Source organism: Pseudoxanthomonas gei, assembly GCF_010119615.1.
Taxonomy (GTDB): Bacteria; Pseudomonadota; Gammaproteobacteria; order Xanthomonadales; family Xanthomonadaceae; genus Pseudoxanthomonas_A; species Pseudoxanthomonas_A gei.
Genome location: NZ_QOVG01000005.1, coordinates 56,791 through 114,461 on the forward strand (window position 1 = coordinate 56,791; position 57,671 = coordinate 114,461).

The 57,671-nt window shown below is 67.2% G+C and carries 47 protein-coding genes and 1 pseudogene (2 of these 48 only partly in view); 35 read left to right on the plus strand and 13 right to left on the minus strand.

The genetic code is table 11. The annotated features are described in order from the left end of the window. The 3 genes from gltB to DT603_RS08595 form a co-directional block, all read right to left on the minus strand. A protein-coding gene (gene gltB, locus DT603_RS08585; RefSeq protein ID WP_162349470.1) for a glutamate synthase large subunit crosses the window boundary here: on the minus strand, positions 1–611 show its 5' end (the start). 3,844 nt of this gene lie to the left of the window's left edge; only the first 611 of its 4,455 coding nucleotides appear in the window; its start codon is at positions 609–611; the stop codon falls past the left edge of the window. A 198-nt stretch (positions 612–809) separates the two neighbouring features. Continuing rightward, the gene (locus DT603_RS08590; RefSeq protein ID WP_162349471.1) at positions 810–1,124 is read right to left on the minus strand and encodes an I78 family peptidase inhibitor; all 315 of its coding nucleotides are present in this window, start codon (positions 1,122–1,124) and stop codon (positions 810–812) included. Between the two features lie 64 nt (positions 1,125–1,188). Beyond that, a complete protein-coding gene (locus DT603_RS08595; RefSeq protein ID WP_162349472.1) occupies positions 1,189–1,548 on the minus strand; it encodes an I78 family peptidase inhibitor in 360 nt (119 codons plus the stop codon). 89 nt (positions 1,549–1,637) lie between these two features. On the opposite strand from DT603_RS08595, the gene DT603_RS08600 reads away from it, so the two are divergent. From DT603_RS08600 to DT603_RS08610, 3 genes are all read left to right on the plus strand, one after another. Then, complete coding sequence (locus tag DT603_RS08600; protein WP_162349473.1) at positions 1,638–2,774, plus strand: DNA topoisomerase IB; 1,137 nt, start codon at positions 1,638–1,640, stop codon at positions 2,772–2,774. Between the two features lie 109 nt (positions 2,775–2,883). Continuing rightward, positions 2,884–3,117 carry a hypothetical protein gene (locus DT603_RS08605; protein ID WP_162349474.1) on the plus strand — a complete coding sequence of 78 codons (234 nt, stop codon included), beginning with the start codon at positions 2,884–2,886 and terminating at the stop codon, positions 3,115–3,117. Then, positions 3,032–4,138, plus strand: a complete 1,107-nt coding sequence (locus tag DT603_RS08610) for an SDR family oxidoreductase (RefSeq protein WP_162349475.1) — start codon at positions 3,032–3,034, stop codon at positions 4,136–4,138. Before DT603_RS08605 ends, DT603_RS08610 begins: the two co-directional genes overlap by 86 nt. 217 nt (positions 4,139–4,355) lie before the next feature. Here the strand turns inward: DT603_RS08610 and DT603_RS08615 are convergent. The 4 genes and pseudogenes from DT603_RS08615 to DT603_RS08630 all read right to left on the minus strand — a co-directional run. After that, positions 4,356–5,243: pseudogene (locus tag DT603_RS08615) on the minus strand (ribonuclease H-like domain-containing protein); the annotation flags it as partial. Between the two features lie 340 nt (positions 5,244–5,583). Next, the gene (locus DT603_RS08620) at positions 5,584–8,040 is read right to left on the minus strand and encodes a DEAD/DEAH box helicase (RefSeq protein WP_162349476.1); all 2,457 of its coding nucleotides are present in this window, start codon (positions 8,038–8,040) and stop codon (positions 5,584–5,586) included. 113 nt (positions 8,041–8,153) lie between these two features. Beyond that, on the minus strand, positions 8,154–8,717 hold the full coding sequence (locus tag DT603_RS08625) for a hypothetical protein (protein ID WP_162349477.1): 564 nt from the start codon (positions 8,715–8,717) through the stop codon (positions 8,154–8,156). Positions 8,718–8,770: 53 nt separating this feature from the next. Then, entirely contained in the window at positions 8,771–9,844 is a 1,074-nt protein-coding gene (locus DT603_RS08630; protein ID WP_162349478.1) for an NAD(P)-dependent alcohol dehydrogenase, read from the minus strand. Positions 9,845–10,004: 160 nt separating this feature from the next. Here DT603_RS08630 and scpC point away from each other — a divergent pair, with 160 nt between their 5' ends. From scpC to DT603_RS08665, 7 genes are all read left to right on the plus strand, one after another. Continuing rightward, positions 10,005–11,522 (plus strand): succinyl-CoA:acetate CoA-transferase ScpC, encoded by a 1,518-nt coding sequence (scpC, locus tag DT603_RS08635; protein ID WP_162349479.1) that lies wholly within the window; start codon positions 10,005–10,007, stop codon positions 11,520–11,522. Positions 11,523–12,313: 791 nt separating this feature from the next. Continuing rightward, entirely contained in the window at positions 12,314–13,966 is a 1,653-nt protein-coding gene (locus DT603_RS08640) for an NAD(P)/FAD-dependent oxidoreductase (protein WP_162349480.1), read from the plus strand. A 267-nt stretch (positions 13,967–14,233) separates the two neighbouring features. Next, positions 14,234–15,097: an NYN domain-containing protein gene (locus DT603_RS08645; RefSeq protein ID WP_162349481.1), complete on the plus strand. Its 864-nt coding sequence runs from the start codon at positions 14,234–14,236 to the stop codon at positions 15,095–15,097. Positions 15,098–15,208: 111 nt separating this feature from the next. Continuing rightward, positions 15,209–17,020: a sensor histidine kinase gene (locus DT603_RS08650; RefSeq protein WP_162349482.1), complete on the plus strand. Its 1,812-nt coding sequence runs from the start codon at positions 15,209–15,211 to the stop codon at positions 17,018–17,020. After that, entirely contained in the window at positions 17,021–17,461 is a 441-nt protein-coding gene (locus tag DT603_RS08655; protein WP_162349483.1) for a response regulator, read from the plus strand. It begins immediately after the preceding gene. A 4-nt stretch (positions 17,462–17,465) separates the two neighbouring features. Next, a complete protein-coding gene (locus tag DT603_RS08660) occupies positions 17,466–18,974 on the plus strand; it encodes a response regulator (RefSeq protein ID WP_162349484.1) in 1,509 nt (502 codons plus the stop codon). Positions 18,975–19,077: 103 nt separating this feature from the next. After that, positions 19,078–19,671: a DUF938 domain-containing protein gene (locus DT603_RS08665; protein WP_162349485.1), complete on the plus strand. Its 594-nt coding sequence runs from the start codon at positions 19,078–19,080 to the stop codon at positions 19,669–19,671. Between the two features lie 9 nt (positions 19,672–19,680). On the opposite strand, the gene DT603_RS08670 is transcribed toward DT603_RS08665, so the two are convergent. Beyond that, positions 19,681–20,865 (minus strand): hypothetical protein, encoded by a 1,185-nt coding sequence (locus DT603_RS08670; RefSeq protein ID WP_162349486.1) that lies wholly within the window; start codon positions 20,863–20,865, stop codon positions 19,681–19,683. Beyond that, entirely contained in the window at positions 20,840–22,255 is a 1,416-nt protein-coding gene (locus tag DT603_RS08675) for an MBOAT family O-acyltransferase (RefSeq protein WP_162349487.1), read from the minus strand. The genes DT603_RS08670 and DT603_RS08675 overlap by 26 nt, the downstream gene beginning before the upstream one ends. 407 nt (positions 22,256–22,662) lie before the next feature. On the opposite strand from DT603_RS08675, the gene DT603_RS08680 reads away from it, so the two are divergent. From DT603_RS08680 to DT603_RS08690, 3 genes are all read left to right on the plus strand, one after another. Beyond that, positions 22,663–23,427: a hypothetical protein gene (locus DT603_RS08680; RefSeq protein WP_162349488.1), complete on the plus strand. Its 765-nt coding sequence runs from the start codon at positions 22,663–22,665 to the stop codon at positions 23,425–23,427. A 477-nt stretch (positions 23,428–23,904) separates the two neighbouring features. After that, on the plus strand, positions 23,905–25,152 hold the full coding sequence (locus DT603_RS08685) for a lytic murein transglycosylase (RefSeq protein ID WP_246191719.1): 1,248 nt from the start codon (positions 23,905–23,907) through the stop codon (positions 25,150–25,152). Positions 25,153–25,249: 97 nt separating this feature from the next. Further along, entirely contained in the window at positions 25,250–26,929 is a 1,680-nt protein-coding gene (locus tag DT603_RS08690) for a serine hydrolase (RefSeq protein WP_162349490.1), read from the plus strand. Between the two features lie 129 nt (positions 26,930–27,058). Here DT603_RS08690 and DT603_RS08695 read toward each other — a convergent pair whose 3' ends face one another. Next, the gene (locus tag DT603_RS08695; RefSeq protein WP_162349491.1) at positions 27,059–30,766 is read right to left on the minus strand and encodes an indolepyruvate ferredoxin oxidoreductase family protein; all 3,708 of its coding nucleotides are present in this window, start codon (positions 30,764–30,766) and stop codon (positions 27,059–27,061) included. A gap of 163 nt (positions 30,767–30,929) precedes the next feature. On the opposite strand from DT603_RS08695, the gene DT603_RS08700 reads away from it, so the two are divergent. From DT603_RS08700 to DT603_RS08720, 5 genes are all read left to right on the plus strand, one after another. Beyond that, complete coding sequence (locus tag DT603_RS08700; protein WP_162349492.1) at positions 30,930–31,559, plus strand: tetratricopeptide repeat protein; 630 nt, start codon at positions 30,930–30,932, stop codon at positions 31,557–31,559. A gap of 75 nt (positions 31,560–31,634) precedes the next feature. Further along, positions 31,635–32,336 carry a 2OG-Fe(II) oxygenase gene (locus DT603_RS08705; RefSeq protein ID WP_162349493.1) on the plus strand — a complete coding sequence of 234 codons (702 nt, stop codon included), beginning with the start codon at positions 31,635–31,637 and terminating at the stop codon, positions 32,334–32,336. A 71-nt stretch (positions 32,337–32,407) separates the two neighbouring features. After that, a complete protein-coding gene (gene ggt / locus DT603_RS08710; protein ID WP_162349679.1) occupies positions 32,408–34,114 on the plus strand; it encodes a gamma-glutamyltransferase in 1,707 nt (568 codons plus the stop codon). A gap of 27 nt (positions 34,115–34,141) precedes the next feature. After that, positions 34,142–35,059, plus strand: coding sequence for an AEC family transporter (locus tag DT603_RS08715; protein ID WP_162349494.1), 918 nt, complete (start codon positions 34,142–34,144; stop codon positions 35,057–35,059). Between the two features lie 197 nt (positions 35,060–35,256). Further along, complete coding sequence (locus DT603_RS08720) at positions 35,257–36,456, plus strand: hypothetical protein (protein WP_162349495.1); 1,200 nt, start codon at positions 35,257–35,259, stop codon at positions 36,454–36,456. Positions 36,457–36,544: 88 nt separating this feature from the next. On the opposite strand, the gene DT603_RS08725 is transcribed toward DT603_RS08720, so the two are convergent. Next, positions 36,545–38,032 (minus strand): AAA family ATPase, encoded by a 1,488-nt coding sequence (locus tag DT603_RS08725; protein WP_162349496.1) that lies wholly within the window; start codon positions 38,030–38,032, stop codon positions 36,545–36,547. Between the two features lie 284 nt (positions 38,033–38,316). On the opposite strand from DT603_RS08725, the gene DT603_RS08730 reads away from it, so the two are divergent. From DT603_RS08730 to DT603_RS08770, 9 genes are all read left to right on the plus strand, one after another. Beyond that, positions 38,317–38,949: a ParA family protein gene (locus DT603_RS08730; RefSeq protein WP_162349497.1), complete on the plus strand. Its 633-nt coding sequence runs from the start codon at positions 38,317–38,319 to the stop codon at positions 38,947–38,949. 34 nt (positions 38,950–38,983) lie between these two features. Beyond that, positions 38,984–39,460: a SixA phosphatase family protein gene (locus DT603_RS08735; RefSeq protein WP_162349498.1), complete on the plus strand. Its 477-nt coding sequence runs from the start codon at positions 38,984–38,986 to the stop codon at positions 39,458–39,460. Continuing rightward, positions 39,457–40,041 (plus strand): YceI family protein, encoded by a 585-nt coding sequence (locus DT603_RS08740; RefSeq protein ID WP_343037740.1) that lies wholly within the window; start codon positions 39,457–39,459, stop codon positions 40,039–40,041. Before DT603_RS08735 ends, DT603_RS08740 begins: the two co-directional genes overlap by 4 nt. Then, positions 40,038–41,969, plus strand: a complete 1,932-nt coding sequence (locus tag DT603_RS08745) for a phospholipase D family protein (protein ID WP_162349499.1) — start codon at positions 40,038–40,040, stop codon at positions 41,967–41,969. Before DT603_RS08740 ends, DT603_RS08745 begins: the two co-directional genes overlap by 4 nt. 11 nt (positions 41,970–41,980) lie before the next feature. Next, positions 41,981–42,403: a hotdog fold thioesterase gene (locus tag DT603_RS08750; RefSeq protein WP_162349500.1), complete on the plus strand. Its 423-nt coding sequence runs from the start codon at positions 41,981–41,983 to the stop codon at positions 42,401–42,403. A 115-nt stretch (positions 42,404–42,518) separates the two neighbouring features. Further along, positions 42,519–43,319 (plus strand): lysophospholipid acyltransferase family protein, encoded by an 801-nt coding sequence (locus tag DT603_RS08755; RefSeq protein WP_162349501.1) that lies wholly within the window; start codon positions 42,519–42,521, stop codon positions 43,317–43,319. Positions 43,320–43,367: 48 nt separating this feature from the next. After that, entirely contained in the window at positions 43,368–44,378 is a 1,011-nt protein-coding gene (locus DT603_RS08760) for a YheT family hydrolase (protein ID WP_211368374.1), read from the plus strand. A 45-nt stretch (positions 44,379–44,423) separates the two neighbouring features. Then, on the plus strand, positions 44,424–46,490 hold the full coding sequence (locus DT603_RS08765; protein ID WP_162349503.1) for a tetratricopeptide repeat protein: 2,067 nt from the start codon (positions 44,424–44,426) through the stop codon (positions 46,488–46,490). A gap of 17 nt (positions 46,491–46,507) precedes the next feature. Continuing rightward, complete coding sequence (locus DT603_RS08770) at positions 46,508–47,116, plus strand: YbhB/YbcL family Raf kinase inhibitor-like protein (protein ID WP_162349504.1); 609 nt, start codon at positions 46,508–46,510, stop codon at positions 47,114–47,116. A gap of 29 nt (positions 47,117–47,145) precedes the next feature. On the opposite strand, the gene DT603_RS08775 is transcribed toward DT603_RS08770, so the two are convergent. Continuing rightward, entirely contained in the window at positions 47,146–47,952 is an 807-nt protein-coding gene (locus tag DT603_RS08775; protein WP_162349505.1) for an undecaprenyl-diphosphate phosphatase, read from the minus strand. A 363-nt stretch (positions 47,953–48,315) separates the two neighbouring features. On the opposite strand from DT603_RS08775, the gene glnA reads away from it, so the two are divergent. From glnA to DT603_RS08805, 6 genes are all read left to right on the plus strand, one after another. Then, positions 48,316–49,725, plus strand: a complete 1,410-nt coding sequence (glnA, locus tag DT603_RS08780) for a type I glutamate--ammonia ligase (RefSeq protein WP_162349506.1) — start codon at positions 48,316–48,318, stop codon at positions 49,723–49,725. A 258-nt stretch (positions 49,726–49,983) separates the two neighbouring features. Next, positions 49,984–50,322 carry a P-II family nitrogen regulator gene (locus DT603_RS08785; protein WP_162349507.1) on the plus strand — a complete coding sequence of 113 codons (339 nt, stop codon included), beginning with the start codon at positions 49,984–49,986 and terminating at the stop codon, positions 50,320–50,322. 19 nt (positions 50,323–50,341) lie between these two features. Then, positions 50,342–51,889 carry an ammonium transporter gene (locus DT603_RS08790; protein WP_162349508.1) on the plus strand — a complete coding sequence of 516 codons (1,548 nt, stop codon included), beginning with the start codon at positions 50,342–50,344 and terminating at the stop codon, positions 51,887–51,889. 35 nt (positions 51,890–51,924) lie between these two features. Further along, positions 51,925–53,037 carry a two-component system sensor histidine kinase NtrB gene (locus DT603_RS08795; RefSeq protein WP_162349509.1) on the plus strand — a complete coding sequence of 371 codons (1,113 nt, stop codon included), beginning with the start codon at positions 51,925–51,927 and terminating at the stop codon, positions 53,035–53,037. After that, on the plus strand, positions 53,027–54,478 hold the full coding sequence (gene ntrC, locus DT603_RS08800; RefSeq protein WP_162349510.1) for a nitrogen regulation protein NR(I): 1,452 nt from the start codon (positions 53,027–53,029) through the stop codon (positions 54,476–54,478). Before DT603_RS08795 ends, ntrC begins: the two co-directional genes overlap by 11 nt. A gap of 122 nt (positions 54,479–54,600) precedes the next feature. Then, positions 54,601–55,161, plus strand: coding sequence for a superoxide dismutase family protein (locus DT603_RS08805; RefSeq protein ID WP_162349511.1), 561 nt, complete (start codon positions 54,601–54,603; stop codon positions 55,159–55,161). Between the two features lie 76 nt (positions 55,162–55,237). Here the strand turns inward: DT603_RS08805 and DT603_RS08810 are convergent, their stop codons facing one another. Continuing rightward, positions 55,238–56,125: a hypothetical protein gene (locus tag DT603_RS08810; RefSeq protein ID WP_162349512.1), complete on the minus strand. Its 888-nt coding sequence runs from the start codon at positions 56,123–56,125 to the stop codon at positions 55,238–55,240. A gap of 112 nt (positions 56,126–56,237) precedes the next feature. On the opposite strand from DT603_RS08810, the gene DT603_RS08815 reads away from it, so the two are divergent. Continuing rightward, positions 56,238–57,518 carry an acetyl-CoA C-acetyltransferase gene (locus tag DT603_RS08815; RefSeq protein WP_162349513.1) on the plus strand — a complete coding sequence of 427 codons (1,281 nt, stop codon included), beginning with the start codon at positions 56,238–56,240 and terminating at the stop codon, positions 57,516–57,518. A gap of 135 nt (positions 57,519–57,653) precedes the next feature. Then, positions 57,654–57,671, plus strand: the beginning of a protein-coding gene (locus tag DT603_RS08820) for a hypothetical protein (RefSeq protein ID WP_162349514.1). Its footprint extends 339 nt past the window's final position; 18 of the gene's 357 nt are visible here — the first part of the coding sequence; it begins with the start codon at positions 57,654–57,656; the stop codon falls past the right edge of the window.

Sequence of the window (57,671 nt, forward strand, 5' to 3'; positions counted from 1 at the left end):
GTGGACAGCTTGTCCGGCAGGACCATGCCCTTGTAGCCGATCGCATGCGGGGTCAGGGTGACCACGTAGAAGTCAGCGACTTCGCGCAGGCGCTGCTCGGCGCGGCGGCGGGCCAGGAACAGCGACAGGCCGAAAGCGTCATCGTTCTGGCCTTCGCCCGCGTCGACGAACACCTGCTCGATGTGCGGCAGCGTGTCCTTCGCCAGCTGCCCACAGACCGAATCGTCAGTGGGCAGCACGCGCCAGCCGCGCAGGATCGCGCCGGCACGCTGCAATTCCTCGGCCACGGTGCTGCGGCACAGCGCCGCCTGTTCGCTGTCGTGCGGCAGGAACACCAGGCCGGCGGCATAGCGCTCGCCGGTGGCAATGCCGGCTTCCCTGGCCAGCGCGCGCAAAAACACGTCGGGTTTGCGGATCAGCAGGCCGCAGCCATCGCCGGTCAGCCCGTCGGCCGCCACGCCGCCGCGATGGGTCATGCGCGACAGTGCGGAAATGGCGGTATCCACCAGCGAACGCGAGGGTTGGTCGTCCAGTTGCGCGACCATGCCGAAACCACAGGCATCGCGTTCGTCGTTGGGATCGTAAAGTCCCGGGCGGGTGCTGGGGTCCATCTTTGTTTCAACCGGATTGGGCCGGCCGGCTCACGCCGGTCAGCAAAGTGACGGCGACAACGCACCGCTTGCAAAGCGGCGCTACTGGATGTCTCCGCAGTCCTCGACTAGAACATAGATGGTGCGGTGCCGCAACACGCAGATACGCTGCATTTGATAGTTACAGCAGCAACTGTTTACGCGCCGATGAGTGCGCGCTCAGCTGCAGTTGGCGCTGGCGATCCGTCCGCTTGCATCCAGCGCCAGGTTCAGCCGGCCTACCCTGAATTCCATGGTGACCACCTGGTCGTGCCTGAGGACGCGCACGACCCGGGCGCCGGCGGCAGTGCGTGCCCGCTCCTGCAGTTCCGGCGTCGGCAGTTGGCCGATCACCTCGAGCACCTTGCTGGCATCGCATTGCGCGGCAACGGCCGGATCTTCGGCCGATACGGGAGGCGCGGCGACCGGCCCCGGGCTTTGTGCACAGGCGACGAGCGCCACGCCCAAGGTGCAGCCGAACAGAAACTTTTGCATGGTGGGCTTCCCAGAAAAAAGAGTGGTAGAAGAACCGGCTACAGGTGTCGAGGGCTGGCAGCGATCATCCGCAGCGGATCGACGTCACCAGTCCCGTCTCGTCCAGGTCCAGGTTCAGCCGATTGGCATTGAACTCCATTGTCACCGCCTGGTCGGGCTTGAGCGTGCGCGCTATTTCGGCGCCGCTGTCCTTGCGTGCCTGCTCCACGTCGGCCGCGCTGACTTTCTTGCCGATGGCCCACTGCGCCTGCGAGTCATCGCAAGCCGCCGCTGCCGCAGGCAGGGTGGACTGGGCTGGCTGGGCCGCTTCCTGCGCGCGTTCCGCGGACTGGGCAACGGCCTGTTCCTGTTCGTCCTGGTCGGGCGTACAGGCGGCGAGGCCCAGGGTCAACAACGCAACGGCGGGCAGCAGGAATCGGGTCATGCGGAGCTCCAGTGGAAAGCAGGTTCTGATTCAAGCATCCCGCATGCCGCATTCGCAAGGCGTTAACCATTGCCCGCCAGAATCCGCCGATGCCGACATCCAGCCCGTCCTCAAGCACTGCTTCCACTCGGGAAGTCCCCAATCCCGCGGCCTCGCATGCGGCCGAAGCCGGGCTGGTCTACGTCAGCGATGCCGAACCCGGCATCAGCCGCCGGCGTGCCGGCAAGGGCTTCGCCTACCGCCAGCCAAGTGGCGAAGTGGTGCGCGATGCGGCCACCCTGCAACGCATCCGCGCGCTGGCGGTGCCGCCGGCCTACACCGAGGTGTGGATCTGCCGCAGCGTGCGCGGGCATATCCAGGCCACCGGTCGTGATGCGCGCAAACGCAAGCAGTACCGTTACCACGAACAATGGAGCGCGATCCGCGGCGACGGCAAGTTCGACCGCATCGTCGCCTTCGGCAAGGCCTTGCCGAAACTGCGCCGCGTCATGCGCCGCGACCTCGCCCTGCCGGGCTGGCCGCGCGAGAAAGTGCTGGCACTGGTGGTATCGGTCATGGCCGATACCCTGGTGCGGGTCGGCAATGAAGGCTATGCGCGGGAGAACAGGTCCTTCGGCCTGACCACGCTGCGCAACCGCCATGCCGAGTTCGTGGGCGGCGGGCGCGCACGCCTGCGCTTCCGCGGCAAGGGCGGGCTGGAACACGACATCACCCTGGACGACCGGCGCCTGGCCAAGCTGGTGCGGGGCGTGCAGCAGCTTCCCGGCCAGGCATTGTTCCAGTACCGCGATGACGATGGCAGCGTGCAGCCGGTCGATTCGGGCGAGGTCAACGACTACCTGCGTGCGGCGATGGGCGAGAGCTTCACGGCCAAGGATTTCCGCACCTGGGGCGGAACGTTGGCGGCCTTCCAGCGGCTGGCGGCGACCGAGCTGCCGCCAGAGCCCAGCGAGCGCGCCTTGAAGCTGCTGCAGAACGAAGTGATCAAGTCGGTGGCCGATGCACTGGGCAACACCCCGGCAGTCTGTCGCAAGGCCTATATCGACCCGACCACGTTTTCAGGCTGGCGCGACGGCAGCCTGCAGCGCATCGCCAACGGTGCGCGCGGCGAACGCCAGTGGGAACAGGCGACCCTGAAATTCCTGGGCCAGTCGCATCGCGTGTTACGCAAGGTGACTGCGAAGAATGGCAAGGCCATGAAGAACGCGAAGACTGCCAGCAAATAGTCGGTGACGGAGGATTGTTGGGCGTTTCCGTCAAACCCTTCACCACGTTTTCACCGCTGCTGAAGCGTTGCCGCAACAGACTCGGTCCTCCCCACGCAGGAGATCGACCATGGCTGTCTGTGATGTCTGTGGCAACGACTACGACAAGGCCTTCACCCTGACCCAGGGCGACCGCAAGGGCACGTTCGACTCGTTCGAATGCGCCATCCATGCCTTCGCGCCGAAATGCACGCACTGTGGATGCACGATCATCGGCCATGGCGTCGAAAGCCAAGGCAAATTCTATTGCTGCGCGCACTGCGCCAAGAAGGCAGGCGTGCGCGGCGTGGACGATCGCGCCTGAGCGCAGGGAGAACAATATGGCTACTCGCAAGACCGTCCAGACCAAAGCCGCCGGCCGCTCGGCAGTCGCTAACAAGCAGCAGGCCATCCAGCGCGAGGTCGACGCCAGGGATGCGCGCAAGCCGAAAGCCGCATCGGAGAGCCAGCAAAAAGCGGTGCAGGCCGGTACGCGAACGCAACCGCGCAAGATGCCCGCCCAGCACCTGCGCAAGCCCGGCAACGAACATGAGCTGCGACTGCAGCCGCGTTTCCTGGCGCCCGACTACCGGGGTAGCGGCAAACTGGAAGGCATGGCGGCGATCGTCACCGGTGGCGATTCGGGCATAGGGCGCTCTGTCGCCGTGCTGTTCGCACGCGAAGGCGCGGACGTCGCCGTCCTGTACCTGGACGAGGACCAGGACGCGCGCGAAACCAGGAAGCACGTGCAGGCCGAAGGCAGGCGCTGCATCACGATCGCGGGCGACGTGAAGGATCCCGGCTTCTGCGAGTCCGCGGTGAAGAAAGTGGTCAAGGCGTTCGGACGCCTCGACGTGCTGGTCAACAATGCCGCCTTCCAGTTGCATACGGAAAAACTCGAGGACCTCAGTGACGAACACCTGCAACAGACCCTGCAGACCAATATCGGCGGCTATTTCCACATGGCGCGCGCCGCGTTGCCGCACATGAAGGCCGGTGGCAGCATCATCAATTCCGGCTCGGAAACTGGGTTGTTCGGCAGCAAGCACCTGCTTGACTACTCGGCCACCAAGGGCGCGATCCATGCCTTCACGATGTCACTGGCCAGCAACCTGCTGGAGCGCGGCATCCGGGTGAACTGCGTGGCGCCGGGCCCGGTCTGGACTCCGCTCAATCCAGCCGACAAGCCTGCCGACAAGGTGGCGGAATTCGGACAGGACAGTGACATGGGCCGACCGGCGCAACCGGAAGAGATTTCACCGGCGTATGTGTTCCTGGCTTCGCCGGTGACCGCGTCTTACATCAGCGGGGTGGTATTGCCGGTGATGGGTGGTCCGCGAGGATAAAGCCCCTCTCACGATATTGAGTGCCTCTCCTGCGGCCCGCAGGGTGTCCATGGGTGAAAGGGGTGGGGGTGTGGGTACGGCGGAAATGTGCCTAACGGCAGCACGCGGACAGAATTGAGTCCTCGTGGATACATAACTTCGCCGTATCCTCATCCGTCGCTTCGCGCCACCCCGAAGCAAGTACGGGGCAGGCTCTTATCCCGAAGGAGAAGGGAACCTACGGCGCCTCCGCAAACGCAACCACTTCCTCTCCCGCTGCCTCCACCTCCACCAGCCGCACCATCAGCAACGCCAGCGTCACCACGTCCTGGTGGTTGTGCGCGGCCACGCGGCGCAGGTTGCGGGCCGAGCCGCCGCGCAGGTAGTTGAGCCACGCTGCTGGTGCTTCCGAACCAGGCAGGTCGTCCTCGCGCACGATGCGCAACAGTTCGCGCTCGATCGTAGCCAGGCGGCAGTTCTCCCAGGTGCCGCGGTAACGGCGGCGGGTGGGAAACAGCAGGTCGACGTGGTCCAGCGGCGAGATCGGGTCGGCCTGGCGCGCCAGCCGGTAGCGGGTCTTCAGCAGCGGCGAGTCGTAGCAGCGCCCGTTGTAGCTGGACAGCACAGTGTCCTTCTCCTGCAGCCAGCCGGTGAACGTTTCGAGCATCGCGGTTTCGGCGGCCATGGTGGTCATCAGCAATTGGCGCACGCGCAGGCCATCGCCGTGCAAGGGATCGTGGTGCCAGTCGGCGGCGCCGATCATGAAGGCACGGGTGCCGGTGCCACCGGCCAGGCCGGTGGTCTCGGTGTCGAAGAACAGCAGCCTGCGCGGGTCCAGGGATTCGCCATGGCGCTTGGCGAAGGCCAGCGACAACGGGTAATCCGGCGCCGGCATCGGCAGGCGCGTTTCGATCAGGCGCAGGCCGGTGGCGATTTCCTGGCCGGGGACTGCGCGGTCGGTGGATTTTGCCGGGCGCGGTGTCGCCAGCGCCTTTTCGCGCAGCCCGAGAATCCTGCGCAATGCCCCTATTGATTGGGACGAGGGGCGCACCACAGTTGCACGTAATGCTTCACTAAGCGGCGGAGCAGCCTCCTCCCTTGCGCGCAGCGCAGGGGAGGATTGAGGAGGGGTGCTTTTGTTGTTGCTGTTGTTGCTGTTGTTGCAATTATCCGATTGAAAGTCTTCGGATAGCTCGGCGCCAAGAGCACCCCTCCCCATCCCTCCCCTTGCTTCGCAAAGGGAGGGGGCCGGAGCAACAGCACCCCTCTCCATCCTTCCCCTTGCTTCGCAAAGGGAGGGAGCTGGAGCAACAGCGCCCGCCTCGCGCTTCAAAGCCCGCAGCTTCTCCAGCGAAATGCTCATGAACGCGCGCGTCCCGGTTCCTGTAGGAGCGACGCGATCCGTCATGGGGACAGGCGCTGAAAGGTTCACTGCTTCGCGACTCGCGTCGCTCCTACAAGAGCTGTCATGCATGCGCTGCATTTCCCAGCAGCTGCAGCACTTCCAGCGCCAGTGACTTCGGAGTGGCCAGTTGCTTGCCCTCGCTGGCGGCCAACACCGGACCCACGCAAGCCGGGCAACCGGCCACGCAGTCGCAGCGCTGCACCAGTTCGCGCGCGCGTTGCACCAGTTCGGCCTGGCGCTGCCACAGCGGTTCGCTCAGGCCCACGCCGCCGGGGAAGTTGTCGTACAGGTACACGGTCGGCACGAACTGCTGCACTTCCACGCTGCCGGGTTCCGACATCGATACCGCCTTGCCGGAATCGTCCTGCGCCCGACCGTTGCCCTTGCCGTCCTGGGTGGCGAACCAGGCGCCGTCGCCATTGCCGACCGACTGCTGCAGGTCGCGTGCATCGGCCATCACCGCCACCGTCGCCACCACATGCAGGGCATAGGCGGCGCCGAGGAAACCATCCAGCGCATCCTGCTTCGACGCGAACGCCTTCAGCAGCACCGCCTGCGGCAACTGCCACCACACCGCGGTCGTGTGCAGTTCCTGGTCGGGCAGGTTGACCGGGCCGTAGCCGATGTTCTCGTGGGTGTAGTAGCGGATCTTCTTGTAGCCGGCCACGCGCCGGACCACGTGCACTTCGCCGTGGCTGGCGTCGCCGTTCCCCGACTCGCAACCCTCGAAGCGTTCCAGCACCTTGAGCCTGGTGAAGTCGATGCTGTCGGTGTAGTAATCGACATGGGTGCGGGTGACGTAGGCCTTGCGTCCTTCCCAGTCCAGCCGTTCCACTTGATACGGGGTGCTCTGGACCATGTGGATCGCGCCTTCGTACAGGGTCAGCGCGGCGGCCGAGTAGTCCACCTCGCACAGGATCACCTGGCGCCCGTCGGTCTTGTCGACGACCACGAAGTTGCCGTCGGCCACCGAACGCAGGCTCACCGCCTGGGCCGGATAGCTGTCGGCGATCCACTCCCAGCGTTCGCCTTCGCGATGGACCACTTCGGTTTCGGCCAGCGCTTCCAGATACACCGACGGATCGATCGGGCCGAAGGCCTCGCCGACCAGGAACGGCAGTTCGAAGGAGCCGCAGCGGATGTGGTCGAAGAGGATCAGCGGCTGGTCCGGGGCGATGCGCGCGTGTTCGGGCGGCGCATCGGCGAAGAAATCAGGATGCCGCACCACGTACTGGTCCAGCGGTTGCGAGCTTGCGACCAGTACGCCCAGCGAAGGCTGCTGGCGACGCCCTGCGCGGCCGAAGCGTTGCCAGGTCGCGGCGACGGTGCCGGGATAGCCATTCAACACCACCACGTCCAGGCTGCCGATATCCACGCCCAGTTCCAGCGCCGAGGTGGCGATGATGCCGTCGATGCGCCCGTCGCGCATGGCGCGCTCGGCTTCGCGGCGCTCGGTCGGCAGGTAACCGCCACGGTAGGCGCGGATCCGCGGCGGCTTGCGCGGGTCGTGGTCGAACACGTCCTTCAGGTACTTGGTCAGCACTTCCACCATCAGCCGGGTCTGCGCGAACACCAGCGTCTTCAGCCCCGACTTGATCGCGATGCGGGCGATGCGGTTGCTCTGCGAACGCGCCGAGGCACGCAGGCCGAGATCGGCATTGACCACCGGCGGGTTCCACAGCAGCACGTGCTTGTCGCCGGTGGGCGCGCCGGATTCGGTGATCGCATGCACGTGGTCCTCGATCAGCGCCTCGCAATGCGCCTGCGGATTGCCGATCGTCGCCGAGCACAAAATGAACTGCGGCGTGGCCCCGTAGAACGCGCAGATGCGCTTGAGCCGGCGCAGCACGTTGGTGACGTGGCTGCCGAACACGCCGCGATAGGTGTGCACTTCGTCGATCACCACGTAGCGCAGGTTCTCGAAGAACTGCGCCCACTTGGTGTGGTGCGGCAGGATCGCCTGGTGCAGCATGTCCGGGTTGCTGACCACGATGTCGCCATGCAGGCGGATCGCTTGCCGCGCGTCCCCCGGCGTGTCGCCGTCGAAGGTGAAGGCCTTCACCCCCAGTTCGCCGGCGCGGTTCAACTCCAGCAACTCGGCCACCTGGTCCTGGGCCAGGGCCTTGGTCGGGAACAGGTACAGCGCTTTGGCATTCCCCGACATCGCCGCTGCGACCACTGGCAGCGTGTAGCAGAGCGACTTGCCCGACGCGGTGGGCGTGACGATGGCGACGTGCTTGCCCTCCTGCGCTGCCTTCCACGCTTCGGCCTGGTGGCTGTACAGCTGTTCGATGCCTCGCGCGCGCAACGCGGCCTTCAGGCCTTCGGGCACGTCATCAGGAATCGGCGCGTAGCGGCCTTCGCGACCCGGAATCATGAAATTGCCGGTGATGCGGTCGGCATAGCGCTTGGATAGCCGGGCGGTCAGCAGGCCGCCGTCGCGGCTGAGCTGCCCATCGGCCAGCGTGGACAGCGCCCGCTCCTGGTCTTCGGTGCGTGGGGCAAGGGCGAAGGCCATGGCGTGGATCCGTGCGACAGGGGCCGTGGATTGGACGCTGGCGGCTTCTCACCTGGTGAGACAGCGCCCTGGCCGATGGGGCTAGCTCACGAGCTACCGAGGTTTTGTGGCCGTCATCCTCGCGAGGGCAGGGACCCGGCGACCTCAGCTCTGTCCGCCAGTTCCCCGCAAACCACTTCCCGCACCAGATATCCCCGCAATTGCCGCGCGCTCGCCACCCCGATCCCCTCGGCCTTCCCGGCAGTAAACAAGGTCACATGCGGCGGCGGAACCGGAAGCTCCCGACCGAGCAACACACCGAGCGCAGCGTGGAAACGCGCCATCGCCGGCATCTCGAGGCATTCGATGATCGAGTGGAAAACTGTGGTCCTGCCTGCCCCGCCAACCTGTTTGCGCAGCAGCAGCCGGCGCCCGCGTTGCACGAACGACCAGTCCTCGGACTCGAAGGCAGCGCGCGAGGCCCGCTCCACGGCACGCTCGTGCAACGCCGCATGCAATTCCCTGCCCAGCGCTCCACCCACCAGGGTTACGTGCAATTCGGGCTTCGGCTCGAACTCCATGCCTTCCAGTGTCACCCCGACCGCCGGCGGTGCCCATGCTTCCACCGGCACCGGCAACACCAGCGTGTGCGCCGCCGACCAACCCGGCCAGCGTGCCTGCGCCATCGCGATCCGCATCACTGCCTCCCGATCACGGCGCAACGCGTGCGCGATGGCGGGCAGTCTGCCTCCTAAGGCGTTATCGCCACCTTCAACACGCCATCGCGCTGGTGGCTGAAGAGGTCGTACGCGGCCTCGATGTCATCCAGCTTGTAGCGATGGGTGACCATGGCGCCCAGGTCGACGCGGCCGCTGGCAATGACCGACATCAACCGGCGCATGCGCTCCTTGCCGCCGGGGCACAGCCCGGTGACGATGCGGTGGTCGCCGAGGCCGGCGGCGAAAGCGTCCAGCGGAATGGTCAGGTCGCTGGAATACACGCCCAGGCTGGACAGGGTGCCGCCCGGGCGCAGCACGCGCAGCGCCGCCTCGAAGGTTTTCTGCGTGCCCAGCGCCTCGATCGCCACGTCCACGCCGCGGCCGCCGGTCAGCTGCATGACCTGTTCGACCACGTCGCCCTGGCTGGCATCGACCACATGGTCGGCGCCCAGCTTGCGCGCCATCTCCAGGCGCCCTGGCAGCATGTCCACGCCGATGATCATGCTGGCGCCACTGAGCCGGGCCCCGGCGGTGGCGCACAGGCCGATCGGGCCCTGGGCGAACACGGCCACGGTGTCGCCGATGCGCACCTTGCCGTTCTCGGCGCCGCTGAAGCCGGTGGACATGATGTCCGGGCACATCAGCACCTGTTCGTCGGTCAGCCCATCGGGCACCGGCGCCAGGTTGACCATGGCATCGGGCACCAGCACGTACTCGGCCTGGCAGCCGTCGATGGTGTTGCCGAACTTCCAGCCGCCGATGGCCTTGAAGCCATGTTCGGTGCCGGCGCCGTCCTGCGAATGCTGGCCGCACAGGCAGGCATTGCTCCAGCCGCTGGGGGTGATGGCCCCGGCGATCACCCGCTGGCCCTCCCGATAACCCGTGACGGCCGAGCCCAGCTTCTCGATCACCCCCACCGGCTCATGGCCGATGGTCAGCCCGCGGGCGACCGGGTACTCGCCCTTGAGGATGTGCACGTCGGTCCCGCAGATGGTGGTGGTGGTGATCCGCAGCAGTGCATCCAGTGGCCCCACCTCGGGGATCGGCTTGTCGTCCAGCACGATGCGGTTGGGCTCGACGAAGATCGCGGCTTTCATCATGGCCATGGGGGTGCTCCTGGGTTCGGGGGAACACCACCTTAGGCGCGTGGTTGTCAGGAGTTGTTGAGCTGGATCAATCCGGGTCGCTATCAGGACAGTCCATCTCCCAGAGCAAGCGTTCAATACCCGCCCAGTACCATGATGCGATCGACCGTCGAGAACCCGCATGCCCAGACGCATTGATAACGCCGCCCTTCGCGACCGCCTGATGTCCGCTGCCGATGCCGCCGCACTGATCATGCCGGGCGACACCGTGGCGATGAGCGGCTTCACGGGGGCGGGGTATCCGAAGGCGGTGCCGCTGGCGCTGGCGGCGCGGATGGAGGTGGCGCATGCGGCGGGGGAAGCGTTCCGCATCAAGCTGCTGACCGGCGCATCCACTGCACCCGAGCTCGATGGCGCGCTGGCCAAGGTCGGCGGCATGGAGTTGCGGCTTCCGTATCAGTCCGACCCGGCGACGCGCGCGCGCATCAATGCCGGCGAGATGGAATACATCGACCTGCACCTCAGCCACGTCGCCCAGTTCGCCTGGTTCGGCTTCTTCGGCGACATCGACGTGGCCGTCGTCGAAGTGGCTGGCATCCTCGAGGACGGACGGCTGGTGCCTTCGACCTCGGTAGGCAACAACAAGACCTGGCTGGAGCAGGCCGGCAAGGTGATCCTGGAGGTCAACCGGCGCCAGTCGGCCGGGCTGGAAGGCATGCACGACATCTATTACGGCACCGCCCTGCCGCCGCACCGGCTGCCGATCCCGCTGCTCAAGCCCGATGACCGCATCGGCGAGGCCTACCTGCGCTGTGATCCGGACAAGGTCATCGCGGTGGTCGAGACCGACGCACCCGACCGCAACACCCACTTCGCCGCACCCGATGCCACCTCCGAGGCCATCGCCGGGCACCTGCTCGAATTCCTGGCCCACGAGGTCAAGCGCGGGCGCCTGACCCCGCAGTTGCTGCCGTTGCAATCGGGCGTCGGCAACGTCGCCAATGCCGTCCTTTCCGGCCTCGCCGCCGGCGGTTACCGCGACCTGACCGCCTTCACTGAAGTGATCCAGGACGGCATGCTGGGGCTGATCAAGCAGGGCGTGCTGCGCATGGCCTCGGCGACCTCGTTCTCGCTCAGCCCGGCGGGCATCGCCGAGTTCGATGCCCACGTCGAGTTCTACCGCCAGCGCATCGTGCTGCGCCCGCAGGAAATCTCCAACCATCCCGAACTGATCCGCCGGCTCGGCTGCATCGCCCTCAACGGCATGATCGAGGCCGATATCTACGGCAACGTCAATTCCACCCACATCGCCGGCGGCCGGATCATGAACGGCATCGGCGGCAGCGGCGACTTCGCCCGCAACAGCTACCTGTCGGTGTTCATGGCCCCGAGCACCGCCAAGGACGGCGCGGTGTCGGCGATCGTGCCGATGGCCAGCCACGTCGACCACACCGAGCACGACACCATGGTGGTGGTCACCGAACAGGGCCTGGCCGACCTGCGAGGGCTGTCGCCCAAGCAGCGCGCGCAGGTGGTGATCGAACGCTGCGCGCATCCGGAGTTCCGCCCGCAGCTGCAGGACTACTTCGACCGCGCCTGCCGCGACGGCTACGGCGGCCACACCCCGCACCTGCTGGGCGAGGCGCTGTCATGGCACCAGCGTTTTATCGAAACCGGAAGCATGCAGGTGGCGCGTTAGCCAATCAGGCTGGGTATCAGAAGGGTGGCGCGCCACCCTCTGAAGCCCGGGCGTGGGTATCGGGAGTGTCGCGCTCCACACTCAAAGCCTCGCGCGTGGGCATCGGGAGTGTCGCGCTCCACACTCAAAGCCTCGCGCGTGGGTATCGAGAGTCTCGAGCGCCGCCCTCAAAGACCCGCGCGTGGGTATCGGGAGTCTCGCGCTCCACACTCAAAGACCCGGGCGTGGGTATCGGGAGTGTCGATCGCCACCCTCAAAGACCCGGGCGTGGGTATCAGGAATGTCAAACGCCACCCTCGAAGACCAGGGCCTGGGTATCGGAGTATTGAGCGCCCCACTTGGCGATCCCGACCGCTGATGGATCTCGCAGGGAGCCCCGCTATCGCATTCAGGGCCGCCCCTTGCACCACACAACTCGGCGAAGCCCGGAAACGGCCCCCTCCCTTGCGCAGCAGGGGAGGGATGGGGAGGGGTGCCTTTTGCGTGGGAATGAAAGTGGGAAGTATCGCTTCTGACTTTTGCGAGGGGGAGGACATCAGTCAAGTAGGTAGACCCCGCCAAGAGCACCCCTCCCCCTCCGCTGCTAGCCGCAGCGTCGAGGTCCCCTTTGCTTCGCAAAAGGGAGGGGGCTGGTTCCAGCACGCTGATGGATCGTGCAAAAGGCCCAGCTCGCGGCTTAGCGCTCCCCTTGCTGCGCACAACGGAGGGCGCTGAGTTCCGCGCGCTGATGGATCCCGGTGAGCCCGGCTACCGCTTCCCTTTAAACTGCCCCACCTCCTCGGAACCGTCCCATGCTCCGACTCACCGACCTCAAGCTCCCGCTGGACCATGACCAGGCCGCATTGCCGGCGGCCATCGTCGCGCGGCTGGGCATTGCCGCCGACGAGCTGACCCGCTTCAGCATCGCCAAGCGCAGCTACGACGCGCGCAAGCGTGGTGCGATCACCCTGATCTATGCGGTGGACGTGGACACGCCCCGCGAGGCCGACCTCCTGCAGCGCCTGCAGCCGGTGGACGGCAAGCTCGGGCCGACACCCGACACCACGTACAAGCCGGTCGCCCGCGCGGTTCCCGGCCCGGCCCTGCGCCCGCTGGTGGTCGGCATGGGTCCCTGCGGACTGTTCGCAGGTTTGATCCTGGCGCAGATGGGCCTGCGGCCGATCATCCTGGAGCGCGGCAAGAACGTGCGCGAGCGCACCGTCGACACCTTCGGCCTGTGGCGCAAGAAGATCCTCAACCCCGAATCCAATGTGCAGTTCGGCGAGGGCGGCGCCGGCACCTTTTCCGACGGCAAGCTCTACAGCCAGATCAGCGACAAGCGGCACTACGGGCGCAAGGTGCTGACCGAATTCGTCAAGGCCGGCGCGCCGGAGGAAATCCTCTACGTCAGCAAGCCGCACATCGGCACCTTCCGGCTGGTGTCGATGGTGGAAAGCATGCGCGCCGACATCGAGGCACTGGGCGGGGAGATCCGTTTCTCGCACCGCGTAGACGACGTGCTTATCGAAACCGGCGCCGCCGGCACCCGCCAGGTACGCGGCGTGGTCCTGGCCGACGGCAGCGAGCTGCGCGCCGACCATGTGGTCATGGCCCTGGGTCACAGCGCTCGCGACACCTTCTTCATGCTGCACGAACGCGGCGTGTTCCTTGAAGCCAAGCCTTTCTCCATCGGCTTCCGCATCGAACATCCGCAGTCGCTGATCGACCGCGCCCGCTTCGGCCCCCAGGCCGGGCACCCGCTGCTGGGCGCGGCCGATTACAAGCTCGTGCACCACTGCCGCAACGGCCGTTCGGTCTACAGTTTCTGCATGTGCCCGGGCGGCACCGTGGTCGCCGCGGCCAGCGAACCGGGGCGCGTGGTCACCAATGGCATGAGCCAGTATTCGCGCAACGAGCGCAACGCCAACGCCGCGATCGTGGTCGGCATCACCCCCGACGATTACGCCGAGTTCGATCCCAGCGGCAGCCCGCTGGCCGGCATCGCCCTGCAGCGGCATTGGGAAGAACAGGCGTACCGGCTGGGTGGCGAAAGCTACGATGCGCCCGGGCAGCTGGTGGGCGATTTCCTGCAGCAGCGCGCATCCACCGGTTTCGGCAGCGTGCTGCCTTCGTATACACCGGGCGTGACCCTGGGCGATCTGTCCACTGCCTTGCCGCGCTACGCCATCGAGGCCATCCGCGAGGCCCTGCCGGCGTTCGACAGGCAGATCAAGGGCTTCGCCATGGACGATGCCATCCTCACCGGCGTGGAGACACGGACGTCCTCGCCGGTGCGCATGACCCGCGGTGTCGACGGCCACAGCCTCAATACGCGCGGCCTGTTTCCAGCGGGCGAGGGCGCGGGTTATGCGGGCGGCATCCTGTCGGCGGGCGTGGACGGGATCCGGGCGGCGGAGGCGGTGGCGATGGAGATGGTGGCAGCGGGAATGGCACGCGCGATGTAGCGGGCGATTCCCCTCTCCCTTGCGGGAGAGGGGTGGCCGGAACTATTGGCAATGAAGGCCGATGGGAACTCGAGTGCCGAAGAGCCAAAGCACGCATCGCTGCGCTCGCGTCCCCTCTCCTGCCCTGCGGGCATCCTCTCCCGCAAGGGGAGAGGAGTGGAGCCTCGACTCAACGAACGACACTTTCATATCCGTCATGCCAGCATGCCGCGTGAGCTACGCGCACAATCCCGCGCATACCCGCGGCCTGGACGACCGGAGCCTTCGATGAAATCCCGCAACACCAGCAAGCCCGACAACGACGACGACCAGCCACGGCTGGCGGTGCTGATCGATGCGGACAACGCGCAGCCATCGGTGATCGAAGGGCTGCTGGCCGAGGTGGCCAGGTTCGGGGTGGCCAGCGTCAAGCGCATCTATGGCGATTTCACCAGCACCCGCATGACCCAGTGGAAGGCCGCGCTGCTGCGGCACTCGATCAGCCCGGTGCAGCAGTTCGCCTACACCAGCGGCAAGAACGCCACCGACAGCTCGCTGATCATCGACGCCATGGACCTGCTGTACACCCGGCGCTTCGATGGCTTTTGCCTGGTCTCCAGCGACAGCGACTTCACCCGCCTGGCCCAGCGCCTGCGCGAGGAAGGACTCACCGTGTATGGATTCGGCGAAAAGAAGACCCCCGATCCCTTCGTCCAGGCCTGCGACAAGTTCATCTACACCGAAGTGCTGCGAAGCGCCGCGGCGGGCAGCGAAGCGGCGGCCCCGGCAAAGCCGGCGCGGAAACCACGGAAAGCCGGTGCAACCACGTCGCCGGCACCGCCGCCGGTGCCGCCCACGCCGGTGGAGTCCAGGGACAAGCCCAAGGACAGGGAACGGGAGCGGGCCACCGAACCCCTGCCGCTGGCGCTGATCCGCCAGGCCATCGAAGAAGCCTCCGATGAGAATGGCTGGGCGTTCCTGGGCAGCGTGGGAAGTTACCTGAACAAGATCCGCCCTGATTTCGACCCCCGCCTGTACGGCCACCGCAAGCTGAGCGACGTCTTCAAGCGCCAGCCTGTGCATTTCGAGGTCGAGGAGCGGGCGGTGGAAGGGGCCTCGAACAAGCAGGTCTACATCCGGTTGCGGGGCTGAGCGCCGAATCCAGGGCCTCGCAGTCATGGCTGAAGGCGGGAATTGACGCATCGTTAACGTTTTCAAATTATCTTGTGCGACCGCAGCCCGTTCGTTGCAACCGGACCTTCAATGCAGTTACCGAAAGATGCCCGCCTGCCGCGGTGGGAGTGGCAACTGCCCCTGCTGGGCCTGGCCATATTGCTGATCGTGGTGGTCCCTGCGGCGCTGCTGCAGCGCCTCGCCTCACAGGCCCATGCAGCCAACGAGGCGGTGACCCACTCCTACCAGGTCGGGGCTGCGGTGCGCTCCCTGCGGGTGGAGCTGCGCGAGATCGAACAGTCCGCGATGATCATTTCGATGGGCAGTGGCACGCAGCGCACCAGGGACCGGGTCCGCAACTCCGATGCCGCCCTCGGCAAACTGATGCAGGACGTGATCGGCCTGACTGAGGACAACACGGCGCAGCAGGTCCGGCTGGGGCAGTTGAAGGAGCTGATCGGCCGGCGCCTGTCCGTGATCCGGCGCATTGCCCAGACCCCCGCGGCCGAGGCCAAGCCCCTGCTGCAGGAACTGGTGCTGGAGTTGCCGGTGTGGCCGCTGCTGGACGAGATCCTGGCCACCGAACAGGTGCTGCTGGCCGAGCGCAAGCAGGACGCGGAACGCCAGTACCGCCAGGCCGTATGGCTGCGCTGGGGCGCCACCGCGGTGCAGGTACTGCTGCTGGCGCTGGTGCTATACATGCTGCGACGCCTGATGAGCCAGCGCCTGCAGGCCGAACGCGCTTCGTTGCGCGCCAGCGCGCGGGCCATGGCCGTGCTGCAGACCGTGCGCGAGCCCATCGTGCTGCTGGACGCGAACCAGCAGGTGATCATGCACAACGCCGCCTTCTCCGAGCTCTACGGACTGGACAAGGACACCACCGTGCACGCGCTGGACGAAGTGGGGGAGGGTGCCTGGAAGGACCCGGTGATCCGCCAGCGCCTGGCCGACGTGCTGGCCCGCGGTCGCGAGCTGTGGGACTTCGAACACGAGCAGCGCACCGCCGCCGGGCTGCTGCGCACCCTGCTGATCAACGCGCGGCTGATGGTGCTGCCGGACAAGGACGACGGCGTGGTGCTGATGACGCTCAGCGACATCAGCGTCCAGAAGGCCACCCAGCAGCGCATCACCGACCTCAACCGCCAGCTCGAGGGCAAGGTCGACCAGGTTTCGGACGTCAACCGCGAACTGGAGGCCTTCAGTTACTCGGTCTCCCACGACCTGCGCGCGCCGTTGCGGCACGTGGCCGGCTTCTCCGACAAGCTGCGCCGGCACCTGGGCGAGGACGCGGACGAGAAAAGCAGCCATTACCTGAAGGTGATCGGCGATTCGGCCAAGCGCATGTCCGAGCTGATCGACGACCTGCTGGTGTATTCGCGCCTGGGCCGCAGCGCGCTGCGCCTGCAGGCGGTGGACATGCAGTCGCTGGTCGAGGAAACCCGCTCGATGCTGGACGCCAATGCCCGCAATGAACCCGGCCACGAAAGCCAACGCATCGAATGGAAGATCGGATCGCTGCCGATGCTGGTGGCCGACCAGAACATGATGCGGCAGGTCTGGCAGAACCTGCTGGGCAATGCGATCAAGTACAGCGGCAAGCGGCCGGTGGCCGTGATCGAGGTCGGCCATGAGCTCGACGCCGACGGCAGCCACCACTTCAGCGTCCGCGACAACGGCGCCGGTTTCGACATGGAGTACGCCGGCAAGCTGTTCGGGGTCTTCCAACGCCTGCACAAGCCCAGCGATTACGCCGGCACCGGCATCGGCCTGGCCAGCGTGCGCCGGGTGCTGACCCGCCACGGCGGCCGTATCTGGGCCGAGGCCGCGGTCGACCAGGGCGCCACCTTCCATTTCGTCATTCCACCCGCGCTTGATGCGCCCACTTCCCACGAGTACCCCTGAATGAGCGCAATCCGCACCATATTGCTGGCTGAAGACAGCGCCGCCGACGCCGAGATGGCAGTCGACGCGCTGCGCGAAGCCAACCTGGCCAACCCCATCGTGCATGTCGAGGACGGGGTGGAAACCATGGATTACCTGCTGCGGCGCGGTGCCTGGGCCGACCGGCCCGAAGGCCTGCCGGCAGTGCTGCTGCTGGACATCAAGATGCCGCGCATGGACGGGCTGGAAGTGCTGCGGCAGGTCCGCAGCCACGAGCAGCTGAAGAAGCTTCCGGTGGTGATCCTGTCGTCCTCGCGCGAGGAAAGCGACCTGGCCCGCAGCTGGGACCTGGGCGTGAACGCCTACGTGGTCAAGCCGGTGGACGTGGACCAGTTCTTCCAGGCGGTGAAGCTGCTGGGCACGTTCTGGGCCGTCATCAACGAAGCGCCCGGCAAGGACTGACTGAATGCCGCATACCGCCGCGCCGCTGGGTCCGGTCCGCATCCTGCAGGTGGAGGATTCGGAGATGGACGCCGAGCTGATTTCCACGCAGCTGCTGGACGCCGGCCTGGAGGCCGAATTCCTGTGCGTGGACTCGGCCGACGGCCTGCGGCGCGCGATCGAAGACTTCCATCCCGACCTGGTGCTGTCGGACCTGAGCATGCCCGGCTTCTCCGGCCACGAGGCCCTGCGCCTGGTGCGCGAAAACCTGCCGCAGGTGCCCTTCATTTTCGTCTCCGGGACCATGGGCGAGGAAACCGCCGTGCAGGCGCTGCAGCAGGGCGCCAGCGACTACATCCTCAAGGACAAGACCGCGCGCCTGCCGAACGCCGCCGCGCGCGCGATCCGCGATGCGCGCAGCGAGGTCGAACGCGAGCGCGTGGAAAAGGAACTGTTGCGTTCCCAGCGCCTGGACTGCCTGGCCATGCTCGCCGCCGGGCTCAGCCACGACCTGCGCAACATCCTGCAGCCGCTGCTGATCGTGCCCGACCTGCTGGCCATCCACAGCGACAATCCCAAGGTCCACAAGCTGGGCGAAGTGATCTCCGAATGCGGCCGGCGCGGCCATGAGATGGCCGAATCGATGCTGTCGTTCGTGCGCGGCTCGCGCGCGGCCAGCGAACGTGTCGCCGTGGCGTCATTGTTCCAGGCCGTGCAGATGCTGCTGCAGGGCAGCCTGCCCAGAGGGGTGCAGCTGCAGGTCGACAGCGTGCCCGAGGATCTGGTCGTCAATGCCAACTACACCGAGCTGCAGCAGGCCCTTCTCAACCTGGGGCTCAATGCCGTCCAGGCCATGCCCCAGGGCGGCATCCTGACCCTGGCCGCGGGCCGCAGTGACGTCGACGGCAACGAACAGGTGAGCATCTGCGTCACCGATACCGGCATCGGCATGGACGCGCAGACCCGGGCCCAGCTGTTCACTCCTTTCTTCAGCACCAAGAGCGACGGCACCGGGCTGGGCCTGATGTCGAGCAAGCGCATCGTGGAAAGCTACCTGGGCCGCATCGACGTGCGCAGCGAACCGGGGGCTGGCACCACCTTCGAAATCCTGCTGCCGGTGGTGCAGGAAACCGACTACAGCCTGGACGCCGCCGAGGGCCATGGCCAGCGCATCCTGGTGGTCGACGCCGACGCCACCCGCCTGTCGCTGGTCGGCAATGCACTCAGCAGCCAGGGCTACGATCCGCTGCTCGCCCACGACGGGGTGATGGCTTTGCGCGTGCCGGGCATCGAGCTGCCCGAGTTGCTGATCATCGACAGCGACCTGCTGCGGGACGCGGCGGTGAACCTGCTGCAGGCCTTGCGCGAGAAAGGCTATGCCGGCCCGGTCATCGCCCTGGACGACGCGGCCGCGCCGCTGGCGCAGGGCGAGCTGGAAGAAGACGTGTCGCTGCAGGTGCTGCACAAGCCGCTGGCCATGCGCCAGCTCTTCCACGCCGTGGAACGCGCGCTGGCGCCCGCCAGGAACCACTGACGCATATCAGGTCATCCCCTTCGCAGGACGGGGCCGGGGATGAGCTCCTGATCCCGGTGGCTTGGTGTTCCAGCCGACGGCGTGATCGTGCGATTCTTCGTCCATGAATGCCCGTCCCAGCGCACCCTCCTGCGAACGCAACCGCGATCCCATCCTGCAGGTGCTGCGCGTGCACCTGGCCGCCTGCACGCAGGTGCTGGAAATCGGCAGCGGCACCGGCCAGCACGCGGTGCATTTCGCCGCCGCCATGCCCTGGCTGCAGTGGCAGACCAGCGATCGTCCCGATTACCTGCCCGGCATACGCGCTTGGCTGGCGCATGCGGCGCTGCCCAATACGCCCGCGCCGCTTGAACTGGACGTCGCCACCGGCCCGTGGCCGCGGCAACGCTTCGATGCGGCCTTCACCGCCAACTCGCTGCACATCATGGGCTGGGAGGAAGTGCAGGCCTGTTTCGCCGGGCTGGGGAAGGTGCTGGCGGAACGCGCGACGCTGGTGGTGTACGGCCCGTTCAATTACGGCCAGGCCTTCACCAGCGCCAGCAACCGTGACTTCGATGCCTCGCTGCGCGCGCGCGACCCGCGCATGGGCCTCCGTGATTTCGAAGCGGTCGATGCCCTGGCCCGCGACATCGGCCTGGCCCTGGTCGAGGATGTGGCCATGCCCGCCAACAACCGCTGCCTGGTCTGGCGCCGCTGAGCGCGTTGCTCAGTCCAACTGCGTTTCGCAATCCGCTGGCCCCAGAGGACGCGGCCCATCGGCACGCAGCTCCAGCCTGCCGCTGACCCGCGCCAGTTCGCGCACATAGGCATCGGTGAACACGGTGGCGCAGCGCCGCGACAGATGCGACCACTCCGGCGCGTCCAGTCCGCGCATCGCTGGATAGTCCTCGAAATGCAGGCCGCGCACGCCGGCGGCCCGCAGCAGGGGATCCCAGCCGCGCCGGCGCGGCAGGCTTCTTTCCTCCCCGATGCGCAGCGCCCCGGCCGAGGGCGGGCGCACGAAGACCACGTCGCCGCCGCGGGCGCGGATGCGGCTGACCGCCTCGCGGGTCAGGGCCAGGGTGCGGGCAATGACGGGGTCGGATGGCGGCGGCCTGGGTGGCTGCCCCGCTCGCGGCATCCACACCGCGCGCGCGTGTTCGCGCAGGGGCCGGTCGGTCTCGATACGCGGCCACATCGACGATTGCCGGTCGGCGCCGCTGACGCGCAGCTTCCACACGTCGTAGCGCGGGCTCGACGCACCGGGCCGGGTATCGGGGTCCAGTCGATGCACCAGCGTGCTCAGCCGGTAGTTGTCGTCCAGGAAGGCCAGCCGCCGTTCCAGCACGCGCTGCAGCAGCAGGCCGCTGCGACGCGACGGCGCCTCGTAGTGATACACGTCCAGGGCATCGCCCATCAGTCCGGCCTCATCGCGGAAATAGGAACGGTCGGCGATGCCGACGATGGCCAGGCCGTGGAAATCCGGATCGCCGGCCAGGTCATGCAGGAACGGCCTTGCATTGGTGCCCGGCAGGGCCAGCTGGACCGGACGTACTCCCGTCAGCTGCTGGAAGCGGTCCATGTCGGTGTCGAACAGGATGCGCGAATCTCCCACGATGGCTACCGCCACGTCGCCGGCATCGATGCGGCGGCGCTGTTCGGCCCAGGCCGAGCCACCGTCCTCCAGGTCGCCCGCTTCCAGCCCCAGCGTGCGCATCCGCCATTCCCAGGCGGTCAGCAATACCGTGAACAGAAGCAGCGCGACCCACAACATCGGCACCCAGGGTCTGTCCGGCACCGGCCGTACCGGCACCGGCTGGGCCACGCCCGGGCGATCGGCGGCGGTCAGGCGCTCGGCGCTTTCGCGGCGCTGCCCGCGCAGGGACTCAGAACTGGAAGTAGATGAAGGCACTGCCCTTCCCCTGTTCGATGACGATGGCGAAAGCCAGCAGTCCCCACAGCACCGCGATCACCCTCGGCGGCGTCTTCGCCAGCAGGCTTTCCACGGTGGTGTCGCGCATGCGCCAGTGGGTGATGAAAATGCCCGCCACGATCAGCGCCACCGCCAGCAGGTGCACCAGCGGCAGGATCGGCGCAGCGCCGGGGTTGAAGCCGAACATGCCGCGCAACACCGACCAGGCATCGGTGAAGGTCCTGGCGCGGAAGAACACCCAGGTGATGTTGACCAGGGCGTAGGTCAGCACGCCGAGCGAGAGCAGGGCGAAGGGCCCCGGCCGCCAGCCGTCGAAGCGCGCGCGCAGCAGGCGCTCGCCCGAGAGGTACAACCCGTGCAGGCCGCCCCAGGCCACGAAGGTCCAGCTGGCGCCATGCCAGAGGCCGCCGAGCAGCATGGTTCCCATCAACGCGAAGTAGGTGCGCACCGGGCCATGGCGGTTGCCGCCAAGCGGGATGTACAGGTAATCGCGCAGCCACGAGGACAGGGTGATGTGCCAGCGCCGCCAGAAGTCGGAGAAGCCGATGGCCGCATAGGGAAAGCGGAAGTTGTCGGGCATGGCGAAGCCCAGGCACAGCGCCGCGCCGATCGCGGTGGTGGAATAGCCGGCGAAGTCGCAGAAGATCTGGCCGCTGAAGGCCAGCGTGCCCATCCACGCATCCAGCGCGCCGGGCACAGTGCCGGACTCAAACACCCGGTCGGAGGGATCGGCCAGGAAGCCGTCGGCCAGCACCACTTTCTGGAACAGGCCCAGGGTCATCAGCGCCAGCCCGAAACGCAGCTGGTCGGCGCTGGCGCGGCGCGGGCTGGCGAACTGCGGCACCAGTTCGGTGGGTCGCATGATCGGGCCCGCCACCAGGTGCGGGAAGAAGGTCACGAACAGCGCGTAGTCGAGGAAATTCTTCGCCGGCTGCGCACGCCTCAGGTAGATGTCCAGGGTGTAGGACAGGGTGGCGAAGGTGTAGAAGGAAATGCCCACCGGCAGCACCATGTCCCAGGCCGGCGGCTGGTAGGCCACGCCCACGCTGGCCGCCAGCGCCTGGAAGTTCTGCAGCAGGAATTCGCCGTACTTGAAGTAGGCCAGCATGCCCAGGTTGACCACCACCGACAGCAGCATCCAGGCGCGGCGCGCGTGCTTGCCCTGCGCGCGCGCCAGCGCCTGCGCGGCATACCAGTCGACCACCGTGGAAATCCACAGCAGCAGGATGAAGGGCGGGTTCCACGCCGCATAGAACACGTAGCTGGCCAGCAGCAGGTTGATCTTCTTCGTGGTCCACCGGAACGGCAACGCGTGCAACGCCAGCACCAGGGCAAAGAACAGGATGAATGTCAGTGAGTTGAAGACCATGCGCGCCCGCCACGGACTGGGCGCCCGACAGGAACTGCTAACGCGCAGGGGTGCGTGCACAGGCCAGGGGAGCGGCGCCAACGCAGGGGAAGGCGCGCGGCATTGGACGTGCAATGGTGAATGAAGTCTGCACGTGACCCAGTTGACTGCGTAGGCATTCGTCCGATGCGTTAACCGGTAGCGGAGGGCTATGGCTGCTGGTTTCCGCGCCGTACTGCCCAGCCGCGCACGTTCCCGGCCGCTTTGTTCGACTGCGGTGAAGAACGCGGACCGTGAATCCGCCACAGGCGATCACGCGCCAGCCACACCCTCTTAACCGTGGCTGCGGGAACGTCGCCCCACGGCATTCGTCCCCTCGGCCCACACAACTGGACTGGGCCACGAACCGACCTCAGGAGATCGACAGCATGAATGACATCAACGAAGGCAATGACCTCAACCGTGACCCGCTGACGGGTACGCCTGGCGCGCATCCGGTAGGTGTGGGCGTGGGCGGCGTCGCGGGCGGCGCTGCCGCCGGTGCATTGGCGGGCACCATGTTCGGCCCCATCGGCACGCTTATCGGCGCAGCAGTCGGCGTAGTGGCCGGTGCCGCCGCCGGCAAGGGCGTGGCCGAGCGCATCGACCCGACCGGTGAAACCGAGTACTGGCGCAGCGAATACAAGAACCGCCCGTATGTGGACGCTACGCGCGATTACGATCGCGACTACGCACCGGCCTACGGTTTTGGCCTGCAGGCGCGTGAGAACAAGGCCGGCCGCACCTGGGACGACGCCGAAGACGAACTGAAACAGAGCTGGAACAGCGCGCGTGGCACCTCCTCGCTGGCCTGGGACGAAGCCCGCGGCGCCGTGCGTGATTCCTGGGACCGCACCGACCGGACCTACGGCACCTACGAAGACAGCGACAAGTATTTCGCCTCGCGCTTCGACAGTGCGACCTACCGCACTGCCGATGAAAGCTTCGACGACTACCGTCCCGCCTATCGCTACGGCACGCAGTCGCGTACCCGCTACGCCGACCGTGACTGGGACGACACCCTGGAGAACGAACTGAAGGACGGCTGGGAGAAGACCAAGGGCACCTCGCGCCTGACCTGGGAACGGGCCAAGGCGGCGGTCAAGGACGCCTTCAGCTCGCACGACGAATACAGCCGCTATCGCCGCAGCTGATTACCGCCGCAGGTGTAAGCGGCAGGACGCGAGTCCAAGGTAATGAGAAGAGCCCCGCATGTCGGGGCTCTTTTTTTTGTTGCCGCAGCGGCGTGCGGGCAATTCGGCAAAGGGCAGGCGGCGCCAACAGGAAGGTAACCGCGACCGGCATTGCATCCGCAAGCCACAGACCAGCCTCCTCCCTTGCGCGCAGCGCAGGGGAGGATTTTGCGCTTGCTGTTGCTATGCCTTTGCTGTGGCTTGCAAGCGACGTCTCCGGCGGAGCCGCGCCAAGAGCACCCCTCCCCAACCCTCCCCTTGCTGCGCAAAGGGAGGGGGCCAACCTTCCCCTTGCTTCGCAAAGGGAAGGCACAAGCGCGTTGCTTCGCAGGCGCACTTCATTGCGTGCGCCCGTTCTCCCTCCGTTTACGCACCATGGTCCCCGAATGCGGAATACTCTGGCCGCAACAGCTTCCCCCGGCTGTCGGGATGACTCCAATGAAGTTTTCCAGAACCGCGCGTCTCGCGATCCTGTCCCTGGCTGCCTGTGCCGGTAGCGCGCAGGCCGATGACCTGGTCTTCAACGACTGTCTGGCCGGGCTGCGCATGCAGGCCATGCAGGCCGACATCAGCAGCGACTCCTTCGACCAGTACACCGCCGGCCTGCAGCCCGACCTGGGCGTGTTGGAGCTGCTCGATGCGCAGCCCGAATTCACCACGCCGATCTGGGACTACCTGGCCGCCCTGGTCGACGAGCAACGCATCGCCGAGGGCCAGGCCATGCTCGAGACCCACGCCGCGACCCTGGCCACTGTGGCGCAGCAATACGGCGTGGATGCAGCGACGGTGGTGGCGGTGTGGGGCGTGGAAAGCGACTACGGCAAGACCTTCGGCAAGCGCCCGCTGCTGGTCTCGCTGTCCACGCTGTCCTGCTTCGGACGACGCCAGCCTTTCTTCCGTGGCGAATTCTTCGCCACGCTGGCGCTGCTGCAATCGGGCGACCTGCAGCCGCAGGGATTGAACGGTTCATGGGCCGGCGCCTTCGGCCATACCCAGTTCATGCCGACCACCTACCAGCGCATCGCGGTGGATGGCGATGGCGATGGACGCCGTGACCTGGTGGCCAGCATTCCCGATGCGCTGGCGTCCACGGCCAACTTCCTCAAACAGGCCGGTTGGCGCAGCGGCGAACCGTGGGGATACGAAATCAGATTGCTGCCCGATTTCGATGCATCGCTCGCCGGCCGCAAGAGCAAGCGTCCGCTCAATGAATGGAGCGCGCGCGGCGTGACCCGCGTCGATGGCAGCCCATTGCCGGCTGGCGACGCACGGGCAGCCGTATTGCTGCCGGCCGGCGCGCAGGGTCCGGCGCTGCTGGTGTTGCGCAATTTCGATGCGATCTATTCCTACAACGCCGCCGAAAGTTACGCGCTGGCCATCGCCCATCTGTCCGACCGCCTGCGCGGCGGCGCCGCCTGGGTCGCGCCCTGGCCCACCGACGATCCGGGACTGGGCCGCGGCGAGCGCAGGCAATTGCAGGCCTTGCTGCTGGCCCGCGGCCATGCCATCGGCGAGGCCGACGGCATGATCGGCACGCTCACCCGTCGCGCGATCGTGACCGAACAGCTGCGCCTGGGCCTGCAGCCGCAGGACGGACGCGCGGGACGCAGGATCCTGGAGGCCTTGCGCAACGAGGCCCCCGTGATGCCGCCACCAACGTTACCGCCATTGCCACCGCCGCAATAGCAGGCACCATGACTTTCCGCCTGCTGACTTTGTGCACGCTTGTGGGTGCACGGGCGAATGGCGACACTGCGCTGCCGTCACCTCTGCTGGAATCCGCATGCGCGCCTGGCTACTCCCGCTGCTCACCCTTGTGGCCGTCTTCCAGCCCGGCACCGCTGGCGCCGAACAACCTGCCTCGGCGGCCGAGATGGCGCAGTACGCGACCGAGTTGCTCGAGCAGGCCTATCCCGACCGCAGCCAGCCCGGGGTAGCGGTACTGGTCGCCCGCGGCGACACCGTGCTGTACCGCGGGGCACGCGGCGCCGCCAACATCGAACTCGGCGTGCCCTTGTCGCCGGACCAGGTGTTCCGCCTGGGTTCGATCACCAAGCAGGTCGCCGCCGCGGGCGTGCTCAAGCTCGCCGAGGACGGCAAGCTGTCGCTGGATGATCCGCTGCTCAAGTTCGTGCCCGGGTATCCGGGCGGCGACAAGGTCACGGTGCGCATGCTGCTCAACCACACCTCGGGCATCCGCAGCTACACCGATCTGCCCAGGGTCATGGACGGACCGATCCAGAAGACGGTGAGCACCGCGCAACTGGTCGACACCTTCAAGGCGGAGAAGCCGGATTTCGCGCCGGGCGAGGGCTGGAAATACAACAATTCCGGCTACGTGCTGGTCGGCGCGGTGATCGAGGCCGCCAGCGGCATGCCCTGGCATGCGTACCTGAAGAAGACTTTCTTCGATCCGCTGGGGATGCAGCACACCGGTTACGGCGACGAAACCGTGGCGGTGATTCCCGGCCATGTCACCGGCTACACCCTGGCCAACGACAAGTGGGCGGTCGCACGCTACCTCAGCATGACCCAGCCGCACGCGGCCGGCGCGCTGGTGTCCACGGTCGACGACCTGCTGCGCTGGAACCGTGCCCTGCACGAAGGCAAGCTGCTGAAGTCAGACAGCTACCGGCAGATGATCACGCCCATCGGCAAGGCGCAGGACGCGAAGTACGGCTTCGGCATTACCCACGACCAGCTGCGCGGCCAGGACATGCTCCAGCATGGTGGCGGCATCTTCGGCTTCAGCACCTACCTGCTGTACCTGCCAGCCGGGGACGTGACCGCGGCGGTGCTGTACAACGCCGACAGCGGCCGGCCGCCGGCCATTGGCACCGACACGCTGGCGCGGATGCTGGCCGCGCGCGCCATCGGCAAGCCGTACCCGCAGAAGCAGGCGATCGCGATCGACGCGGCTGCACTGGGCGAATACGAAGGCGTCTATCGCATCGACAAGGACGCCGCGCGTGCGTTGCGCGTGGTCGACGGCAAGCTCACCTCGCAGCGAACCGGCAGCCCCAGCTACGTGCTGGTCCCGATCGGCAAGGACGACTTCCTGTTCGAGGAAGGCCTCTCGCGCATGCGCTTCGAGCGCGATGCCGCGGGCAAGCTGACGGCGATGCGTTTCTTCCCCGACGATGAAGGCGCGGGCGAGCTGGTGGCACGCACCAGCGAAGCCCTGCCGGTCGAACGCGCCGCAGTCGACCTGCCCAGGTCCGTGCTGGAACGCCTGGCCGGCGCCTATGCGCACCAGGGCATGGCCATGACCGTGGCCCTTGCGGACGACAAGCTCACCGCCCAGCTCACCGGGCAGCCGCCCTTTGAACTGTTCGCGGAATCGCAGACCAAGTTCTTCCTGAAAGTCGTCGAAGCGTCGCTGGAATTCACCCCCGGCAGCGAACCTGCTGCAGCGGTGACGCTGCGCCAGGGCGGCCAGCTGATCGAGTTCAAGCGTCAATAGCGCAAGGCGGGTCCTGACCCGCCATTGCCATCATTCCGATTGCGAGGGCAACGAGCGGGACTGCCTTGTGCAATTGCAGGTGCAAGTTGCCGCATGGGAACGGCGGGTCAAGCCAGGACCCGCCTGCAGTTACGCCGCCTGCACCAGCGGGATCTCGCGCGGGTTGTTCCACTTGGACAGCAGCGCCGCCTCGCGTGCCTTGGCGGTGTGCAGGTGCGCTTCCTTGACATGCCCGTAGCCGCGGATGTGTTCGGGAATGCTGGCGATCTCGGCGGCCAGCGGCAGGTTGCCGGCGTCCAGTGAGGCCAGCAGGCCACCCACGGTCTTCTCGTAGTCGCCGATCAGCGCGCGCTCGCCCTTGCGTTCGTCGGTGTAGCCGAAGATGTCGAGCATGCCGCCGCGCAGGAAGCGGAACTTCGCCATCAGCTTGAACGCGGTGAACACCCACGGACCGAATTCCTGCTTGACCAGCCGACCCTGCGCGTCCTTCTTGGCCAGCAAGGGCGGCGCCAGGTGGAAGTGCAGCTTGTAGTCGCCTTCGAACTGCTGCTCCAGCTTCCTTTTGAAGTCGCCGCTGGTGTACAGGCGCGCGACTTCGTATTCGTCCTTGTAGGCCATCAGCTTGAAGAAATAGCGCGCCACGGCCTCGCTCAGTGCAGTGGAGCCGGGTGCGCGCAGGTGCTCGGCGTCGCGCACCTTGTCCACCAGTGCGCTGTAGCGTTTCGCATACGCGGCATTCTGGTATTCGGTCAGGAAGGCGACGCGGCGCTGGATCAGTTCGTCCAGCGAACGCGACAGCCGCAGGTCGTCCAGCGGCAGGAACGACACATTGCCCTCCTGGCTGCCGGCATCCTGCAGGCCGCGCACTTCGTCTTCGTTGTCCGGCGCGCGCGGTGCGCTGGGTCCGGCCATGTCGCTGGTCTCCCAGTCGCCCGGCGGCAGGATCTGCAGGCCGTGCGGGGTGCGCTCGGACTCGGTCTGGGTGTTGTGGATGACGCCCGCCGCCTCGGCCACCGCGGCCGGATTGACCACCGCCAGCCGGCCCCAGGCGAAGGCCTGGCGATTCATTTCGATCGCCGCGCCATTCAACTCGACCGCACGCATGATCGCCTCGTAGGAAATCGGCACCAGTCCCTGCTGCCAGGCATAGCCCAGCATGAAGAGATTGGCGGCGATCGCATCGCCCAGCAGCGCGGTGGCCAGCACCGTGGCGTCGACCTGCAGCGGCGCGCGGCCGCCCAGCGCCTGGGTCACGGCCGAGACGATGCCGGCGGCCGGGAATTCCATGTCCGGGCGCGTGGTGAAGGTGCCGGGCATCGCCTGGTAGGTGTTGAGCACCACCTGCGAACGCTCGCCGCGCACCTTCGACAGCACCCAGTAATCGTTGACCACCACCATGTCGCAGCCCAGCACCACGTCGGCTTCGCCGGCGGCGATGCGCACCGCGTGGATGTGCTCGGGGGTGCGGGCGATGCGGATGTGGGTGGTGACCGCGCCACCCTTCTGGGCCAGGCCGGTCTGGTCGAGCACGCTGGCGCCCTTGCCCTCCAGGTGGCCGGCCATGCCCAGCAGCGCGCCAATGGTGACTACGCCGGTGCCGCCGACGCCGGTGATGAGGATGTTCCAGGGCTGCTGGAAATCGGCCTTGAACACCGGCGCCGGCAGGTTGGCCAGCAGTTCGGCCGGATCCTTCTTCTTGCCCTTGCGCGGTCCGCCGCCATGCACGGTGACGAAGCTCGGGCAGAAGCCATTGACGCAGGAATAGTCCTTGTTGCAGTTGGACTGGTCGATCTCGCGCTTGCGCCCGAATTCGGTTTCCTTGGGCAGCACCGACACGCAGAAGCTCTTGACCCCGCAATCGCCGCAGCCTTCGCAGACCAGGGTGTTGACCATGACGCGTTTCTGCGGATCGACCAGCTTGCCGCGCTTGCGGCGGCGGCGCTTTTCGGTGGCGCAGGTCTGGTCGTAGATCAGGATGCTGACACCCTTCACTTCGCGCAGCTGCTTCTGCACCTCGTCCAGGCGCTTGCGGTCGAAGAACTCGACGCCGGAGGGGAAGATTTCCGGCTTGCTCCATTTCTCGATTTCGTCGCTGACCACGACGATCGTCTGCACACCCTCGGAACGCATCATGTGTGCGATCTGCGGCACCGACAAAGTCCCGTCCACCGGCTGGCCGCCGGTCATCGCCACCGCATCGTTGTAGAGGATCTTGTAGGTGATGTTGACGCCGGTGGCGACCGACTGGCGGATCGCCAGCGAGCCGGAATGGAAGAAGGTGCCGTCGCCCAGGTTCTGGAACACGTGCGGCGTTTCGGTGAACGGCGCCTGCCCCGACCAGGTCACGCCTTCGCCGCCCATGTGGGTGAAGGTGTCGGTGTCGCGGTCCATCCAGGTGACCATGTAGTGGCAGCCGATGCCACCCAGCGCGCGCGAACCTTCCGGCACCACCGTGGAAGTATTGTGCGGGCAGCCGCTGCAGTAATGCGGCACGCGCGGGAAGTTGGCGCGCGGCAACGCCATCTCGGCTTCCTTCTCTTCCATCCAGCGCAGGCGCTGCTCGATGGACTCAGTGGTGAAGAAGCGCTGGATGCGGCGGCCGATCACGCCGGCGATGGTGGCCGGCGTCAGTTCGCCGGTGGAGGGCAGGATCCATTCCCCGGCCTCGTCGTACTTGCCGACGATGGACGGGCGCGGGCCGGCGCTGGCCGGCCAGTTGTAGAACTGTTCCTTCATCTGCCGCTCGATGAAGGCGCGCTTCTCCTCGACCACCACGATGTCTTCCAGGCCGTGGGCGAAATTGGCGATGCCCACCGGCTCCAGCGGCCAGGTCATGCCGACCTTGTAGACGCGGATGCCGATGTCGGCGCAGGCCTGCTCGTCCAGGCCCAGGTATTCCAGCGCCTGCAGCACGTCCAGGTAGCTCTTGCCGGTGGTGACGATGCCGAGGCGCGCGCGCGGCGAATCCAGCACGATGCGATCCACGCCGTTGGCGCGGGCGAAGGCCTGCGCCGCTTTCACCGCATAGCGGTGCAGGCGCATTTCCTGGTCCAGCGGCGGATCGGGCCAGCGGATGTTGAGGCCGCCGGCCGGCATCTCGAAATCCTCCGGCAGCACGATGCGGCGCGCGAACGGATTCACTTCCACCGACGCCGACGATTCCACCGTTTCGGCAATCGTCTTGAAGCCGACCCAGCGCCCGGTGTAGCGGCTCATCGCCCAGCCCACCAGACCCAGGTCGAGGATGTCCTGCACGCCGGCCGGATTGAGCACCGGCATCATCGCGCTGACGAATTCGTCTTCGGAACCGTGCGGCAGGGTCGAGCTGCGGCAGTTGTGGTCGTCGGCGGCCATCGCCAGCACGCCACCGTGCCGGGAAGTGCCGGCCGCGTTGCCGTGCTTGAACACGTCGCCGCAGCGGTCCACGCCGGGACCCTTGCCGTACCACATCGAGTACACGCCCTGGACCTTGGCGCCGGGGAACAGATTGGTCTGCTGCGTGCCCCAGACCATGGTCGCGCCCAGGTCCTCGTTGAGGCCGGGAATGAACTTCACCTGCGCTTCGGCCAGGTGCTTCTTGGCCCGCCACAGCTCCAGGTCGAAACCACCCAGCGGCGAGCCGCGGTAGCCGCTGATGAAGCCGGCCGTGTCCAGCCCGGCGGCCTGGTCGCGCAGGCGCTGCATCAGCGGCAGCCTGACCAGCGCCTGCACCCCGCTCAGGTAGATGCGGCCGTCGGTGCGGGTGTACTTGTGTTCGAGGGAGTAATCGTTGTCCAGCACGTCGATGGCCGGGGTGTTGGCGGAGGACGGCGAGGTGAGTTCGGCGGTGCTGGTCATGGCTGGCCCGGGGGATTGGAGGCGGCTGGCGACGCCGGAGTGGCCCCGGCGCGTGGTCGCAAATTGTATCAGCGCCGTATTCTGTGACCGCCGGCACTCGCCGCTTGTGCGCTGCAGCGGTTACGATGGGCTTGGGGAGTTTGCTAGTGGCTTGGGGAATCGCGTGACCTTATTTCGAATTTTTGCGGCCGCACTGTTGGCCGGCGTGGCATTGGGCGCCCAGGCGCAGACAGCCACCAAACCCGGCGAGTTCTATTTCGATGCGGACGTCAGCACGGCGCGCCGCATCGTGGTGGTCGAAGGCGAAGGCGAGGCACTGGCCGCAGGCCTGGTCAAGGCGCGCGCGCGCGGACGCAGGCAGATGGAAGCGACCGCCCAACTGGCGCATGTCGCCATGTCCGACAGCCGTACCGAGCTGGGCAAGTCGCTTTATGAAGAGGCGGTTGCCGGCACCTCCCAGAACAGCACCATGGGCCGCTCGATCCGCTGGAACTACGCCTGGGACCTGTACCGCAATGGCGATTTCGCCCAGGCCTTCGGGCTGTGGAACGAGCTTGGTGCAGGATTCGGCGCCCCCAGCTGGGTACCCCCGACACTCGCCCTGTCGCTGTGGAGCCTGGACCGCAAACCGGAGGCGATCCGCTGGTATGCGGCGGCGATGCGCACGGAGCCCAACCGCTGGGGCGACCCCGCCAACTACCCGGCCTTGCTGCCAGGCTGGCGCGAACAGGAACGCGCGCGCCTGGCCGAAGTCTTCGCCGCCTGGCAGGCCGCGCCGCCGGCTTGGCCCTGATCCAGGGTCCCATGCCAGAATCGCGGCGGTGAGGGTCGGCGTCCACGTCCCGGCCCCGGAATCGCCCGCCACTGCATGATCAGCAACGACCTCCAACTCGCTCCGCACCGCGACCGGCTGCTGGCCCGGGGACGCGTACAGATACCCGGCTTCCTGCAGGAAGCTTCCGCGCAACGGCTGCGCCACTGCCTGCAGAACGAAGTCCGCTGGGAAACCTCGCTGCGCAGCGATCGCCCCTCGCCGCTGGGCGATGCCGACCTTGTCACGCTGGACGAGGTGCAACGGCGACAGCTGCAGCAAAGCATGTACCGGAACGCCCGCGACGAGTTCGCGTTCGTGTTCGACCGCTACCGGATGATCGATGCACGACGCGACGGCCTCGATCCGGGCCTGGTGCTGCATGTGGTGGTGGACTTCCTCAACAGCCCCGCGTTCCTGGAGTTCGCGCGCGAACTCACCGGTGACAAGGCGATCCGCATGGTCAGCGCCATCGCCGCGCGCTATCGACAGGGGGATTTCCTCAACCGGCACAACGACAAGGCCGGTGACGAGGACCGCGCGTTCGCCTACGTCATCAACCTGAGCCGTGAGTGGCAGGCCGACTGGGGCGGATTGCTGGAGTTCCTGGCCGACGGCCAGGAGGTGGTGGAAACCTTCACCCCGCGCTGGAATTCGCTGAGCCTGTTCCGCGTACCGCAGGCCCACCAGGTCAGCCTGGTGTCGCCCTGGGCGCGCGAAGACCGCTACAGCATCACCGGCTGGTTCCGACGCAGCTGATAAGGTCGGCGGCACCCACCGGCGTGCCGGTTTTCCAATTCGATCCGCGGAGAGTGAGCATGCGTCTATCGTTGTTGCTGGTGCCCATGCTGCTGGTGCCGATGTTGTCGCTGGCCCCGTCCCTGCAGGCCGCCGACCGCATCACCGGTCGCGATTTCGCCACCCGTTCGGAAGTCATCGCCCCGCATGCGATGGCCGCGACCTCGCACCCGCTGGCCACGCAGATTGCCCTGGACGTGATGCGTCGGGGCGGCAGCGCAGTGGACGCGGCGATCGCCGCCAACGCCGCCCTGGGTTTGATGGAGCCCACCGGCAGCGGCATGGGCGGCGACCTGTTCGCCATTGTCTGGGATCCGAAGACCGGCAAGCTGCTTGGCTACAACGGCTCGGGACGCTCGCCGAAATCCCTGACACTCGATTATTTCGAGAAGCAGGGCCTCAAGGACATCCCGCCGCTCGGCCCGCTGCCGGTCAGCGTGCCTGGCGCGGTCGATGGCTGGTTCGCCCTGCACCAGCGCTTCGGCAGCCTGCCGATGAAGGACGTGCTGGCGCCAGCCATCCGCTATGCGCGCGAAGGCCACCCGGTCGCCGAAACCATTGCCTACTACTGGGCACGTTCGGTGCCGCGCCTGTCGCCGTACCCGGGGTTCAAGGAACAGTTCACCGTCGATGGGCGCGCGCCGCGCACCGGCGAGCTGTGGAAGAACCCGAACCTGGCCGACACCCTGCAGAAGATCGCCGACGGCGGTCGTGATGCCTTCTACAAGGGCGACATCGCCCGCACCATCGGCGCCTACTTCCAGGCCAATGGCGGCTTCCTCAGCTACGAGGACCTGGCCGCGCACCAGGGCGAATGGGTAGAGCCGGTCAGCACCAGCTACCGCGGCTACGACGTGTGGGAGCTGCCGCCCAACGGGCAGGGCATCGCCGCGCTGCAGATGCTCAACGTGCTGGAGGGCTACGATTTCTCGAAGATCGCCTACGGCAGCCCCGAGCACGTGCACCTGTTCGTGGAAGCCAAGAAGCTGGCTTTCGCCGACCGCGCCCGCTGGTACGCCGATCCTGCGTTCCAGCCGGCGCCGGTGGCCAGACTCATCTCCAAGGCCTACGCCGACCAGCGCCGCAAGCTGATCTCCAGCGACAAGCCCTTGCGCGAAGTGCAGCCCGGCACGCCGGCCGAGCTCGACCAGGGCGACACCATCTACCTGACCACCGCCGATTCCAACGGCATGATGGTGTCGCTGATCCAGTCCAATTACCGCGGCATGGGCAGCGGCATGGCGCCGCCCGGGCTGGGCTTCATCCTGCAGGACCGCGGCGAGATGTTCGTGCTCAGGCGCGGCCACCCCAACACCTACGCACCGGGCAAGCGTCCGTTCCAGACCATCATCCCGGCCTTCATCACCAAGGATGGGAAACCGTTCGCCAGCTTTGGCCTGATGGGTGGGGCGATGCAGCCGCAGGGCCATGTGCAGATCGTGATGAACCTGGTCGATTTCGGCATGAACCTGCAGGAAGCCGGCGACGCGCCGCGCATCCAGCACGAGAACGACACCGAGCCGACCGGCCAGAACACGGCAATGAGCGACGGCGGCGTGGTCCAGCTGGAGAATGGATTCCCGTATGAAACCATCCGCGCGCTGATGGACAAGGGCCACCACGTGGAGTGGGCGCTGGGGCCGTATGGCGGCTACCAGGCGATCCGGCGCGACCCGCAGAGCGGCGTGTACTTTGGCGCCTCGGAAAGTCGCAAGGATGGCCAGGCCGCCGGTTACTGATCCTGCAACACCCGTGAATACCGATTGATGGCCTTCGACGCATTCGCCCTGATCCTGACCATGCTCGCCCTGGGCATGCTCTTCGCGCGCCTGAAGGTATTGCCGGACAACGCCGCCGAAACCCTCAACCTGGTCGTGCTGTACGTCTGCCTGCCGGCGGCGGTGCTGATCTACGTGCCGCGCCTGCACGTGGATGCCTCGCTGGCCGGCTTGATTGCGACCCCCTGGCTGCTGGCCCTGGCCACCATCGCCCTGGTTGCGCTGGCCACGCGCCTGTTCAAGTTCCGCCACGACGAACACGCGGTGCTGTTGCTGTGCGTGGCCCTGGGCAACACCAGCTTCATCGGCTATCCGATGGTCCGCGCGCTGCTGGGCGAGAGCGCGTTGCCGTATGCGGTGGTCTACGACCAGTTCGGCACCTTCGTGCTGCTGTCGACCTTCGGCCTCTACGTGCTGGCCCGATACGGCGGCGATGCGCCACCTACGGCCAGGCAGATCCTGCTGCGCATCGTGAAATTTCCGCCAGTGTGGGCACTGGTGCTGGGGCTGACGGTGATGCCGGAACAGCCGCCGGCGTGGATCGCGGCGGCGTTGCAGAAACTCGCCGATGCGCTGTTGCCGCTGGTGATGCTGGCAGTGGGCCTGTCGATCCAGCTCAAGCTGCCGCGCGACGAAGTCAAACCGCTGGCGCTCGGCCTGCTGCTCAAGCTGGTGGTGATGCCGGCCATTGCCTTGCCGCTGGCCCTGCTGTTCGGCATGCGCGGCGCCATACTGCAGGTCAACGTGCTGGAGTCGGCCATGCCCACCATGATCACCGCCGGCGCGCTGGCCATCGCCCACAACCTGGCGCCGCGACTGGCCGCCGCGCTGGTCGGCTACGGAATCCTGCTGTCGCTGGTCACGTTGCCGGCGTGGGTGTGGGTGCTGCAACAGGCCAACCTGTAGGAGCGACGCCAGTCGCGAAGCGGGCGGTTGCTGAAGCGCTGAGGATTTCGCGACAGGCATCGGTCCTGCAGGAGCTTGCCAAAAGTGGTGTCGCCCATGCTTCCGCGCCGTCGCGGGGTGCGTGGGACGGATAACGCATGGCCAACGCGATTCCGCGATAGTAGGCCTGCATAACCCATCCCCAAAGGAATGAACGAATGGACCGTAGCCACTGCGTGGTATCTGCATTGATGTTGTCGCTGGCGCTCTGCATGGCTTCGCTCTCCGCACGATCTGAGCCGCTCTCCACCGAACCTGCGCCGGCAGCCGGGTTTTCAGGAAAGCAACTGGCGGAATTTCAACGGCTGGCAAACGATCCGCAGATCAAGCGCGCGAACGACGCGTGGACCCGGGCCAGCCAGGAAGCAACCCGCCAGCACCTGCGCAAGGTCGCTGCATCCGGCGATGCCCGCAGCCTGCTCGCCGCCTCGATGCTCTGGTTCGGGTTCGGTGGCACCCTGGAGGAAGGGGTGCTGCCGGTGGCACCGGCGCCGGAAGCCCGCGCCTGGTTCGACGCCGCCCGCAGCGCGCGGCCACGCGACGTGCTGGTGGCATGGATGGAGGCCAGCGATTGTGCGGGGCTGAGCGACAGCTGCAATCCGCGCGAGGCATTGCAGTTCCTGTTGCAGGCCGAACCGCACAACGCGGCCGTGCAGCTGCTGGCCCTGGCCGATGCCGACCGGCGCGGCGATCGCAAGGCCGCCGAAGGCTATTGGCAGGCAAGCACCCTGGCCCCGGTCTATCAGCCGCACGCGCTGGAGATCGGCCGCCTGCTGCACGCCACGATGGCAGGCGTGCAACAGCCACCGCTTGATCCACGGCTGGCGCAGGCAATGGGCGTCTGGTTTGGCTTGAATCGCCCGGCCACTGCCCAGGACTACGGCGACGTAGGCGTGATTGGATTGTCGGCTGCCGTGGCCATGCCGGGCTTCCTGCCGGTCAGCCGCCAATGCAGGGCGGAGGCCGTGGCCTTGGCGGGCTCCGCCCGGCAGGCCGAATGCATCCGCCTGTTAGTACTGCTGGCAGCCGACGAATCCACCCTGCTCGCGCCGATGTTCGCACTGCCGAAGCTGGTCGAGTTGTCGGGCGACAGTGCGGAAGGCCTGGCCTGGCGCGAGCAACTGCGTCAGTTCCAATGGGTCTATGAGAATGCGCAGCAGCGCATGTTCGCGGCGAATTCGAGCGGAGGGCATCCCCGCGAGTACGGCACCTGGTTCATGACCGAAGGCGAGTTGTCGGCCATGCGCAGGCTGTTGTCGCACCAGGGCGTGCCGGCGCAGGCCCCGCCCGGTTGGCTGCCCGCCAATGCGCGCTATCGCGCCCTGGTCAGTACCGGCCGCGACGGCGGCAACCACTAGCGCTGTGCCGGGGGCTGCCGGAGTTCAACGGCACCGACCTGCGGAGGGCTTAGCGACTGGCGTGGCTCCTGCAAAAAGCGGGATGGCATCAATCGGCGGGTACGGTGCGCTCGCCGGCCCAGGCCCGCAGCGCCGACACCTGCTCGGCCATGATCACCGACAGCGGCCGCGCGGCGCGGATTTCCTGCATCAGCAGGTCGGTATCCAGCGCTTTCTTCTCCGCATGCGCGGTGTAGAGGGCGGCGACGATGGCCTGTTCGATCTCGGCGCCTGAAAATCCATTCGCCGCCGCGGCCAGGGCCGGCAGGGCGAAGTCGTCGGGCGCCAGCTGACGGCGCGCCAGGTGCAGGCGCAGCACGTCCACGCGCGCGTTGGCGTCGGGCAGGTCGACGAAGAAGATCTCGTCGAAGCGGCCCTTGCGCAGCAGCTCGGGAGGCAATTCGCTGACCTGGTTGGCCGTGGCCACCAGGAAGACCTGGCTTTTGCGCTCGGCCATCCAGGTCAGCAGGTAGCCCAGCACCCGCCGTGACACGCCGCCGTCGCCTTCACCGCTGCCGCCGGAAAGGCCTTTCTCGATCTCGTCGATCCACAGCACGCACGGCGCCAGTTGCTCGGCCGAGGCCAGCGCGCTGCGCAGGTTCTTCTCGGTCTCGCCGTGGTACTTGTCGTACAGGGTGCCGAAATCCAGGCGCAGCAGCGGCACGCCGAAGCCGCCGGCGGTGGCCTTGGCCAGCATCGACTTGCCGCAACCCTGCACGCCCAGCAGCAGCATGCCCTTGGGGGTGTCCAGCCCGGGCGGGGCCTTGCCGGTGACGAACACCTCCCGGCGCTGCTCGATCCAGCGCTTCAGGCGTTTCGCCCCTGCGACATCGGCGAAACGCGCGGTGTCGTATTCGTAGTGCAGGTGGCCGCTGCGGTTGAGCAGTTCGAATTTCAGCTTCGACAGCTGCGGCAGGTCGGCCGCGCTGAGCGCGCCGTCGTCATAGATCAGCTGGCGCGCGATGCGGCGCGCGTCGGTCAGGCTCAGGCCCTGCAGGTTGCGCACGATCTGCTGGACCGCCTCGCCGTCGGCCTCGACCCGGCGCCCGCCATGCTCGCGCGCGTACTCGGCCGCTTCCTCGCGCACCATCTTCAGCAGGGCATTGGCGTCGGGCAGGCGCGGGTTGAAACGCACCGCGACCGCTTCCAGTTCCGGTGACAGCTCCACCTTGGCGCCGACCAGCACCACCACGTGCGGCTGGCAATGGCGGCGCTGGACGATGTCGCGCAGCTGGCGTTGGCTGCTGGCGTAGCCCAGGTAGGGGTGGAAATCGAGCAGCAGGTAGATGCCACGCTGCTCGGCCTGCTTCATCGCCTGCAGCGCGGCGCTGGCGTCGGGCGCGCCTTCGGCTTCGTCCTCGCGGTCCATGTCGATGCGGCGCAGGCCCTCGGTGATCGACCAGCGGTACAGGGCGCGCCAGACCTGCGACAGCGCCTGCTTGAACAGTTCGACGATGCGCGCCTCGTCCTGGGTCTCGATCACGATCAGGGGGGTGTTGGCGCGGATCAGCGCGGTCAGGTCCTGCAGTTCGCTCACGATGGGTCCGGGCCTTGGGCAGCGCGCACGATAGCAAAGGGACGGAGGAGCCAGGAGCGAGGCGTGAGCGGGAGGAGTGAGGAGTGAGGAGTGAGTGACAAGGGCAAGGGAGGCGGTAATGCATCGGCCGGCCAATCGGGGCCGGCGCTCCTGTTCGTCCGCCGCCCCGCTCCGCCGCCTCACTCCTTACTCCTCGCCACTCACTCCTCGCTTCCCGGGGCCCCCGTTCCCCCTTCACGCGCCCCCGGTGTACCCTGCGGCTTCCAGCTAACGTAGGGGTGCGCATGAAGACGATTCTGGTCGCCAGCTCCAAGGGTGGCGCGGGCAAGTCCACGTTGGCCACCAACCTGGCCGCCTATTTCGCCCTCGATGGCAAGCGCACCGTGCTGGTGGATGCCGACCCGCAACACTCCTCGACCCGCTGGGCCGAGCGCCGCGCGGAAATGGAATCGGCTGTCCTGCCCATCGATGCCAGCAGCAAGCGCGCCTGGCGCGCCTGGCTGCCGGATGACGCCGAGCGGGTCGTGATCGACGCGCCGGCCGGATCGATGGCCGACGACCTGCAGCATTTCATCGAGCATGCCGACGCCATCGTGGTGCCGGTGCTGCCTTCGGCCATGGACATCGAGGCCACGGTCGGCTTCCTCAATTCGCTTTCCAAGGTGTCCCGCGTGCACAAGCGCCAGCTGCCGGTGGGCCTGGTGGTCAACCGCAGCAAGCCGTGGACCAACACCTCCCAGCAGGCGGTGGAAATGCTCAAGACCTGGCCGTACCCGGTGGTTGCGCAATTGCGCGATACCCAGGCTTATGTGGTCCTGGCCGGGCTGGGCCGCAGCCTGTTCGATTACCGGTCCGCGCAGGTGCGCGACCACCAGGCCGACTGGGATCCGTTGCTGAAATGGATCAAGAAAGCCTGAGCCCTTCCAAGCTCGTCAACATCCAGGGGATGCCATGCGTGAACTGATACTCCTGCGCCATGCGCATGCCGAACCCGCCGCCGACGGGCAACCCGACCTGGACCGCCCGCTGACCGTGCAGGGCCTGGCCGAGGCCCAGGCCGCCGGCCGCTGGCTGGCCGAACAGGGCCTGGTGCCCGATCGGGTGCTGTGCTCGCCGGCGCGGCGCGCCCGCGAAACCCTGGAGGCCGTGCTCGAGGCCACCGGCTACGTGGAGCAGCGACTCGACGAGCGCATCTACGAAGCCACCGCCGGGACCCTGGCCGAACTGGCCGATGCCCACCGCGACGCCGAGCGGCTGCTGCTGGTAGGCCACAACCCGGGCCTGGAACGGCTGGCCGCGCTGATGCACAGCGGCCAGTCCGGCGATTACCGCGGCATGCCCACCTCCTCGGTGGTGGTGTTGAAACTGCCGCTGGATGCGACCATCGAGCCGGGCATCGCCACACTTTCCGCCTTCTGGTGGCCGTGACGGTTTCAATGCAGGTCTGCAAGCGCTTGAGCTGGTGTGGGGTGGTCCTGCTGTGCCTGTGGCCCGCATTGTCGGCGTCGGCCACCTCCTTCGACCCGGCTTCGCGCTTCGGATTCGAGCTGCGCACGCGCTGGGGCATGAAGCTGGAAGGCCGTTTCAACCGCTACGAGGGCGAGGTGCGGCAATTGCCCGGTGGCAGCCACCAGGTGGTCCTGCGCATGTTCACCCAATCGGTGGAGATCGTCGGCTACCCGCGCTACAGCGAGTGGACCCGCAGCGCCAAGTTCTTCGAAGCCGAGCGTTATCCCGTGGTGACCTTCGTCTCCCGTCCGTATGACGAGGCGCTGCTGAAACGGGGCGGCGACCTGGCCGGTGACCTCAGCATCCGCGGCATCACCCGGCCCAAGACCCTGACCGTGGCGCCTTCCACCTGCGCCCGCCCCGCCTACGACTGCGACGTGGTGGCCACCGGCGCCGTGCGGCGCAGCGACTACGACATGGATGACTGGATGATGGCCGTGAGTGACCGGGTGGTATTCGTGCTGCGTGCGCGGCTCAGGCCCGAGGCGGCGCTGCCATGAGTCCGTTGCTGCGCGGCCTGGTCCTGTCGCTGGCCCTGCTGGGCGGCGCCTGCGCCAGCCTGTCGGACACCCAGCGCAACCGCGCCGCCTCGATCGCCCAGGCGGCACGCTCGCAGGTCATCGACTGCAGCGCGGCCAATGCGTGCGCGCAACCCTCGGCCTTGCGCGCACTGGGCGACCGCGCCCAATCCGAGTCGACCGCGCAGGCGCCACGCCACTACGCGCTGATCCTGGACCGGGGCCAGGATGCCCTGCTGGCGCGGCTCAACCTGATGCGCAGCGCGCGCAGCCGCATCGACCTGCAGACCTATATCTTCGACACCGATGACAGCGCGCGGCTGGTGCTGGATGAATTGCTGGCCGCGGCGCGGCGCGGCGTGCAGGTGCGCTTGCTGATCGACCAGCTGTCGGCGATTCCCGACCTGCGCATCCTGGCGGCATTGTCCGGCGCCCACCAGAACCTGCAGATCCGCATCTACAACCCCAGTTTCGGCAAGGCCAAGCTCAATTACCTGGACTACGCCGGCAGCGTGCTGTGCTGCTTCCGCCGCTTCAACCAGCGCATGCATACCAAGCTGATCCTGGTCGACAACGCGGTGGGCATCACCGGCGGGCGCAACTACCAGGACGACTACTACGACTGGGACGCGCAGTACAATTTCCGCGACCGCGACGTGCTGGTGGCGGGGCCGGCCGCCGGCGAGATGGGGGCCAACTTCGAGGCGTTCTGGAACGCGCGCCGCAGCGTGCCGGTGGAACGCCTGAACGACGTCGGGCGCAAATTGCTTAAAGAAGGCGTGCCGGCCATGCCGGTGGCGGAGTTCAAGCGCCCCGAGCGGGTGGCCGCGGTGTCGGCCGAAGCCAATGATGCCGAACAGGTGCGCGAGCGCCTGGTCGCGCCGGCGATGCCGGTCGGCGCGGTGAAGTATGTCGCCGACCTGCCGCAGAAGCATCGCCGCGAACGCCCCCATGGCGCGGCGCCGGCGGTGCCGGAACTGAAGGCGCTGATCGACGCGGCCCGATCCGAAGTGCTGATCCAGACCCCCTACCTGGTGATGTCCGACGCGGCCCAGGACCTGTTCCGGGACTTGCACGGGCGCACGCTGCCTCCGCAGGTGATCGTCTCCACCAACAGCCTGGCCGCGACCGACAATGCGGTCGTGTACTCGATGTCGTTCAAGTACAAGCGCCGCTACCTGCGCGACTTCGGTTTCCGCATCTACGAATACAAGCCCTTCCCCGAGGATGCGCCGGTCGACTACGCGGCGCTGATGCCCGACGGCCCGCCGCTGGCGCTTGGGTCCGAAGGCCGCTTCCGCGGCCCCTCCGGTTCGATCGGGCCGTCCGGGGCCTCGACGCGGACTCAGCGGGGTACCCGCCGGCAACGCACCGAGCCGCGGCCCTCGTTCCTGAGCAGCGGCGCCGCCAGTCGCCTGCTGCCGCTCAAGCGCGCCGGCGTGCGACTGGGCCTGCATGCCAAGTCGATGGTGGTCGACGAACGCGTCGGCGTGATCGGCACCCACAACTTCGATCCGCGCTCGGAGAACTTCAACACCGAGAGCGCGGTGGTCATTGCCGATGCCGCGTTCGCGCAGGCGCTGGCGGCCAGCATCCGCCGCGACATGCAGCCGGAGAACTCCTGGGTGGTGGCGCCGCGGGCCAAGCCGGTGGTGCTGTCGGGCCTGGATTACAGCCTGGGCAAGGTGTCCGAATCGCTGCCGCTGTTCGACCTGTGGCCGTGGCGCTATGCCACCAGCTACGAATTCGTGCCCGGCCCCGATTGCCCGCTGCCGGTTGCGCCCAACGATCCGGCTTTCCACCAGTGTTACCAGGCGGTCGGTGATTTCCCCGAGGTCAATGTCGGCCCGAAGTGGCTGTACACGCGCCTGCTGACCGCGTTCGGAGCCGGCCTGGTTCCCATTCTCTGAAGGAGTTGCAGATGGCATTCCGCCAACCCGTCGACCTGCAGGCCATCAACGCCGGTGCCCGTGGCAGCATGATCGAGCACCTGGGCATCGTCATCACCGAAGCCGGCGATGACTGGCTGCGCGGCAGCATGCCGGTGGATGCGCGCACCAGGCAGCCGTACGGCCTGCTGCACGGTGGCGCCTCGGTGGTGCTGGCCGAAACCCTGGGCAGCACGGCTGGCGGCCTGTGCGTGGACCCGGCACGCGAAGCGGTAGTAGGCCTGGAGATCAACGCCAACCACCTGCGCGCCGCGCGCGACGGGATGGTGATCGGCACCGCGCGCGCGCTGCACGTCGGGCGCAGCACGCAGGTGTGGGAAATCCGCATCGAGAACCAGGCGGGCAAGCCGGTGTGCATTTCCCGCCTGACCCTCGCGGTGATACCCGCGGCCTGAGCTGCGCCGGGTAGCGGCCCGGCATGCTGGGCGTCCAGGTGTCAGGCCATGGCGTGCCGGTGCGACTGCGCGCCTTTAGTAGCCGAACTCCAGACCCATCCGGTATCGTGCGCGCATGAATTCCCCTGTGCCTCGCGCCAGCTCCGGCGGCGGACCGGGGCGCGCGTTCCGCTACCTGTATCGCGTACCCCTGTTGCTGGTCCACATCTTCCTGCTGCTGCCGCTGGTGCTGCTGAGCATGGTGCCGCTGTGGTCGGGTGTGCGCGTGGCCGGGCTGCGCATCGAGCACCTGGCCATCAAGTTGTGGTCGGCCGGGCTGATGCGCATCTTCGGCTTCCACCTGCGTCGCATCGGCACGCCCTTGCCCGACCCCGTGATGTTCGTGGCCAACCATGTCAGCTGGGTCGATATCGAGATGCTGCACAGCCAGCGCATGATGGGTTTCGTGGCCAAGCAGGAGATCCGCGGCTGGCCGGTGGTCGGTTGGCTCACCGCGCGCGGCGAGACCATCTTCCACCAGCGCGGCAGCCATGAATCGATGGGCGGGGTGATGCACGCGATGCTTGCGCGCCTGCGGACCGGACGCCCGGTCGGCGTGTTCCCGGAAGGGCGCACCCGCGATGGCGCGCAGGTCGGACCCTTCCACGCACGCATCTTCCAGCCGGCGGTCGAGGCCGGCGTGCCGGTGCAACCGGTGGCGCTGCGTTACGGGCCGCGTGGCTGCGTGCAGACGGTGGTGGCATTCGGGCCGACGGAAAGCTTCTTCGCCAACTTCATGCGCCTGCTGGGCGAGCCGGCCCGCAGCGCCGACATCTGCTTCCTGGCTCCCATCGCCCCGGGCGAGCTGGAGGGACGCAGCCGTATCGCCGACCTGGCGCGCGAACGCATCGTCGCGGCGATGGACGAAACAGGCTGATGCATTCCGCGGTTGCGCCCACTTCCACACAGGCAGGCCCGCGCCATGCTGACCGCTGACGACTACCACCCGCCCAAGTGGCTGCACAACCCGCACCTGCAATCGGTGCTGAGTTCCAGTGGCCTGCGCCGCCGCCGCGGCCTGCGCGCGCTCAACGCCACCGGCGCGGTCACCACCGAGCACATCTTCGACGGCGGCGACGGCGTGCGCCTGCAGGGTTGGCACAGCGCGGTGCCGGGCAACACCGCCAGTGGCCTGGCGCTGCTGCTGCACGGCTGGGAGGGCAGCACCGAATCCAGCTACATGCGCATGACCGCCGCGCGCCTGCTGGAAGCGGGGTTCGAGGTGGTGCGGCTGAATTTCCGTGACCACGGCGGCACCCACCACCTCAACGAGGAGATCTTCCACTCCAACCGGCTCGACGAGGTGGTCAACGCGGCCGGCGACGTGGCCCGGCGTTTTCCCAATCGGCCCTTCGTGGCGGCCGGCTATTCGCTGGGCGGCAATTTCGTCCTGCGCATGGCCTTGCGCGCGCCACAGGCCGGCCTGCCGCTGCTGCGCGTGGTGTCGGTGTGCCCGGTGCTGGATCCGTCGGCCTCGCTGATGGGCATGGAGGAAGGCCTGCCGCTCTACCACTGGTACTTCCAGCGCAAGTGGCGGCATTCCTTGGAGCGCAAGCGCGAGCTGTTTCCCGAGCGCCACAACTACGACGACGAAACCCTGGCCAAGAGCGTGCGCGAGCTGACCCGCTGGATGGTCGAACGGCATACCGACTTCGGCACCATCGATGATTATTTCGAGGGGTATTCCATCGCCGGCAACCGGCTGGCCGGCCTGACCGTGCCGGCCGACATCCTCATGGCCCAGGACGACCCGGTGATCCCGTTTTCCGATTTCCAGGCCTGGCAGCTGCCGGCCACCGCACACCTGGAGACCGCGCGCTGGGGCGGGCACTGCGGTTTCATCGAGAATGCCGCCTGCGATGGTTTCGGCGAGCGCTGGGTGACCGAACGCCTGTCGCAGGTGGTCGCAGCGGACCCGCCAGGCGTGCCCGGATAGGCGTGCCCGGATAGAATGGGGTTTAGCCAGAAGTTGCCGGACTCCATGCAAGACAAGATCATCGACGCCCTGCGTCGCAATGCGGTCGAAGAAGCGCTCCTCCAGGCGCGCGAATGGGCCCACCTGCAGCCCGAGGATCCGCGCGCGCACCGCTGGCTGGCCGTGGCCTCGCAACAGCGTGGCGACCATGCCGATGCCATGCGCAGCATCGACCGCGCCATCGCCCTGGCCCCGCAGGACGACGAGCTGCTGCTGGTGCGCGCCAGCCTGCAGATTGCCGCCAGGCAGATGGAAGAAGCCGGCGAGACCCTCAGCCTGGCCAGCGGCCTCAATCCCAACCAGCTCGGCGCCTATCTCATGCAGGCGCAGCTGGCCTTCGGTCGCGGCGATACCAGCGAGGCCCGACGCCTCAGCCAACTGGCCGCGCGCGTCTCCCCCGGGCACCCGCAACTCGCCGTTGTCGATGGCCTGGTGGCCCTGCAGCAGGGCGAGGTCGATGAAGCCCTACGGCGGGTATCGGCCGGCCTGCAGCACGCGCCGGACGATGTCCAGTTGCGCTACGTGCTGGGTCTGGCCTACATGCGCAAGCAGCACTGGGCGTTCGCCGAACAGGCGTTCCGTGGCGTGCTGGAAAAGATCCCCGCCGCGGCCAATCTGCGGACGCTGGTTTCCGATCTGGTCAACCGCCAGGGTCGGCCGGCCGAAGCGGCCGATGAACTGGCGGTATTGCTGGCCGATCCGGCCACGACCACGCCGGCCATCCAGCGCGCCGCCGGCCTGTTGCGCACCCTGGCCGGGCAGCCGGACCAGGCGTTGCCGCTGCTGCGCAATGCGCTGGCGGCCATGCCCGCCGACCCGCCCACCTTGCAGGCCATCGTAGGGGCTTGGCGCGAACTGGGCATGGCCGAAGACGCGCGCGCCTCGCTCGACGCGGCCCTGGCCACCACTGCCGACGCGCCGGACCTGTGGCGCGCGCGCCTGGTGTTTGCCGAAGACGCCGGCGCGGTCCAGGCGGTATTGCAGCGGTGGATGCAGGCCGTGCCCGATTCGATCCTGCCCTGGGAAATCCTGCTTTCGCAGCAGCAGGAGGCCGGTGACCAGGCCAGCGCCGATGCCACCGCTGCCCGCCTGCTCGAACGCGCGCCGGCCCACGCGCCGGCCCGCCTGCAGGTGCTGCAGACGCTGATGGCACAGAATCCCGGCGCGGCCATCGCCCAGCTGGAGGCCTGGCTGCTGCTCGCCCGTGATCCCGGGGAACGGCGTTTCCTGCTGGGTATGCTCGGCCTCAGCCATGACCAGGAAGGCCATTCGGGCAAGGCCGTGGAGGCCTGGGAAAAAATGCAGCAGGAGCTTGGGCCCCTGCGGGCGCCGCTGCCCCCGCTGAGCGCTCCCCGGCTGGAATGGCCGGCGATGGCCGCACGACCGGACACTGCGCCCAGCGTGGCGTTCCTGTGGGGCGCGCCGGGTTCGGGCGTGGAACGTCTGGCCGCTGTCATGGAAGCCTTGGGCGACCCTTTCCGTGCCGATCGTTTCGGCCCCTCGCCTCCGCAGGATGGTTTCCAGTCCTATGCATTGATCGATGATTTGATGAGCGGGCGCGTTTCCGGCGAGCAGGTTGCGGCACGCTGGCGCGCAGCCCTGCCGTCGCGCGGCCTGGCCGGCCAGGACGTGTTCGACTGGCTGCCGTGGTGGGACAACGCCCTGCTGGTCGCACTGCGTCCGCACCTGCGCGAGGCCATGCTGATCATCGCCGTGCGCGACCCGCGCGACATGCTGCTCGACTGGCTGGCCTTTGGTTCGGCGTCGCCATTCGCCTTCCCGTCGCCGCAGGTGGCTGCCGAATGGCTGGCCAGCTCGCTCAACCAGGCCGCGGCACTGTTCGAGTACCAGTGGTTTCCCAACCGGGTGTTGCACACCGACGCCATCGGCAACGATCCGCAGGCCGCGGCCGCGCTGGTGGGCGAGGCCTTGGAGGCCCAGTTGCCGGCGCCTGCGTCGGTGGGCCCCGGGCATTTCCCGGCCGGCCACTGGCGCCACTATGCCAAGGCGCTGGAAGGCCCGTTCGCCCTCCTGGCCCCGGTCGCGCAGCGCCTGGGTTATCCGGACCACTGAGTCAGCAGGAAGATCCCATGCGCCTTCACAGCGAAAGTTTCCAGAACGCCCAGCCCATTCCGGCCGACTTCGCCATGGGCCGGGTCGAGGGTTTCGGTGGCAATCGCAATCCGCACCTGGCCTGGGATGAGGTGCCGGCCGGGACCCGTTCGTTTGTCCTGCTGTGCATCGATCCCGACGCCCCGACCGTGCCCGAAACCGTGGGCCGCAGCGACCTGCAGATCCCGGTGGAACAGCCGCGTGGCGATTTCATCCACTGGGTGATGGTCGACATCCCGGCCGCGACGCGGGTCATCGAGGCGGGCAGTTGCAGCGACGGGATCAGCGCCCGGGGCAAGCAAACCCCGCCGGGCCCTGACGGCGCGCGCCAGGGCCTGAATGACTACACCGGCTGGTTTGCCGGCGATGCCGACATGGGCGGGGACTACTTCGGCTACGACGGTCCATACCCGCCGTTCAACGACCTGCACATGCACCGCTACTTCTTCCGGCTGTTCGCGCTGGATGTGGAAAGGCTCGACGTGTCCGGCAAGTTCACCGCGGCCCAGGTGTTGCGCGCCATGCACGCGCATGTGCTGGGCGAGGCGGTCGTGCATGGCACCTATACGTTGAACGCCAACCTCTGAGGCGACAACACGCTGCAGGGCCGGAAGCCTCAGCTCCCGGCAGGCACCAGCAGCAGCAAGGCCACGCCCACCGCCACGCGATAGATGGCGAAGGCGGTGAAGCGATGGCTCTGGATGTAATTCAACAGCCATTTCACCGCGATGAAGGCGGTAATCGCCGAGGCGATGAAGGCCACTGAAAACGCGGCCCAGTCTTCATGCACGGCCTGACCGGACTTCACCACGTCCAGCAACTCGTAGGCGGTCGCCGCGAACATGGTGGGAATGCCCACCAGGAACGCGAATTCAGTCGCCGCGGCGCGATTGGTGGTGCCTGCCAGCAGGGCCACGAAGATGGTTGCGGCCGAACGTGAGGTGCCCGGGAACACGCCGGCCACCACCTGGGCAACGCCGACCAGTACCGCCACGGTCCAGCTGATGTCGCTGCGTTCGCCCAGCGCCTGCGCGCGTTTGCCGGCGAAGTATTCGGCCACCACCATCCACACGCCGCCCAGGATCAGGGCCCAGGCGATGGGTGTCACCTGGTCCGGCAGCTCGAAGCCCAGCTTCTTCACCAGCACGCCCAGCACCGCGGTAATGCCGAAGGCGACGCCCAGCTTGAGCGCGTAGTCGCGGTTGGACGGCTTGCCGAAACCGGCCAGCAGGTCCCAGAGCCGCTGCCGGTAGATGAACACGACCGCGAGGATGGCGCCGGCCTGGATGCCGATGTTGAACAGGTCGCTGCGATGGCCCAGCCAGCGTTCGGCAATCAGCAGATGGCCGGTGCTGGAAATGGGCAGGAATTCGGTGATGCCTTCGATGATGCCGAGGAGCAGGGCTTTGAACAGGTCGATCATGGGGAGTCTGGTGGCCTTGGCTGCAGTTGCCTGCATCCGCGCGAAGGAAGGTCTCCAGGCGAATCCTGATCCAATTGACCTGCTTCCCCCAGCGGATGGCTGCAGGCGAGTAGAAATGGATCTGGGATTTCCCCGGCATGACCAGTGGTCTGGTGCGCCCTGATTGGCACGCGCCCACAAGAATAGTGGATTTCCTCACGCACCAATAAGGTGCGCACCACTGAGATGGATCCCCATTGAAGTGCAAATCATGCCGCGCGGTGCCCGTATGAGCCATATAAATCATACACTTAGCCTGAATTCGAGCTTGGCACGCGCCTTGCAATGGCTAACCCACTCAATTCCGAACCGAGGTTGCACAACATGTCCGTGGAAAAAGTCGAAAAGCTGATCAAGGACAACAAGGTCGAGTTCGTGGACCTGCGTTTCACTGATCCTCGTGGCGTACAGCACCACGTCACCTTCCCGGCCCACATCGTCGACGAGGCGCTGTTCGAGGAAGGACGCATGTTCGATGGCAGCTCGATCGCCGGCTGGAAGGGCATCAACGAATCCGACATGGTCCTGCTGCCCGATCCCAGCACCGCCGTACTCGATCCCTTTACCGCCGATCCCACCCTCAACCTGACCTGCGACATCCTGGAGCCGGCCACCATGCAGGGCTACTCGCGCTGCCCGCGCGGCATCGCCAAGCGCGCCGAGGCCTTCCTCAAGTCCAGCGGCATCGCCGAGCAGGCGTTCTTCGGCCCGGAGCCGGAATTCTTCATCTTCGATTCGGTGCGCTACGCCAACGACATGGGCAATACCTTCTTCAAGATCGAGTCCGAGGAAGCGGCCTGGAGCACCGGCACCAAGTACGAAGGCGGCAACACCGGCTACCGTCCCGGCGTGAAGGGCGGCTATTTCCCCGTGGCCCCGGCGGACACCCTGCACGACATCCGTTCGGAGATGTGCAAGACCTTGGAGCAGGCGGGCATCGAAGTCGAGGTGCACCACCACGAAGTGGCCAACGCGGGCCAGTGCGAGATCGGCACCAAGTTCAACTCGCTGGTGAAGAAGGCCGACGAGCTGATGACCATGAAGTACATCATCAAGAACGTCGCCCACCGCAACGGCAAGACCGCCACCTTCATGCCCAAGCCCATCGTCGGCGACAACGGCAGCGGCATGCACGTGCACCAGTCGCTGGCCAAGGGCGGCGTCAACCTGTTCACCGGTGACGGCTATGGCGGCCTGTCGCAGCTGGCGCTGTGGTACATCGGCGGCATCTTCAAGCATGCGCGCGCCATCAATGCCTTCGCCAATGCCGGCACCAACAGCTACAAGCGCCTGGTCCCGGGTTTCGAGGCGCCGGTGATGCTGGCCTATTCGGCCAGCAACCGCTCGGCGTCGTGCCGCATTCCGTGGGTGTCCAACCCGAAGGCGCGCCGCATCGAAATGCGTTTCCCCGACCCGACCCAGTCCGGCTACCTGACCTTCACCGCGCTGATGATGGCCGGCCTGGACGGCATCAAGAACCAGATCGACCCGGGCGCGCCCAGCGACAAGGACCTGTACGACCTGCCGCCGGAAGAAGAGAAGAACATCCCGCAGGTCTGCTCCAGCCTGGACCAGGCGCTGGATGCGCTGGACGCGGACCGCGAGTTCCTCAAGGCCGGCGGGGTGATGAGCGACGACTTCATCGACAGCTACATCGCACTGAAGATGCAGGAAGTCACCAAGTTCCGCGCCGCGACCCATCCGCTGGAATACCAGCTGTACTACGGCATCTGAGTCAGGGCTCCCTCCCACTCGCGCAGCGAAGGGCAGGGGCAAGCGTTGTAGCGGTGATAGCGACGGAATACCCCTCCCACCCGTCGCTATCGCCGCGTTTTCATTCCACCCGATCCACCGCAATACCTTCCACCACTGCAGAGAAGCAAGAACAGCAAACCGCAGCTCCCTCTCCCACGTCGAATGCGGTTTCTGTTTTGTGTACGAAACCCCCGGTCGCTTTGCACGGCCGGTTACATCCACTCACGGGGAATGCGCATGAAACTGATCACCGCAATCATCCGGCCGTTCAAGCTTGACGAGGTTCGAGAATCCTTGTCGCAAGCGGGCGTGTCCGGCATCACCGTCACCGAAGTCAAGGGCTTCGGGCGGCAGAAGGGCCATACCGAGTTGTATCGCGGCGCCGAGTACGTCGTCGATTTCCTGCCCAAGATCAAGATCGAGACCGTAGTCACCGACGAGCGCCTGGAAGCGGTGATCGAGGCCATCCAGCAGGCGGCGGGCACCGGCAAGATCGGCGACGGCAAGATCTTCGTCACCGCGGTCGAACAGGTCATCCGCATACGCACCGGCGAAGTCGGCGCGGACGCACTCTAACCCCACTCGGAGCCCCCATATGAAGACTCGTCTCTCCGGGTGGAAAACCCGGCTGCAAGTAATCGGCCTCGCGGCGTTGTGCTGCGTGGCGTTGGGTAGCGGTTTCAGCGCCATGGCGCAGGAAACGGCTGCACCGGCTACAGAAACCGTCGCTGCACCGGCTGATCCGGCAGCCGCCCCCACGGCAAGCACGCCCGCCGTGGCCGACGCACCGGCACCGGCTGTGGACGAAGCCGCCGCCGCAGCACCCGCTCCCTCGATCAGCAAGCCGGACACCGTATGGGTGTTGATGTCGGCGGCGCTGGTCATCTTCATGACCCTGCCCGGCCTTGCACTGTTCTACGGCGGACTGGTGCGTTCGAAGAACGTACTCTCGATCCTCGTCCAGAACCTGGCCGTGTTTTCGCTGATCGCCGTGCTGTGGGCGCTGTATGGCTACAGCCTGGCGTTCACCGAAGGCAGCCAGTTCATCGGTGGCTGGGACCGCCTGTTCGCCAAGGGGCTGGACGCCACGTCGATCGGCGCGACCTTCACCAAGGGCGTGTACATCCCGGAACTGGCGTTCTTCGTGTTCCAGGGCGCGTTTGCCTGCATCACCTGCGCGCTTATCGTCGGCGCGTTCGCCGAACGGGTGAAGTTCGCCGGCGTGCTGCTGTTCACCGTGCTCTGGTTCACCTTCGCCTACCTGCCGATGGCGCACATGGTCTGGTTCTTCCCCGGCCCGGATGCATTCACCGGCAACGAGGTGGTAGCCGGCGTGCTGGCCAAGTCCGGATTCCTGTTCGCCAAGGGCGCCCTGGATTTTGCCGGTGGCACCGTCGTCCACATCAATGCGGCGGTGGCCGGCCTGGTGGGCGCGTATGTGATTGGCAAGCGCACCGGTTACGGGCGCGAGGCGATCAAGCCGCACAACCTGACCCTGACCATGATCGGCGCGTCCATCCTCTGGTTCGGCTGGTTCGGCTTCAACGCCGGATCCGCGCTCGAGGCCGGCGGGGTGGCCGCGATCGCCTTCGTCAACACCTTCCTGGCGACGGCCGCGGCGGTGGTGGCCTGGACCACGGTGGAATGGATGACCAAGGGCAAGCCTTCGCTGCTCGGCGCGGCGTCGGGTGCGGTGGCCGGCCTGGTCGCCATCACGCCGGCGGCCGGCTTCGTCGGCCTCAACGGGGCCCTGGCCATCGGCGCGATTGCCGGCGTGCTCTGCCTGTGGGGCGTGACCGGCCTGAAGAAGCTGCTCGGTGCCGACGACAGCCTGGATGTGTTCGGCGTGCATGGCGTCGGTGGCATCACCGGGGCCCTGCTGACCGGCGTGTTCGCCGCGCCTTCACTGGGCGGGGCGGGCATCTGGGACTACGTGACCGAGACCGCGCTGCCCGAATACAGCATCGGCAGCCAGGTGTGGATCCAGGCACAAGGCGTGCTGACCACGATCCTGCTGTCGGGCATCGTGGCGCTGGTCGCCTTCCTGATCGTCAAATACACGGTCGGCCTGCGAGTCAGCGAAGAGGCGGAGCGCGCCGGGCTGGACATCACCTCGCATGGCGAAGCGGCCTACGAGGCCTGAGCGACCCATGGGCGGCTTTGCACTAAACTGGTGCAATGCCGCCCTTCGCTGCCAAGACCGTGATTAACGACGAACCGGCCATCGACGTGCTGAGCACGGCGGTGGCCTGGGCGGACGCCGGCGGCAAGCTGCTCGGCGTCAACCCTGCCTTTGCGCGCTGGATGGGTGTGAGCGCACGACGCCTGCAGGGGCAATCCCTGGCGGCATTGGAAATGGATGGCGATGCCATGGGGCGATTTCTCCACAACACCGACCGCGATGTCCTGCGGTTGCAGCGCATGACGCTGGGCCTGCCCGGCGAAACGCAACGCTTTGCCGAAGGCTGGCTGTCACGGCTGGACGGCGGCGGCTGGTTGCTGGAAGCGCACCCGCTGGATGAATTCCCCGCGCTGGACCCGGCCCAGGTCCTGCCCAGCGCACTCGGCGCGGCCCTCAAGGGGCTGGCCCACGAACTCCGCAATCCGCTCGCTGGCCTGAAGGGCGCGGCGCAATTGCTGGCGCGGCGCGCACTGCACCGCGACGACAACGACGACGAACGCGAACTCATCGGACTGATGGAGTCGGAGATCGAGCGCCTCAACGGCCTGCTCGAGCAACTGCTTTCCCCTTCGCCGCAACGCCCGCATACCGCACTCAACATCCACGTGGTGCTGGAGCGCGTACTGCGCCTGGCCGAAACCGAAGGTGGCTGGTCGGTGCGCCTGCAACGCGACTACGACCCCAGCCTGCCCGAGTTCCCCGGCGACGCCGATCGCCTGACCCAGGCCGTATGGAACCTGGTGCGCAATGCCATCCAGGCCGGCGCCGCCAGCGTGACCCTGCGCACCCGGGTCGAACACGGCGTGCGCATCCACGACCATGCCCATGCCATGGCGGTGCGGGTGGAGATCATCGACGACGGCAAGGGCGTACCGGAGGAACTGGCCGAGCACCTGTTCCTGCCGCTGGTCAGCGGCCGCGCCGAGGGCAGCGGGCTGGGGCTGGCGCTGGCCCAGCAGGTCGCGCGCGAGCATCGCGGCTCGCTCACCTACCGCTCGCGACCGGGCCATACCGTGTTCACCCTGTTGCTGCCGCAGGCCGAGGAACAACGCCCCGAGGACCCGCGCGCCGAAACGCAGCGCCCTGAGGAGCAGCGCCATGTCCATTGATCCGGCTTCTTTCGCGCCCGCGCCGGTCGATGCGCAGCGCATCTGGGTGGTCGACGATGACCGTTCGGTGCGTTTCGTGCTGGCGACCGCGTTGCGCGATGCCGGCTATGCGGTCGATGGCTTCGACAGCGCGGCATCGGCGCTGCAGGCGCTGGATTCGCGCGGCGCTCCCGACTTGCTGTTCACCGATGTGCGCATGCCCGGCGACGATGGCCTGGTGCTGCTGGACAAGCTCAAGCTCGCCCATCCGCAGTTGCCGGTGATCGTGATGTCCGCCTACACGGACGTAGCCAGTACCGCGGGCGCATTCCGCGGCGGCGCGCATGAGTTCCTGTCCAAGCCTTTCGACCTGGACGACGCCATCGCGCTGGCCGCGCGCACGCTGCCGGACGTGGCCGCCACCGACCCGGCCGAAGTGGCCCTGTCGTTGCCCGATTCCAGCGCCGGCAGCGCCGAGCTGATAGGCGGCACCCCTGCCATGCGCGCGCTGTTCCGGGCCATCGGCCGGTTGGCGCAGGCGCCGCTGTCGGTGCTCGTGACCGGCGAGACCGGCACCGGCAAGGAACTGGTGGCCCATGCGCTGCACCGCGAATCGCCACGCGCGCGCAAGCCGTTCATCGCGCTCAACACCGCGGCCATCCCGGCCGAACTGCTGGAAAGCGAACTGTTCGGCCATGAAGCCGGCGCCTTCACCGGCGCCCAGCGGCGCCACATCGGCCGCTTCGAGCAGGCCGATGGCGGCACCTTGTTCCTGGACGAGATCGGCGACATGCCGTTGCCGCTGCAGACGCGACTGTTGCGGGTGCTGGCCGAGGGCGAGTTCTTCCGCGTCGGCGGGCGTGAGCTGATCCGGGTCGACGTGCGCGTCATTGCCGCCACCCATCAGAACCTGGAGGCGCTGGTCACCGAGGGCCGTTTCCGCGCCGACCTGCTGCATCGCCTGGACGTGGTCCGGCTGCAATTGCCGCCGCTGCGCGAACGGCGTGGCGACGTGGCCCAACTGGCCGAGAATTTCCTCGCCATCGCCTCGCGCAAGCTGGGCGCGCCGGCCAAGCGCTTCGCCACGCCGGCACTGGAGGCACTGCGCGCGCACGACTGGCCCGGCAACGTGCGCGAACTGGAAAACGTGTGCTGGCGCGTGGCGGCGTTGGCGCCCGGCGAGACCATCACCGCATTCGACCTGCAGGGCGCACTGTCCAGCACCACCACGCCGGCTTCGCAACCGCTGGGCTGGGACCAGGCACTGGCCGCCTGGGCACAGACGCGCCTGGCCGAGGGCGCCGAAGGCCTGCACGCCGAGGCCCGTGAACGTTTCGACCGCACCCTGCTGGAAGTCGCGTTGGAGTTCACCCATGGCCGCCGTGCAGAAGCCGCCAGCAAGCTGGGGGTAGGGCGCAATACCGTGACCCGCAAACTGGGCCCGGGCCGCAAGCGACGCTGAGCTTCGGTTGCCGCGATCGGCGGCTGCCTGCCGCGTGGCCGCATGGCGTCGTCCTGTTTCATTGCCGGTAAACGCGGCGGCGTTTACGGTCGGTGCCCCTGTTTCCCCCCGGAGAAGACCCAATGCGTATCGCCCTGATGGCTGCGGCCACGGCTGTATTCCTGGCTGCCTGTTCGTCGTCCACCCCGACCAAGCCCGCCCACCCTGCGTCCGCCGGGGTGAGCACCGCCAGGCAGGCTGTAGTGAAACTGGCCCCGGCCTCGGGCAGCCTGGTCAGCGGCAAGGTCACGGTGATGCCCATGGCCGGTGGCGTGCACCTCACCGGCGTCGTCGGTGGCCTGCCGCCCAACAGCACCCACGGGTTCCACGTGCACGAGAAGGGCGATTGCAGCGCGGCCGACGCCAGCAGTGCGGGCGCGCACTTCAATCCATTTGCCAGTGCCCATGGCAAGGCCGAATCAGGCACCCACCATGCCGGAGACATGGACAACGTGGTCGCCAACGCGGAAGGCGTGGTCAACTTGAACGTGCATCTGAGCGGAGTAACCCTGGGCGGCGGCGCGGCCAACGACATCGCCGGGCGCGCCCTGGTGGTGCACGCGGCGCCCGACGACTACAGCAGCCAGCCGGCCGGCAACGCCGGCGCGCGCGTGGCCTGTGGCGTGATCAGCGTCACCCAGTAGCAGCGCCTGCAGAAGCGGACTTTGCCCGCGAGGTCACGTCGGAACACGACGGCATCGCGGGCAGGATCCTTCTACTTCAACTCGCGAGGGTTGCGCGCGCCTGTTGGTGGTCGGGGCAATACGCAAAAGTCACCGGAATGCCATGGGCTTCCAGCACCGCGGCGATCTGGCGTTGGCGGGCCTGGAAATACTCGTAGGCACGCTGCAACTGTTCGACGTCCGTGGGCAGGGTGCCGGCATGGCGCTGCTGCCAGGCAGCCGGATCCAGCAGCGCGATCTGCACCCCGCCCTGGGCATAGCGCAACAGTGGCTCGGGAGCCTGGTCCAGCCATTCCTCGTCGTCCGGCGCCAGCAACGCGGTTTCAATCACCGGCCACAGGAGCTGCAGGCCCTGGTTCTGGTACTGCATGGCCATGATCGCGGCCAGGTCATGGAGGGTGAGGTAACGGGCATGTTCAACCTGGGCGCCGAAGGCCTGCTGCGCCAGCAGCGCGGTATCGGCCGCGGCCATGCCGCGATCCAGCAGCACCTCCTCGAAACTTTCTTCCAGCGCCTGCACGGTTTCGGCGGCCCCGCTGAGCAGGAAGGGCAGCACGCGCATGTGCCCGCCGTGCAGCGATGGGTCGGCGACCAGCGGCAGCGGCACCTGCCCGTGGTTGTCGGCACCGAAGGCGATGACGCGTGGCCCTTGCTGGTGCCCAGGCGCGCGCCGACGCAATTCATCCAGGCGTCGGTGCAAGGGCCAACCGGGGCGCAACACTTCGGCGGGATCGAAATGCGCGGCGGCGAAACTCAGTTCAAGCGCCATGGCGCCAGGTACCAGCTTGCCGAGGTCGCGCGCCAGCAATTCGGCCAGATGCCCGGCCTGCGCCTGCGGCAATGCCGCCGCGGCCGGAACGCTACCGCCCGCAAGCTCCAGCGCCAGCACGCCCATCAAATGAACACCAAAGTCGGATTGCGTCATCTCAGGTTGGCCCGGTGCCATGGCGGCATTACACTTTCGCATTATGCCCGCCGCATGTTGCGGGACGCTCATCGTGTCTTTACTCCGCCCTGCTCAAGTCTGCGAGGTTCCAATGCCAGCACCCCGTCCCGTCGCCATCCTTGGCGGCGTACGCATTCCCTTCTGCCGCCAGAACACGGCCTACGCGGATGTCGGCAACCTGGGCATGTCGGTGCGCACGCTGGGTGCCCTGGTCGAACGCTTCGGCCTGCACGGCCAGCAACTCGGTGAAGTGGCGATGGGTGCGGTGATCAAGCATTCCAGTGACTGGAACCTGGGTCGCGAGGCCGCGCTTTCCTCAGGCCTGTCACCGCTGACCCCGGGCATCACCCTGCAGCGCGCCTGCGGCACCAGCCTGGATTCCATCATCACCATCGGCAACAAGATCGCGCTGGGCCAGATCGACTCGGGCATCGGCGGCGGTTCCGATACCACTTCCGAAGTGCCGATCGTCTACGGCAAGAAGTTGCGCGCGCGCCTGCTGGCCGCCAACCGGGCCAAGGCCACCGGCGACAAGGTCAAGGCCCTGGTGAACGGGTTCCGTTTCGGCGAATTCAAGCCCGAGTTTCCCGGCGTGGCCGAGCCGCGCACCGGCAAGAGCATGGGCGACCATTGCGAGGACATGGCCAAGCAGTGGAGCATCTCCCGCGATTCGCAGGATGAGCTCGCGGTGGCTTCGCACCACAAGCTGGCCGCTGCCTACGAGCGCGGTTTCTTCGAGGATCTCATCGCGCCGTTCCGTGGCCTGGAACGCGACAACGTCCTGCGCGCCGACACCTCGCTGGAAAAGCTGGCGACCCTGAAGCCGGCCTTCGACAAGACTTCCGGGCGTGGCACGCTGACGGCCGCCAACTCGACGCCACTCACCGACGGCGCCGCGGCGGTGCTGCTGGCCTCGGACGAATGGGCCCGCGCCCACGGCCATGAGCCGCTGGCCTACCTGCGCGATGCGCAGGTCTCGGCCGTCGACTTCGTGCATGGCGAGGGCCTGCTGATGGCCCCGACCGTGGCGGTGCCGGAAATGCTCAAGCGTCATAACCTGAGCCTGCAGGATTTCGACATCTACGAAATCCATGAAGCCTTCGCCGCGCAGGTGCTATGCACGCTGCGTGCGTGGGAGAGCGAGGAGTACTGCAGGAACCGCCTTGGCCTGGACGCGCCGATGGGCCGCATCGATCCGGCCAAGATGAATCCGAACGGCTCCTCGCTGGCCACCGGCCATCCCTTCGCCGCCACCGGCGCCCGCATCATCGCCACCGTGGCCAAGGAACTGAAGCAGCGTGGCGGCGGCCGCGCGCTGGTGTCCATCTGCACCGCCGGCGGCATGGGTGTGGTGGCGATCGTCGAACGTTGAAGCGTTCTCCGGCAGCCGATCGGCTGCCGGCAAAAGCACCGGTCACTCGTGTGACTGCAAGGGAGAGCTGACATGCGAATGACGACACGGCGGATGACCGCAGGCCGCAAACGCGCAGGCCGAATGGGCGCTGGCATGTTCCTGGCCCTGTTG

Bases quoted from the DNA above. Each gene is read 5' to 3' on its own strand.
- DT603_RS08590 (WP_162349471.1), bottom strand. From the start codon at position 1,124: ATGCAAAAGTTTCTGTTCGGCTGCACCTTGGGCGTGGCGCTCGTCGCC.
- DT603_RS08595 (WP_162349472.1), bottom strand. From the start codon at position 1,548: ATGACCCGATTCCTGCTGCCCGCCGTTGCGTTGTTGACCCTGGGCCTC.
- DT603_RS08600 (WP_162349473.1), top strand. From the start codon at position 1,638: ATGCCGACATCCAGCCCGTCCTCAAGCACTGCTTCCACTCGGGAAGTC.
- DT603_RS08605 (WP_162349474.1), top strand. From the start codon at position 2,884: ATGGCTGTCTGTGATGTCTGTGGCAACGACTACGACAAGGCCTTCACC.
- DT603_RS08610 (WP_162349475.1), top strand. From the start codon at position 3,032: ATGGCGTCGAAAGCCAAGGCAAATTCTATTGCTGCGCGCACTGCGCCA.
- DT603_RS08620 (WP_162349476.1), bottom strand. From the start codon at position 8,040: ATGGCCTTCGCCCTTGCCCCACGCACCGAAGACCAGGAGCGGGCGCTG.
- DT603_RS08625 (WP_162349477.1), bottom strand. From the start codon at position 8,717: ATGCGGATCGCGATGGCGCAGGCACGCTGGCCGGGTTGGTCGGCGGCG.
- DT603_RS08630 (WP_162349478.1), bottom strand. From the start codon at position 9,844: ATGGCCATGATGAAAGCCGCGATCTTCGTCGAGCCCAACCGCATCGTG.
- scpC (WP_162349479.1), top strand. From the start codon at position 10,005: ATGCCCAGACGCATTGATAACGCCGCCCTTCGCGACCGCCTGATGTCC.
- DT603_RS08640 (WP_162349480.1), top strand. From the start codon at position 12,314: ATGCTCCGACTCACCGACCTCAAGCTCCCGCTGGACCATGACCAGGCC.
- DT603_RS08645 (WP_162349481.1), top strand. From the start codon at position 14,234: ATGAAATCCCGCAACACCAGCAAGCCCGACAACGACGACGACCAGCCA.
- DT603_RS08650 (WP_162349482.1), top strand. From the start codon at position 15,209: ATGCAGTTACCGAAAGATGCCCGCCTGCCGCGGTGGGAGTGGCAACTG.
- DT603_RS08655 (WP_162349483.1), top strand. From the start codon at position 17,021: ATGAGCGCAATCCGCACCATATTGCTGGCTGAAGACAGCGCCGCCGAC.
- DT603_RS08660 (WP_162349484.1), top strand. From the start codon at position 17,466: ATGCCGCATACCGCCGCGCCGCTGGGTCCGGTCCGCATCCTGCAGGTG.
- DT603_RS08665 (WP_162349485.1), top strand. From the start codon at position 19,078: ATGAATGCCCGTCCCAGCGCACCCTCCTGCGAACGCAACCGCGATCCC.
- DT603_RS08675 (WP_162349487.1), bottom strand. From the start codon at position 22,255: ATGGTCTTCAACTCACTGACATTCATCCTGTTCTTTGCCCTGGTGCTG.
- DT603_RS08680 (WP_162349488.1), top strand. From the start codon at position 22,663: ATGAATGACATCAACGAAGGCAATGACCTCAACCGTGACCCGCTGACG.
- DT603_RS08685 (WP_246191719.1), top strand. From the start codon at position 23,905: ATGAAGTTTTCCAGAACCGCGCGTCTCGCGATCCTGTCCCTGGCTGCC.
- DT603_RS08690 (WP_162349490.1), top strand. From the start codon at position 25,250: ATGCGCGCCTGGCTACTCCCGCTGCTCACCCTTGTGGCCGTCTTCCAG.
- DT603_RS08695 (WP_162349491.1), bottom strand. From the start codon at position 30,766: ATGACCAGCACCGCCGAACTCACCTCGCCGTCCTCCGCCAACACCCCG.
- DT603_RS08705 (WP_162349493.1), top strand. From the start codon at position 31,635: ATGATCAGCAACGACCTCCAACTCGCTCCGCACCGCGACCGGCTGCTG.
- DT603_RS08715 (WP_162349494.1), top strand. From the start codon at position 34,142: ATGGCCTTCGACGCATTCGCCCTGATCCTGACCATGCTCGCCCTGGGC.
- DT603_RS08720 (WP_162349495.1), top strand. From the start codon at position 35,257: ATGGACCGTAGCCACTGCGTGGTATCTGCATTGATGTTGTCGCTGGCG.
- DT603_RS08730 (WP_162349497.1), top strand. From the start codon at position 38,317: ATGAAGACGATTCTGGTCGCCAGCTCCAAGGGTGGCGCGGGCAAGTCC.
- DT603_RS08735 (WP_162349498.1), top strand. From the start codon at position 38,984: ATGCGTGAACTGATACTCCTGCGCCATGCGCATGCCGAACCCGCCGCC.
- DT603_RS08745 (WP_162349499.1), top strand. From the start codon at position 40,038: ATGAGTCCGTTGCTGCGCGGCCTGGTCCTGTCGCTGGCCCTGCTGGGC.
- DT603_RS08750 (WP_162349500.1), top strand. From the start codon at position 41,981: ATGGCATTCCGCCAACCCGTCGACCTGCAGGCCATCAACGCCGGTGCC.
- DT603_RS08755 (WP_162349501.1), top strand. From the start codon at position 42,519: ATGAATTCCCCTGTGCCTCGCGCCAGCTCCGGCGGCGGACCGGGGCGC.
- DT603_RS08765 (WP_162349503.1), top strand. From the start codon at position 44,424: ATGCAAGACAAGATCATCGACGCCCTGCGTCGCAATGCGGTCGAAGAA.
- DT603_RS08770 (WP_162349504.1), top strand. From the start codon at position 46,508: ATGCGCCTTCACAGCGAAAGTTTCCAGAACGCCCAGCCCATTCCGGCC.
- DT603_RS08775 (WP_162349505.1), bottom strand. From the start codon at position 47,952: ATGATCGACCTGTTCAAAGCCCTGCTCCTCGGCATCATCGAAGGCATC.
- glnA (WP_162349506.1), top strand. From the start codon at position 48,316: ATGTCCGTGGAAAAAGTCGAAAAGCTGATCAAGGACAACAAGGTCGAG.
- DT603_RS08785 (WP_162349507.1), top strand. From the start codon at position 49,984: ATGAAACTGATCACCGCAATCATCCGGCCGTTCAAGCTTGACGAGGTT.
- DT603_RS08790 (WP_162349508.1), top strand. From the start codon at position 50,342: ATGAAGACTCGTCTCTCCGGGTGGAAAACCCGGCTGCAAGTAATCGGC.
- DT603_RS08795 (WP_162349509.1), top strand. From the start codon at position 51,925: ATGCCGCCCTTCGCTGCCAAGACCGTGATTAACGACGAACCGGCCATC.
- ntrC (WP_162349510.1), top strand. From the start codon at position 53,027: ATGTCCATTGATCCGGCTTCTTTCGCGCCCGCGCCGGTCGATGCGCAG.
- DT603_RS08805 (WP_162349511.1), top strand. From the start codon at position 54,601: ATGCGTATCGCCCTGATGGCTGCGGCCACGGCTGTATTCCTGGCTGCC.
- DT603_RS08810 (WP_162349512.1), bottom strand. From the start codon at position 56,125: ATGACGCAATCCGACTTTGGTGTTCATTTGATGGGCGTGCTGGCGCTG.
- DT603_RS08815 (WP_162349513.1), top strand. From the start codon at position 56,238: ATGCCAGCACCCCGTCCCGTCGCCATCCTTGGCGGCGTACGCATTCCC.